This window comes from Pseudomonas sp. G5(2012) (genome assembly GCF_000408945.1).
GTDB classification, from domain to species: domain Bacteria; phylum Pseudomonadota; class Gammaproteobacteria; order Pseudomonadales; family Pseudomonadaceae; genus Aquipseudomonas; species Aquipseudomonas umsongensis.
The window spans coordinates 1-49,996 of the sequence record NZ_APIO01000026.1 but is presented as its reverse complement, the minus strand read 5'-3'; the positions used below and the strand labels follow the sequence as shown (position 1 = coordinate 49,996).

52 protein-coding genes and 1 pseudogene are annotated in these 49,996 nt (G+C 59.7%); 32 read left to right on the top strand and 21 right to left on the bottom strand.

Features of this window, described 5'->3' with window-relative positions:
- Positions 1-194: 194 nt before the first annotated feature.
- The 4 genes and pseudogenes from PG5_RS08880 to PG5_RS35275 form a co-directional block, all read left to right on the top strand.
- Positions 195-854, top strand: a complete 660-nt coding sequence (locus PG5_RS08880; RefSeq protein ID WP_020796771.1) for a phosphoribosyltransferase — start codon at positions 195-197, stop codon at positions 852-854.
- Positions 855-979: 125 nt separating this feature from the next.
- On the top strand, positions 980-1,549 hold the full coding sequence (locus PG5_RS08875; RefSeq protein ID WP_020796770.1) for a YceI family protein: 570 nt from the start codon (positions 980-982) through the stop codon (positions 1,547-1,549).
- Positions 1,550-1,588: 39 nt separating this feature from the next.
- A complete protein-coding gene (locus PG5_RS08870; RefSeq protein ID WP_020796769.1) occupies positions 1,589-2,641 on the top strand; it encodes a DUF2235 domain-containing protein in 1,053 nt (350 codons plus the stop codon).
- Positions 2,642-2,770: 129 nt separating this feature from the next.
- Positions 2,771-2,866, top strand: a pseudogene (locus PG5_RS35275) (hypothetical protein); the annotation flags it as partial.
- 298 nt (positions 2,867-3,164) lie between these two features.
- On the opposite strand, the gene paoC reads toward PG5_RS35275, so the two are convergent.
- The 3 genes from paoC to paoA are packed head-to-tail and all read right to left on the bottom strand — an operon-like array spanning position 3,165 to position 6,936.
- Positions 3,165-5,363, bottom strand: coding sequence for an aldehyde oxidoreductase molybdenum-binding subunit PaoC (gene paoC / locus PG5_RS08865; RefSeq protein WP_020796768.1), 2,199 nt, complete (start codon positions 5,361-5,363; stop codon positions 3,165-3,167).
- On the bottom strand, positions 5,360-6,316 hold the full coding sequence (locus PG5_RS08860) for a xanthine dehydrogenase family protein subunit M (RefSeq protein ID WP_020796767.1): 957 nt from the start codon (positions 6,314-6,316) through the stop codon (positions 5,360-5,362). The genes paoC and PG5_RS08860 overlap by 4 nt, the downstream gene beginning before the upstream one ends.
- Positions 6,313-6,936 (bottom strand): aldehyde dehydrogenase iron-sulfur subunit PaoA, encoded by a 624-nt coding sequence (gene paoA, locus PG5_RS08855; RefSeq protein WP_033043576.1) that lies wholly within the window; start codon positions 6,934-6,936, stop codon positions 6,313-6,315. The genes PG5_RS08860 and paoA overlap by 4 nt, the downstream gene beginning before the upstream one ends.
- A gap of 207 nt (positions 6,937-7,143) precedes the next feature.
- Here paoA and PG5_RS08850 point away from each other — a divergent pair, with 207 nt between their 5' ends.
- The gene (locus tag PG5_RS08850; RefSeq protein WP_020796764.1) at positions 7,144-7,833 is read left to right on the top strand and encodes a GNAT family N-acetyltransferase; all 690 of its coding nucleotides are present in this window, start codon (positions 7,144-7,146) and stop codon (positions 7,831-7,833) included.
- A gap of 400 nt (positions 7,834-8,233) precedes the next feature.
- On the opposite strand, the gene PG5_RS08845 is transcribed toward PG5_RS08850, so the two are convergent.
- Both PG5_RS08845 and PG5_RS08840 read right to left on the bottom strand, forming a co-directional pair.
- On the bottom strand, positions 8,234-9,364 hold the full coding sequence (locus PG5_RS08845) for a P1 family peptidase (RefSeq protein ID WP_033044657.1): 1,131 nt from the start codon (positions 9,362-9,364) through the stop codon (positions 8,234-8,236).
- A 165-nt stretch (positions 9,365-9,529) separates the two neighbouring features.
- Positions 9,530-10,633 carry an extracellular solute-binding protein gene (locus PG5_RS08840; RefSeq protein ID WP_020796762.1) on the bottom strand — a complete coding sequence of 368 codons (1,104 nt, stop codon included), beginning with the start codon at positions 10,631-10,633 and terminating at the stop codon, positions 9,530-9,532.
- Positions 10,634-10,744: 111 nt separating this feature from the next.
- On the opposite strand from PG5_RS08840, the gene PG5_RS08835 reads away from it, so the two are divergent.
- The gene (locus PG5_RS08835) at positions 10,745-11,521 is read left to right on the top strand and encodes a helix-turn-helix transcriptional regulator (RefSeq protein WP_020796761.1); all 777 of its coding nucleotides are present in this window, start codon (positions 10,745-10,747) and stop codon (positions 11,519-11,521) included.
- Here PG5_RS08835 and PG5_RS08830 read toward each other — a convergent pair.
- Positions 11,505-12,446 (bottom strand): class I SAM-dependent methyltransferase, encoded by a 942-nt coding sequence (locus PG5_RS08830; protein WP_020796760.1) that lies wholly within the window; start codon positions 12,444-12,446, stop codon positions 11,505-11,507. The genes PG5_RS08835 and PG5_RS08830 overlap by 17 nt on opposite strands.
- Before the next feature lie 276 nt (positions 12,447-12,722).
- Here PG5_RS08830 and PG5_RS08820 point away from each other — a divergent pair, with 276 nt between their 5' ends.
- From PG5_RS08820 to PG5_RS08795, 6 genes are all read left to right on the top strand, one after another.
- Positions 12,723-16,301: a hypothetical protein gene (locus PG5_RS08820; protein ID WP_020796759.1), complete on the top strand. Its 3,579-nt coding sequence runs from the start codon at positions 12,723-12,725 to the stop codon at positions 16,299-16,301.
- A 221-nt stretch (positions 16,302-16,522) separates the two neighbouring features.
- Entirely contained in the window at positions 16,523-17,131 is a 609-nt protein-coding gene (locus PG5_RS08815; protein ID WP_020796758.1) for a cytochrome b/b6 domain-containing protein, read from the top strand.
- A complete protein-coding gene (locus PG5_RS08810; RefSeq protein WP_020796757.1) occupies positions 17,128-17,913 on the top strand; it encodes a molybdopterin-dependent oxidoreductase in 786 nt (261 codons plus the stop codon). The genes PG5_RS08815 and PG5_RS08810 overlap by 4 nt, the downstream gene beginning before the upstream one ends.
- A gap of 52 nt (positions 17,914-17,965) precedes the next feature.
- Complete coding sequence (locus tag PG5_RS08805; RefSeq protein WP_020796756.1) at positions 17,966-18,232, top strand: pentapeptide MXKDX repeat protein; 267 nt, start codon at positions 17,966-17,968, stop codon at positions 18,230-18,232.
- A gap of 132 nt (positions 18,233-18,364) precedes the next feature.
- Positions 18,365-18,772 carry a response regulator gene (locus PG5_RS08800; RefSeq protein ID WP_020796755.1) on the top strand — a complete coding sequence of 136 codons (408 nt, stop codon included), beginning with the start codon at positions 18,365-18,367 and terminating at the stop codon, positions 18,770-18,772.
- A 136-nt stretch (positions 18,773-18,908) separates the two neighbouring features.
- On the top strand, positions 18,909-19,607 hold the full coding sequence (locus tag PG5_RS08795) for an HAD-IA family hydrolase (protein ID WP_020796754.1): 699 nt from the start codon (positions 18,909-18,911) through the stop codon (positions 19,605-19,607).
- A gap of 74 nt (positions 19,608-19,681) precedes the next feature.
- Here PG5_RS08795 and PG5_RS08790 read toward each other — a convergent pair whose 3' ends face one another.
- Positions 19,682-20,341 carry an isoprenylcysteine carboxylmethyltransferase family protein gene (locus tag PG5_RS08790; protein WP_020796753.1) on the bottom strand — a complete coding sequence of 220 codons (660 nt, stop codon included), beginning with the start codon at positions 20,339-20,341 and terminating at the stop codon, positions 19,682-19,684.
- Positions 20,342-20,406: 65 nt separating this feature from the next.
- Entirely contained in the window at positions 20,407-21,351 is a 945-nt protein-coding gene (locus PG5_RS08785; RefSeq protein ID WP_020796752.1) for a GlxA family transcriptional regulator, read from the bottom strand.
- A gap of 123 nt (positions 21,352-21,474) precedes the next feature.
- Here PG5_RS08785 and PG5_RS08780 point away from each other — a divergent pair, with 123 nt between their 5' ends.
- The gene (locus PG5_RS08780; RefSeq protein ID WP_020796751.1) at positions 21,475-22,266 is read left to right on the top strand and encodes an SDR family oxidoreductase; all 792 of its coding nucleotides are present in this window, start codon (positions 21,475-21,477) and stop codon (positions 22,264-22,266) included.
- An 86-nt stretch (positions 22,267-22,352) separates the two neighbouring features.
- Here the strand turns inward: PG5_RS08780 and PG5_RS08775 are convergent, their stop codons facing one another.
- Both PG5_RS08775 and PG5_RS08770 read right to left on the bottom strand, forming a co-directional pair.
- Positions 22,353-22,673, bottom strand: coding sequence for a DUF2388 domain-containing protein (locus PG5_RS08775; RefSeq protein ID WP_033044188.1), 321 nt, complete (start codon positions 22,671-22,673; stop codon positions 22,353-22,355).
- An 89-nt stretch (positions 22,674-22,762) separates the two neighbouring features.
- Positions 22,763-23,773: a GlxA family transcriptional regulator gene (locus PG5_RS08770; RefSeq protein WP_020796749.1), complete on the bottom strand. Its 1,011-nt coding sequence runs from the start codon at positions 23,771-23,773 to the stop codon at positions 22,763-22,765.
- A gap of 227 nt (positions 23,774-24,000) precedes the next feature.
- On the opposite strand from PG5_RS08770, the gene PG5_RS08765 reads away from it, so the two are divergent.
- From PG5_RS08765 to PG5_RS08755, 3 genes are all read left to right on the top strand, one after another.
- A complete protein-coding gene (locus PG5_RS08765) occupies positions 24,001-24,939 on the top strand; it encodes a cyclase family protein (protein ID WP_020796748.1) in 939 nt (312 codons plus the stop codon).
- A gap of 159 nt (positions 24,940-25,098) precedes the next feature.
- Complete coding sequence (locus PG5_RS08760) at positions 25,099-26,682, top strand: aldehyde dehydrogenase (NADP(+)) (RefSeq protein WP_020796747.1); 1,584 nt, start codon at positions 25,099-25,101, stop codon at positions 26,680-26,682.
- A 70-nt stretch (positions 26,683-26,752) separates the two neighbouring features.
- Entirely contained in the window at positions 26,753-27,682 is a 930-nt protein-coding gene (locus PG5_RS08755) for a LysR family transcriptional regulator (protein WP_020796746.1), read from the top strand.
- On the opposite strand, the gene PG5_RS08750 is transcribed toward PG5_RS08755, so the two are convergent.
- The 3 genes from PG5_RS08750 to PG5_RS08740 form a co-directional block, all read right to left on the bottom strand.
- A complete protein-coding gene (locus PG5_RS08750) occupies positions 27,675-28,658 on the bottom strand; it encodes a cyclase family protein (RefSeq protein WP_020796745.1) in 984 nt (327 codons plus the stop codon). The genes PG5_RS08755 and PG5_RS08750 overlap by 8 nt on opposite strands.
- Before the next feature lie 152 nt (positions 28,659-28,810).
- A complete protein-coding gene (locus tag PG5_RS08745; protein ID WP_008054497.1) occupies positions 28,811-29,125 on the bottom strand; it encodes an NIPSNAP family protein in 315 nt (104 codons plus the stop codon).
- Positions 29,126-29,139: 14 nt separating this feature from the next.
- Positions 29,140-30,306, bottom strand: a complete 1,167-nt coding sequence (locus PG5_RS08740) for an iron-containing alcohol dehydrogenase (protein ID WP_020796744.1) — start codon at positions 30,304-30,306, stop codon at positions 29,140-29,142.
- A 156-nt stretch (positions 30,307-30,462) separates the two neighbouring features.
- Here PG5_RS08740 and PG5_RS08735 point away from each other — a divergent pair, with 156 nt between their 5' ends.
- The 5 genes from PG5_RS08735 to PG5_RS08720 all read left to right on the top strand — a co-directional run bounded on the left by PG5_RS08735 (position 30,463) and on the right by PG5_RS08720 (position 34,687).
- Positions 30,463-31,251: an SDR family oxidoreductase gene (locus tag PG5_RS08735; protein WP_020796742.1), complete on the top strand. Its 789-nt coding sequence runs from the start codon at positions 30,463-30,465 to the stop codon at positions 31,249-31,251.
- A gap of 197 nt (positions 31,252-31,448) precedes the next feature.
- Entirely contained in the window at positions 31,449-32,762 is a 1,314-nt protein-coding gene (locus tag PG5_RS08730; protein ID WP_020796741.1) for an MFS transporter, read from the top strand.
- On the top strand, positions 32,762-33,868 hold the full coding sequence (locus tag PG5_RS08725; RefSeq protein ID WP_020796740.1) for an NAD(P)/FAD-dependent oxidoreductase: 1,107 nt from the start codon (positions 32,762-32,764) through the stop codon (positions 33,866-33,868). Before PG5_RS08730 ends, PG5_RS08725 begins: the two co-directional genes overlap by 1 nt.
- An 8-nt stretch (positions 33,869-33,876) precedes the next feature.
- Positions 33,877-34,014, top strand: a complete 138-nt coding sequence (locus PG5_RS34410; protein WP_020796739.1) for a hypothetical protein — start codon at positions 33,877-33,879, stop codon at positions 34,012-34,014.
- 79 nt (positions 34,015-34,093) lie between these two features.
- Entirely contained in the window at positions 34,094-34,687 is a 594-nt protein-coding gene (locus PG5_RS08720) for a DinB family protein (protein ID WP_033044551.1), read from the top strand.
- Here PG5_RS08720 and PG5_RS08715 read toward each other — a convergent pair.
- Both PG5_RS08715 and PG5_RS08710 read right to left on the bottom strand, forming a co-directional pair.
- Complete coding sequence (locus PG5_RS08715) at positions 34,608-35,528, bottom strand: LysR substrate-binding domain-containing protein (protein ID WP_020796738.1); 921 nt, start codon at positions 35,526-35,528, stop codon at positions 34,608-34,610. The genes PG5_RS08720 and PG5_RS08715 overlap by 80 nt on opposite strands.
- A 180-nt stretch (positions 35,529-35,708) precedes the next feature.
- On the bottom strand, positions 35,709-36,611 hold the full coding sequence (locus PG5_RS08710) for a LysR substrate-binding domain-containing protein (RefSeq protein WP_020796737.1): 903 nt from the start codon (positions 36,609-36,611) through the stop codon (positions 35,709-35,711).
- Between the two features lie 115 nt (positions 36,612-36,726).
- Here PG5_RS08710 and PG5_RS08705 point away from each other — a divergent pair, with 115 nt between their 5' ends.
- From PG5_RS08705 to PG5_RS08695, 3 genes are read left to right on the top strand one after another with little or no spacing between them, the layout of a single operon-like run.
- The gene (locus tag PG5_RS08705) at positions 36,727-37,743 is read left to right on the top strand and encodes an aldo/keto reductase (protein ID WP_020796736.1); all 1,017 of its coding nucleotides are present in this window, start codon (positions 36,727-36,729) and stop codon (positions 37,741-37,743) included.
- 2 nt (positions 37,744-37,745) lie between these two features.
- Complete coding sequence (locus PG5_RS08700; RefSeq protein WP_020796735.1) at positions 37,746-38,543, top strand: SDR family NAD(P)-dependent oxidoreductase; 798 nt, start codon at positions 37,746-37,748, stop codon at positions 38,541-38,543.
- A gap of 28 nt (positions 38,544-38,571) precedes the next feature.
- A complete protein-coding gene (locus tag PG5_RS08695) occupies positions 38,572-38,982 on the top strand; it encodes an SRPBCC family protein (protein ID WP_020796734.1) in 411 nt (136 codons plus the stop codon).
- A gap of 116 nt (positions 38,983-39,098) precedes the next feature.
- On the opposite strand, the gene PG5_RS08690 is transcribed toward PG5_RS08695, so the two are convergent.
- Positions 39,099-40,493: a HAMP domain-containing sensor histidine kinase gene (locus tag PG5_RS08690; protein ID WP_020796733.1), complete on the bottom strand. Its 1,395-nt coding sequence runs from the start codon at positions 40,491-40,493 to the stop codon at positions 39,099-39,101.
- Positions 40,471-41,154 (bottom strand): response regulator transcription factor, encoded by a 684-nt coding sequence (locus tag PG5_RS08685; RefSeq protein WP_020796732.1) that lies wholly within the window; start codon positions 41,152-41,154, stop codon positions 40,471-40,473. The genes PG5_RS08690 and PG5_RS08685 overlap by 23 nt, the downstream gene beginning before the upstream one ends.
- A 278-nt stretch (positions 41,155-41,432) precedes the next feature.
- Between PG5_RS08685 and PG5_RS08680 the strand changes: the two genes are divergently transcribed.
- Positions 41,433-42,362, top strand: a complete 930-nt coding sequence (locus tag PG5_RS08680; RefSeq protein ID WP_042955307.1) for a hypothetical protein — start codon at positions 41,433-41,435, stop codon at positions 42,360-42,362.
- Between the two features lie 224 nt (positions 42,363-42,586).
- On the opposite strand, the gene PG5_RS08675 is transcribed toward PG5_RS08680, so the two are convergent.
- On the bottom strand, positions 42,587-43,198 hold the full coding sequence (locus PG5_RS08675; protein ID WP_020796730.1) for a glutathione S-transferase: 612 nt from the start codon (positions 43,196-43,198) through the stop codon (positions 42,587-42,589).
- A gap of 364 nt (positions 43,199-43,562) precedes the next feature.
- Here PG5_RS08675 and PG5_RS08670 point away from each other — a divergent pair, with 364 nt between their 5' ends.
- From PG5_RS08670 to PG5_RS08660, 3 genes are all read left to right on the top strand, one after another.
- The gene (locus PG5_RS08670) at positions 43,563-43,967 is read left to right on the top strand and encodes a TraR/DksA C4-type zinc finger protein (RefSeq protein ID WP_007935965.1); all 405 of its coding nucleotides are present in this window, start codon (positions 43,563-43,565) and stop codon (positions 43,965-43,967) included.
- A 168-nt stretch (positions 43,968-44,135) separates the two neighbouring features.
- On the top strand, positions 44,136-45,800 hold the full coding sequence (locus PG5_RS08665) for a methyl-accepting chemotaxis protein (RefSeq protein ID WP_371106604.1): 1,665 nt from the start codon (positions 44,136-44,138) through the stop codon (positions 45,798-45,800).
- Positions 45,801-45,973: 173 nt separating this feature from the next.
- The gene (locus tag PG5_RS08660; protein WP_020796727.1) at positions 45,974-46,183 is read left to right on the top strand and encodes a hypothetical protein; all 210 of its coding nucleotides are present in this window, start codon (positions 45,974-45,976) and stop codon (positions 46,181-46,183) included.
- Positions 46,184-46,185: 2 nt separating this feature from the next.
- On the opposite strand, the gene PG5_RS08655 is transcribed toward PG5_RS08660, so the two are convergent.
- From PG5_RS08655 to PG5_RS34785, 3 genes are all read right to left on the bottom strand, one after another.
- Complete coding sequence (locus PG5_RS08655; protein WP_020796726.1) at positions 46,186-46,425, bottom strand: DUF2789 domain-containing protein; 240 nt, start codon at positions 46,423-46,425, stop codon at positions 46,186-46,188.
- A 140-nt stretch (positions 46,426-46,565) separates the two neighbouring features.
- Positions 46,566-46,796, bottom strand: coding sequence for a hypothetical protein (locus tag PG5_RS08650; RefSeq protein WP_008064250.1), 231 nt, complete (start codon positions 46,794-46,796; stop codon positions 46,566-46,568).
- Between the two features lie 149 nt (positions 46,797-46,945).
- Positions 46,946-47,194: a hypothetical protein gene (locus PG5_RS34785; protein WP_080725390.1), complete on the bottom strand. Its 249-nt coding sequence runs from the start codon at positions 47,192-47,194 to the stop codon at positions 46,946-46,948.
- Positions 47,195-47,603: 409 nt separating this feature from the next.
- On the opposite strand from PG5_RS34785, the gene PG5_RS08645 reads away from it, so the two are divergent.
- The 4 genes from PG5_RS08645 to PG5_RS08630 all read left to right on the top strand — a co-directional run bounded on the left by PG5_RS08645 (position 47,604) and on the right by PG5_RS08630 (position 49,953).
- A complete protein-coding gene (locus PG5_RS08645; RefSeq protein WP_020796723.1) occupies positions 47,604-48,074 on the top strand; it encodes a hypothetical protein in 471 nt (156 codons plus the stop codon).
- Positions 48,074-48,277 (top strand): hypothetical protein, encoded by a 204-nt coding sequence (locus PG5_RS08640; protein ID WP_020796722.1) that lies wholly within the window; start codon positions 48,074-48,076, stop codon positions 48,275-48,277. The genes PG5_RS08645 and PG5_RS08640 overlap by 1 nt, the downstream gene beginning before the upstream one ends.
- Positions 48,278-48,395: 118 nt before the next feature.
- Positions 48,396-49,409, top strand: coding sequence for an ABC transporter substrate-binding protein (locus tag PG5_RS08635; protein WP_020796721.1), 1,014 nt, complete (start codon positions 48,396-48,398; stop codon positions 49,407-49,409).
- A 106-nt stretch (positions 49,410-49,515) separates the two neighbouring features.
- Positions 49,516-49,953 (top strand): DUF3995 domain-containing protein, encoded by a 438-nt coding sequence (locus PG5_RS08630; RefSeq protein WP_020796720.1) that lies wholly within the window; start codon positions 49,516-49,518, stop codon positions 49,951-49,953.
- Positions 49,954-49,996: the final 43 nt, after the last annotated feature.

Sequence of the window (49,996 nt, the reverse complement as noted above, 5' to 3'; positions counted from 1 at the left end):
GCTCCTACAGTGGATCGGTGCAGCCGTGAGAGATGGATCGGCTGTCAGGCCGTCTTCGCGAGCAGGCTCGCTCCCACAAGGAATTGCGGTTGAGCATTGTCCTCGTGTTCGAGCTTGCTGCCAGTCACCGTCGAACCGACAATTGATGATGTGATGCGAACTGACAGGTGTTGATCGCCCGGGGAGGTTTTCAAATGAATCAGTCATCGCAATCCATCCTGCGGGACCGCATCGACGCCGGTCGACGCCTGGTGGAGCCGTTGCTCCCCTATGCCCATCGCGCCGATGTAATCGTTTTGGCCTTGCCGCGGGGCGGGGTGCCGGTGGCCTATGAAGTGGCCACGGCGCTCGGCGTGCGCCTGGACCTGATGCTGGTGCGCAAGCTGGGTGTTCCGTCCCGCCCGGAGTACGCCATGGGCGCCATTGCCAGTGGCGGTATCGAAATTCGTAATGAACAGGCGTTGCGGGCTCACCCCATTGATAAGGCCGCGTTCGAGGCCGTGGTCGCCCGGGAAACCCGGGAGCTGTTGCGTCGCGAGCAGGTTTACCGAGGCACGCGGGCGCCGGTGCAGCTCAAGGGCCAGGTGGTAATTCTGATCGACGACGGGTTGGCGACAGGGGCCTCGATGTTGGCGGCAGTGCAAGCGGTGCGTGTGCAGGCGCCGGCGCGCATCGTGGTGGCGGTGCCAGTGGGGCCGGTTGAAACGGTCCAGGCGTTGCGCCGTGAAGTGGATGAGTTGATCTGCCCGATCATACCCGACTGGTTCATGTCGATCGGGCATTGGTACATGGATTTTTCCCAGACGTCGGATGCCGAGGTCATCGGGTTGTTGCAACGGGCGTGGGGAATGTAGGGACGAGTGGTCGCAAATCGGTGCGGCCAGTGGAATAAACGGTCGTTCTTTGCTTTAGTCCTCCTGTTGCTGGCTTGCGTGTGTTCGACACTTGCCCATGAGGGCGCCCCGGCCCGGAGTGTTCCATGAACTCTCGATTCCTGCGTTTTTCGTCCCTGGTTGCCCTGCTTGCGTTGGGCGTTCCTGCGCAGGGTGGCGCTGTTGAATACTCGGATGTGAATGCCAAGGCCAGCACTATCAGGTTCACCTACAACCAGATGGGAACGCGAGCCTTTGGCACATTCAAGGAATTTGTCGGCACCCTTGATTTCGATACCGCCCGCCCCGAGGCAGCTCACGCCCATCTGACCATCGATCTGACCAGCATCGACGCCGGTAGTGAAGACGCCAATACCGAGCTGCTAAAGCCTGCCTGGTTCGACACCGAGCGCTATCCGCAGGCGACCTTCGAATCAACGCGCATCAAGGATTTCGGCAAAGACCGCTACCTGATTACCGGCAATCTGACGCTGCGAGGCCTGACGCGCAAGGTGGATGTGCCGGTCCTGCTCAAGGCCGAGGGCGGTGTCGGGATCTTCGTCGGCGAGCTGACGCTCAAGCGCAATGACTTCAAGATCGGGGAAGGTGAGTGGGCCGACAGTTTTGTTTCCAACGAAATCAATATCCAGTTTCGCATGGTCGCGCCACAGCGCTAGCGAGCGTGCAGGGGTAGTGAACAGTGACGGGAGATGAATATGCCAAAGAAAATCATCGTCGCATTCGACGGCACCTGGAACCTGCCTGATCAGGCTCCGGAGATCGATGGCGACGCCAGCACCAATGTGGTCAAGCTGCATGACGCGATCCTCCCCAGCCACAAGGACGGCACGCCGCAGAAGAAAATCTATGTCGCCGGCGTGGGCACCGACTGGTACGACAAGCTCGAAGGCGGGGCCTTCGGAGTGGGGCTGTCGAAGAAAATCAAGGAAGGTTATGTCGCCCTGGCCAAGCTGTACGAGGAGGGCGACCAGGTGTTCATTTTCGGCTTCAGTCGCGGTGCCTATTCCGCGCGTAGCCTGGTGGGGCTGATCCGCAACGTCGGCTTGCTGACGAAAAAGCACATCGATCGCATCGATGAGGCCTATACCTTGTACCGCACCCGCGATTCGAGCGCGGATACGGAAAACGCCCAGTTCTTTCGCCAGAATTATTCCCGGGAAATCGATATCCATTTCCTGGGTGTCTGGGACACGGTCGGCGCCTTGGGCGTGCCGTTCAAATCGGCCGAGTGGTTTAACCACAAGTACTACGAGTTTCACGACACCGAGCTAAGCGGGATTGTGCGCAATGCCTTCCATGCCGTCGCCATCGACGAGCATCGGGCCAACTACGAATGCACCTTATGGGACCCGATTGCCAAGCCAAATCAAGTGATGGAGCAGGTCTGGTTCTGTGGCGCGCATGCCAACGTGGGTGGCGGTTATGCCGATAACTCGCTGTCGGATATACCCTTGCGCTGGATGGCGAACAAGGCGATGGAGTGCGGACTGGAGCTCAATCCGAAAAAAATCCCCCGGCCGCCGAACGCGCTTCCGGAGATCACCGACTCCTATCAGGACTTCCTGGGTGGCACCTACCGACTGTTGAACGCGCGCTATTTCCGGCCGATCGGCAAGACATGTTTTGGCCAGGAATGCATCGATGACACCGTGCAGCAACGGGTGATCACAGTCAGCAATTATCGGCCGAAAAATCACGTGGATGTCTATCTGGCGGGGGCCTACAAACCCGTGAACAAGATCTGTTGATGGTGCGGTTGCGTGGCGCCCGGTCCACCTTGCATGGTCCGGGCGCCAAGCGCTTCAGTGCTCCACTGTCGGCACCGTAACCGTCTGCCCGAAGGCCGAACGTACGGTTGCGGTCGGGCTCGGTATCGGGAAGGTCGGAACCAGAAACCGGTGGCCAATCCTGTAAGCGCCGCTAGCAACAACGGCCAGCCGGTGACCATCAACGTGTTGGCCAACGACACCGACAGTGGCCAGCGATAGTCGTAGTACTGCCCCGGAAAGAAAAACGCATTGGCGCAGCCGTCAATAAATTTGCATGCGGCCATCGCAAACCTGATGGAAATGGGTGGCTTCGGGAAAGGTCTCGCGCGGTTGCAGGACACGCTCGAAAAAGTGACCTCAGGCATCGCTCGCCCTACCTTGGCCAGCGACTGTTCCAAACGCCGCATTGGGCTCAAGGTCCTGTCGATTCTGCTGAAGGCCTGCGGCACCGCAGGCTCCCACGCGAAGCGTAGATCGGTCAGCCATTCTCCGATACCGGCGCTTAAATCATCGGAGGCAGCTTATCCAGCAGCTTGTCCAGCGTGATCGGGTAGTCGCTCACTCGAATTCCCGTGGCGTTGTACACCGCGTTGGCGATGGCGGCACTGACCCCGCAAATACCCAGTTCGCCAACCCCCTTGGCTTTCATCGGCGAGGACATCGGGTCGGTCTCATCGAGGAAAATCACCTCCTGGTGGGGGATGTCGGCGTGCACCGGCACCTCGTACCCGGCCAGGTCATGATTGACGAAAAAGCCCAGGCGTTTGTCCACCACCAGGTCCTCCATCAGCGCCGCGCCGACGCCCATGGTCATCGCGCCGATCACCTGGCTGCGGGCCGACGTCGGGTTGAGAATGCGCCCGGCCGCGCACACCGCCAGCATTCGGCGCACGCGGGTTTCCCCGGTGGCGCTGTCGACCGCGACTTCAACGAAGTGCGCGCCGAAGGTCGATTGCTGGTACTGCTTGCTCAGCTCGCCGAATTCAATGCTGTCTTCGGCGACGAGTTCGCCCGACTTCGCCGCATCGCGCAACGGCACGCTTTTACCACCCGCGCGCACTTCGCCATCGGCGAATTGCGCTTCGTTGACCTTCACCCCCAGGCGTTGCGCAACGGCCTCACGCAGCTTGACGCAGGCGGCATACACCCCCGCCGTCGAGCAGTTGCCGCCAAACTGTCCACCGGAGCCCGCCGAAACGGGAAAGCTCGAGTCGCCCAGGCGCACGACCACGTTGTCCAGGCTGGCGCCCAGCATTTCTGCGGCCGTCTGGGCAATGATCGTGTAGCTGCCGGTGCCGATATCGGTCATGTCGGTTTCCACGGTGACGATTCCCTGATCATTCAGGCGGACTCGAGCACCGGACTTCACCAGCAGGTTATTGCGAAAGGCCACGGCAACCCCCATGCCGATCAGCCAGCGATCTTCGCGCTGGGTGGCCGGTTGCGTGTGCCGTTGGCCCCAGCCAAAACGCTCGGCACCGGTGCGCAGGCATTCGACCAGGTGGCGCTGGGAAAAGGGCCGATCCGGTTTCGTTGGATCGACCTGGGTGTCATTGAGAATGCGAAATTCCACGGGGTCGAGTTTCACCTTCTCGGCCATTTCGTCCATGGCAATTTCCAGCGCCATCATGCCCGGCGTTTCACCCGGTGCGCGCATGGCGTTGCCTTCGGGCAGGTCGAGTGTCGACAGGCGCATGGTCACGCGACGATTTTCCCCGGCGTACAGCAGTTTGCTCGGTTGCGCGGCAAGTTCCACCTTGCCGCCTGGCAAGTCGCCGGACCAGCCTTCGTGGGCCATGGCGGTGATCTTGCCGTCGCTGCCGGCACCAATGCGGATGCGTTGGATGGTCGCCGGGCGGTGGGTGCAATTGTTGAAGATCAGCGGCCGCGCCAGCGCCACTTTGACCGGTCTGCCGGCCATGCGCGCCCCCAGGGCTGCCAGGAGCGCGTCGGCGCGGATAAACAGTTTGCCGCCGAACCCGCCGCCGATGTACGGCGAGATCAGACGCACATTTTTCTTCGGTATGCCCAGGGTGGTCGCCAGGTCGGCGACCGACCAGTCAATCATCTGGTTCGAAGTCCACAGGGTCAGGCGGTCGCCGTCCCAGGCGGCCATCGAGGCCATGGGTTCCATCATCGCGTGGGCCTGGTCAGGCGTGGTGTAGGTGGCGTCCAGTTGCACCGGTGCCGCCGCGAACGCCGTTTCAAAATCCCCATGCAGGGTGTCTTCCATCTGCTCCTTGGGTTCCACCGCTGAGCCGCGTGAGCTGGCCAGATCGAATGCACCGTCGGTGCTTGTGTAGGTAATCTCCAGCCGTTCTGCGGCGGCGCGTGCCTGTTCGAAGGTTTCGGCGACCACCAGGGCCACGGCCTGGTGGTAGTGCTGGATCTCTGGCCCGCCGAGCAACCTGGCGGTGTTGTATTTGCCCTGGCCGAGCTTGCCGGCATTGGCGGCGGTGACGATGGCGATCACCCCGGGCGCCGACTCGGCGGGCGCAAGGTTCATCGTAGCGATGCGCCCCTTGGCAATGCCTGAACCGACCACCACGCCATAGGCCTGGTTCGGCACGGCGTCATGGTGTTCGTAGGCGTAGGGCGCTTGGCCAGTGGTTTTCAGCGGCCCTTCGATGCGCGGGGTGGGCTGGCCGATGACCTTGCCTTGGTCGATGGGGTTGGTGGTGGCCGGGGTGTCGAATTTCATGCCTGGGCCCTCGCTTGCGCCATCACCGAAGCGAGCATGCGCTCGACCAGTGTCAGTTTGAAGGCGTTTTCATGGGTGGGGGTGGCGCCGGCCAGTAGTTGTTCCGAGAGCGCTTTTGCGCCTTTGGCCATCGCTGTTTCAGCGCTCTCCACACGCCACGGCTTGGGCGCGACGCCGCCCAGGGCCACGCGGCCGGAGCTGTCCTTCTGGATCACCGCGGCTACCGAGACCAGGGCGAATGCGTAAGAGGCGCGGTCCCGGACTTTCTGGTAAATGTGCGTGCCGCCAATTGGCGGCGGCAACGTCACGGCGGTAATCAGCTCGTGGGGCGCCAGGGCGGTTTCGATGTTCGGCGTATTACCGGGCAATCGATGCAGGTCGGTGATGGCAATGACGCGTGTCGTGCCATCGGGTCGAACCGTTTCAACCTGGGCATCGAGTGCGCGCATGGCCACGGCCATGTCGCTGGGATGGGTGGCAATGCAGGCATCGCTGACACCGATGATGCCCAGTTGCCGACTGAATCCGCCAATGGCGGCGCAGCCACTGCCGGGCTGGCGCTTGTTGCAGGCCTGATGGGTGTCGTAGAAGTACGGGCAGCGGGTGCGTTGCAGCAGGTTGCCAGCGGTCGTGGCCATGTTGCGCAGCTGGCCCGAGGCGCCAGCGAGCAGGGCGCGCGCGAGTACCGCGTAATCTTTCCTGATGCGCGGGTCGGCGGCCAGGTCGGTGTTCCTGACCAGCGCACCGATTCTCAAGCCACCTTCGGGCGTGGCTTCGATGCGATCCAGTGCCAGATGGTTGACGTCGATCAGTTGCGTCGGCGTCTCGATGTCCAGTTTCATCAGGTCCAACAGGTTGGTGCCGCCCGCAATGAATCGCGAGCCATGGACCTGCGCAGAGAGCGACGCGGCTTCGGCCGGCGACTGCGCACGCAGATAGTTAAAAGGTCTCATGCGCTGGCCTCCGCGACTTCGGTGATCGCCTCGATGATGTTTGAGTACGCACCGCAGCGGCAGATGTTGCCGCTCATGCGTTCCTGGAGTTCGCTGGCGATCAGCCTGGGTGGTTCGGTGAGATTCGGGCTGGCGTGGCTGGGAATGCCATCGCGGATTTCACCCAGCACCGCGACTGCCGAGCAGATTTGCCCCGGCGTGCAATAGCCGCATTGATAGCCGTCGTGCTTGATGAAAGCCGCCTGCATCGGATGCAGCTGGTCCGGCGTTCCGAGCCCCTCGATAGTGGTGACTTTCGCGCCTTCGTGCATTACCGCCAGGGTCAGGCAGGAATTGATGCGCCGGCCGTCGACAATGACCGTGCAGGCGCCGCATTGGCCGTGGTCGCAACCTTTCTTGGAGCCGGTGAGCTGCAGGTGTTCGCGCAACAGGTCGAGCAGGGTGGTGCGGGTGTCAAACTCCATTTCCTGCCGAGCACCGTTCACCCAGATCGACAGTTTGGTCTTGACCGGGTGCGCCGCGTTGGCGGCCGATGCCTGTGCAGAAATGAACGGAGGCAGGATCACGGCCGCTGCGGTTACCACGCCCACGATCAGGAGTTCTCGTCGGGAAATCGTCATGACGTCGAGCATCGGTGCGTTTCCTATGGTTGATTGGCGATTACAGCCCTCATCCATTGACTGACCTGCGCGATCAGGGAAAAGTTTTAGCGGTTTTCAACGGTAGAGTTATGCGTGTGGCTCATGAATCGATCAAGACAGGCGAGTAACGCGGCCCGGCACGCTATGATAGGCAGTCGCGACCATTCCCCGGAGTCAATCCCCGCAATGCCCCAGATCACCCACTACAAAACCCCGTGCCCTGAGTCGGTCAACAGTCAGATCCTGCAGATGGTGGTCGACAACCTGACCGACATCAGCATGGTCGCCATTGCGCCGAGCAACCTGTTGTACAACGTCTACCAGTACGCGATCGGCTACGAAGTGCATCTGTATCTGGAGGCCTTGAACGGGACGAAAGGCATTGAGGTGGAGTTGATCGTCGCCACGGACCTGGACGATCCGGACAAGGTCACAGGGTTCCTGTTGTACCTGCCGGTCAAGGATGATCCCGACGCGTGCAGCGTGGCCTATATGGCGGTGGATGCCGGTCATCGGCGACAAGGGATTGCGCGCAGGATGCTGCGCGAGATGGTCGGTCGTTACCCGCATGCCGAACTGGCGTGCGCAGTGGCGAAGGTGCCGTACTTCGAGTCGATTGGCTTCGAGGTGGTGGGCGTGCGAGCCACCCAGGTGCTGATGAACACCCGTGATCATGGCAGCGACGGCTTGAGGGCGCTGCTGGATGTGGCGCCCATCTATAGCTCACTGGAGGTGCGGCAGATTCACACCTATCTGCTGCAAAAGCACGGCAAGCGGGCGATGCTCGATGCTGAGAAACAACGTGACCGGCATCTGGACCAGCTGACGCGCAAGGCCAACGAGTTTGTCCGCGAGCGATTGGAAAAAAGCGTTTAACTTGTAGGCGCGAGCATGTCGAATCGTCGCACCGTCGCGATGGTCGTTAACGATAACGCTATAAGACTGACACCCCGCGGCGAGCTCAGGTTTTTCGCGAACATGCTCGCTCCAACAGGGGGATCTGCGATGGGTATAAGAATGCACAAAGCCCGGCCAGGTGCCGGGCTTTTTCAGGTCTGGTTTTCGCGCAGTTAAAAAAGAGCCTCAAAGCTCTTTGATGGGGAGAAGTAGAGCCCTTGAGGCTCAAGATGCGCATGAAGCAGGCGGTGAGCTTGATAGGGGTTCAGTGCACTCACCACCTACGCAACGGCTTGGACAAGCAAGCGATTGCGCAACTCCATCGTAGGAAGATGGGGGGGCGGTCTCAAGTACCACTAGTCGAATCCCCCCACAAGTGTCAGCTTCTGCGATTGTGCTTCCCGGGCCAACCGGCCTGGTTCAGGGCCTCGAGCAGCGTTTCGGCATCCAGCCCCGGCACCGCATGGCCGTTACCTTCCGTCGTTTCGGCTGCGAGCAAGGCGTTGATGATGGCTTCTTCGACAGCCTCGGTGGCTGCCAGGAACAATTCGCTGATGTGATCGTTATTGACCATGCTCAGGTTATCGCAGGTTGGCGCTTTTTTACTCTCGTAAGCCGCTGGCGGCACATGCTGGTTGCCGGTGGCGAACGCGATGAAGATGTCGCCGCTGTGGTCTTCATTGCCGCCACCGGTGCGGGCCAGGCCGAGGCTGGCGCGTTGGGCCAGGCGGGTGCATTGGTGCGGCAGCAAGGGCGCGTCGGTGGCCAGGCACACCACGATCGAGCCCATGCCCGGGTGCGGCAGTGCAGCCTTGAGAAAGGGTGAGTCGACCTGTTCCATGTAGCGCCCGACCGGGTAGCCATCGACGCGCAACTCATTGCGAATGCCATGGTTGGCCTGGACGATCGCGCCCACCGTCCAGCCACCCTGGGCACTGCTCAAGCGTCGCGAAGCGGTGCCGATGCCGCCCTTGAACTCGTGACAGATCATGCCGCTGCCACCGCCGACATTGCCTTCGGCCACAGGGCCGCCGACCGCCGCGTGCAGGGCTTGGGCGACATGCTCGGGCTTCACGTGGAAGCCGTTGATGTCATTGAGCAAGCCGTCGTAGGTCTCCAGCACCACCGGCATGTTCCAGTAGAGCCGCCCGTCGTCAGGTTGCTGCTCACGGTCCAGCACGATCAAGGCATCGCGCACCACGCCCAGGCTATGGGTGTTGGTAAAGGCGATCGGGCTGGTCAACAGACCCGCTTCGCGAATCCACTCAAGGCCCGTGGCATCGCCGTTGCCATTGAGCACATGGACCCCGGCAAAACACGGTTGCTGGCTGGTGGAACCGGCACGGGGTTCGATCACGGTCACCCCGGTGACGATATCGCGGCCCTTGGCGGTGCGACCGCGTACATCGCTATGACCGACCCGCACGCCAGGTACGTCGGTGATCGCGTTGAGGGGACCGGGCTGCAACTGGCCAAACTGGATGTTGAGATCGCGGGCACGTGGTTTCATGGGGGTTCTCATCTTCAAGGTAATGACAAAAAGGTAATCGTTCGGGCGCGGAACCTGTGGGAGCGAGCCTGCTCGCGAATGCGGTGCATCAGGCAAGGTTGATGTCGACTGACACTCCGCTTTCGCGAGCAGGCTCGCTCCCACAAGGGATTGGCGGTGGTGCAGCTACTGGCCGTTCTTGACCTTGCTCCAGATCCGCGTGCGCACACGCTCGGTGGCCGGCGGCAAGGGTTGCAGGGTGAACAACGTGGCCATGGCTTCGGCCGACGGATAAACAGCCGGGTTGGTCCGCGTCGCTTCGGCCACCAGCGCTGTCGCGTTACGGTTGCCGTTGGGGTAGTTGAGGTGATTACTGACCGGGGCGATGACCTCGGCGCGCATCAGGTAGTCGATGAAGGCCAGGCCTTGTTGCGGATGCGGTGCGTCCTTGAGCAACACCAGCGTGTCGAACCACACCGGTGCGCCTTCCTTGGGCAAGCTGTAGGCGATCTTCACGCCATTGCCGGCCTGCTCGGCGGTGGCCTTGGCTTCGAGCATGGCGCCGGACCAACCTACTGCCACGCAGATGTTGCCGTTGGACAGATCACTGATGAACTTCGACGAATTGAAGTAGGCGATATGTGGCCGCAGCTTGAGCAGCAGCGCTTCTGCCTTTTTGTAGTCTTCAGGGTTAGTGCTGTTGGGCGGCAGGCCCAGGTAGTGCAGGGCGACCGGCAGCATTTCCGCGGGCGAGTCGAGCATCGCCACCCCGCATTCGCCAAGTTTGGCCAGGTTCTCTTCCTTGAACACCAGGTCCCAGGAATCCACCGGCGCCTTGTCGCCCAGCATGGCGCGCACTTTGTCCACGTTATAGCCGATGCCGTTGGTGCCCCACAGATACGGCACGGCGTACTGGTTGCCCGGATCGTTGTTGGCCAGTTTCGCCAGCAGATCGGTGTCCATATTGTTGAAATCGGGCATCTCGGCGCGGGGCAGAGGGGCGAGCGCGCCCGCCTTGATCAGGGTTGGCAGGCTGAAGTTGCTGGCCACGACCACGTCGTAGCCGCTGCGGCTGGTGAGCAGTTTGCCTTCGAGGACTTCGGCACTGTCGAAGGTGTCGTAGACCGGCTGGATACCGGTGTCCCGCTTGAAGTCATGCAGGGTATTGGGGCCGATGTAGTCGTACCAGTTGTACACGTGCACGGTAGGGCCATCGGCAGCAACCGCTGATAGCGAAGCCACCAGACAGGCGCCCAGCCCCAGATTGAAATACGAGCGGTGACCACTCATGATGCGGCACTCCTGGCCTGCTGCAGGCCGGTGATGATCAGGAGCTTGCAGCGTATCGACCGGGGTGGCCGTTACCCATTCCCATGATGGGTTACTCAAAAGGGGTAGTGCGTGGACGCGTTGTTGAAAGAGTTACCGCTGCACCAGGGATTGGCGCGGGTATTTGGCGTGTTGGGCCAGGACGCATTCTGGCGTGCGCTGGTCGACACCCTGCGCTTGCTGGTGCCGCTGGACAACGCCTTGGTCGCGGTGATGCGACCGGGACGGGTGCCTCGCCTGCTGATCGATTTCGACTCCAGGGGTAGCGGAGATGAGCATGAAGAACTGGCGGACTACAGCGCCGGCATGTACCTGCTCGATCCGTTTTACCTGGCCGTCTGCGCCGGCATCGCCGATGGCTTGCACAGCCTCGACTCGGTGGCGCCGGACCAGTTTCAGCAAAGCGAGTACTACCTGAGCTACTTTCGCACGGTGGTAGGCGGGGACGAACTGCAGTTCATGGTCAACGTCGACGGCGCCGTCCTCGGTTTGTCCCTGGGACGTGCGACACGCTTCACGCTGCAAGAGCAGGGACGCCTGCTGTGCGTACGCGACTGGGTGCTGGCGGCGATGCGTCGGCACCTGCAATTGCTACCGCCGGAAGGCCCGACGGTCGAAGCCGTAGCCGGGGACCTGGCGGCCTTGCTCGATCGCTTCGATGCACGATTGTCGGTGCGCGAAATCGAAACCGCACGCCTGATTCTCCAGGGTTTCTCCAGCAAGGCCATCGCCCAGCGGATGGGAATTTCCCCGGAGACGGTGAAGGTGCATCGGCGCAATCTCTATCACAAGCTCAACGTGAACGGGCATGGGGAGTTGTTTGCTTTGGTGCTCAATCCGCCAGGGTAAACACCAACGCCTTCAACCCACACTCGATATCGGCATCCGGAAACTCCGGCGGATTGTCCAGGCGCTGCTCGAACCGCAGGCTCGGGGCTTCACGGGTGACGCCATCGATTAGGAAGTCCGCACCGAAGGCCGGGTCGTTCATGCACGCGAGCACCGTGCCCTCGGGGCTGAGCAGTTCCGGCAGGCGACGCAGTACCCGCTGGTAGTCCTTGGTCAGCAGGAAGCTGCCTTTCTGGAACGACGGCGGGTCGATGATCACCAGGTCATACGGACCCTTACCGATCACCTTGCCCCAAGACTTGAAGAGGTCGTGGCCGAGAAAAGTTACCTTGCCCAGGTCATGCCCGTTGAGCCGGTGATTGTCACGCCCGCGGCTCAGGGCCGGGCTGGACATGTCCAGGTTGACCACGTGGGTCGCGCCGCCCTCGATGGCCGCCACCGAGAAACCGCAGGTGTAGGCGAACAGGTTCAACACGCGCTTGCCCTGGGCATTGGCGCGCACCCAATCGCGGCCGTAGCGCATGTCGAAGAAAAGCCCGGTGTTCTGTTTACGCCCCAGGTCCACCCGGTACTTCAAGCCGCCTTCGACAATCGTCAGCTCGTCGATTTCTTCCCCGAGCAACCATTCGGTAGTGCTTTGCAGCAGGTAGCGGTGTTGCAGCAGCAGGGTGTGGGCGCCGGATTGCGTCCATGTCGCTGACTGGGTGATCTGCAGCAGCAGAGCTTTCAACGCCTCCAACTGCGCCGCTTCCGGCTCCTTGAACAGCGACACCAGCACTACGCCCTGCAACCAGTCGACGGTCACTTGCTCCAGCCCTGGCCAGCAGCGGCCGCGGCCGTGGAACAGGCGGCGGGTTTCCGCAGGTGCCGTTGCCAGGGCAGTCAGTAGATGGTCATGGAGGGTGGTCAGCGCTTCTGAATTCATCGGGTCGGGTCGGCGATTTGAGGGGGCGGTATTTTAACCAAAATTGTGGCGAATGGATGGGTGCGTAATCAACGTGGGGTCCTATGGTGCAGGGCAACCCACAACTTCAGGCTGATTGATATTGCTTGACTTTTCATAAAGGTAAAAATAGGTGGCGGTATCAAATATTTAGATACAATAACAGAGTTGCTGTCATTGAGGGGGAGTTCAAACTGCGTAACAAACCAGTTCGCGGCATTAAAAAATCTGCATAAATTGACGGTGGAAATAAATAGCATGTTCCCTTCTCGCAGTTCTTCCAGCTCCGCAAACATTCAAAGTGTTCAAGCTAAAACTAACGAAACAGTCTCTACGAAAGCAGTGCCGGAAGAAAATTTTTGCTCTTCTTTTTCTGAAGCCAAAGGGGATCGTATATTAGGTCTGCCTTCGGTTACCAGCAAGGAACATCCCGCATGGACGCCAGCCCGTCTGCTGGAAAACCTGAGGGTCGCGTTTAACATAATGGCCGAACAGCCTGAAGCCTATGATTTTGAAGGCACGCCAGTCTCAAAGGTAAACGACAAGCCAGATACGATACTTGATGTGGAGGACGCGCTGGTTATCGTCGTGAAGGAAGAACAACGACGTAAGAAATCAGGCAGGGATGAAACGGTTGGAAGTGAAAATATCAAAGCTGACAAAACTGCTTTGTCGGATGTAACATCCACTGCCTCCGTGGAGGGTGTTATAGCATTTGTTTCTGGAGTTTTTGATTATATTGTTGAGCTGGAAGAGAAAGGCAAAGAGGGCGGAGGTACTAATAAAGATTGTTCCGAACTTTCAGATAAAAGCTTGGATGAATTGTTTTCAGATTTAAGCAGGCATCCTCGTTACGCCCACGCATTCGGCCTGCTCGAAACAGAAAAAATTCAGGGAAAGTTTTCTGGAGGAGAGGCGTGGCGACGGATTCACGAGTCTGCCACCTATCTCTTTTCTAATAAAAGTAAAAGTATGATTGATGAGTTTGTTCAGCAAAAAAGTGGCGGTGGGCCAACAGCCTACCTGCACATTTTTTTGGATGATATTGAGATGGGAAGTGTGGTTGGTAATAAGGATTTAAAAGCAGGCGGAATAACGGCTGAGGAGTTGCGACATTTGTATCGATGCAGAGCGCAATTGGGCGATGCTGTCAAGTTTTATAAAAATAATAAAACAGTTTCCGCTCCGTGGGAACAGGATCCGAAGTTGTGGAGTGACAAACTATTTTCTACCGACTCAACTCCCACCTCTTCACCACAAGGAACCGATGATACTTCAAGAACTGGTAATCAAGAAGTGCCGCTATATGGACGTTTTGTACAGCCGCCTACTACAAATTTAGAACCAGTTGACGCATCGGTTTCGCCAATGTTGACAGGTTTGTTCTACGAGATGTTTCGTGATTTTAATCTAGGGGGAAATGAAGCTGAAAAGATGGTGGGTAGTCCCGAAGAGATTAACAAGTTGTATCAGGAGTCAGGGGTGGCGCCTATTATTTCTCAGGAAGAATTTGCGGCTATTAGAGCCTATACCCTAGGGTTCGATAAACATATCAATCCGAATTTGGGCAAGGTGAATCCATTCGAGAAGCGTAAAAATACATTCATAACCTACATAGCGTCCGGTTTGGATAAACTCAAGGGGGCGGGCTATAGGTATCCACTCAAAGAGACTGTCATTGAGAAATTATTTGATAAGAGTCCTGCGCTTAAAGTTAAGTTTCGTGATGAGAGCATTTTGACAGAGCTTATGGTGCCGATACCGCAAATTCCTGATTTTCATGTGGAAAAAGAAGCGGTGTCCGGTCAAATATTTTATGTGACGAAAAATGATGAAGATAAATATGAGCTAGTTCGCAAGGATAATGGAAGAAGGTACAACCTGAAAGGTGTTTTCTCATATGTCATCCTTCCAGATGAACCTGATCGTATTTATTGTGGTATGAACAATGGCCAACAGAATTCGAAAGGAGAGCTAAATGAATATCGACATCATAACCCCTACTATGTTGAAGGCCACAGCTCGCTAGCCCAAGGTAAGGATGTACTTTATGCGGGAGATTTTTTGTTTGAAGATGGACAGCTAAAGCTCTGGACTAATGGCAGCGGTCATTATAAACCGATCGCTGAGCGTCGTTTTGGAAATTTAACTGAAGCGGTTAAGCGCATACTTCCTGAGGAGCTATTTAAGGATCATGATGAGTTGACTGAAGTTGAAACGAAGACGCTAAATGCGTATATACAGATCTCGGAGGCAGAGGAGCGTCGTTTGAAAGAGTGTTACTCCAATTCGAGTGATGCCGATACCGACTCGGATTCGGATTCGGATTCGGATTCGGATGGCAACGATTTGAGTATCTTTAATAAGATTCAGGCGAAAAACGGTCGGCCTCAATTGCCAGGAAATCCGGGTTTGAAAGGCGGCGGGCCGGCACAACACATTACACAAGAAGAAGTTTGCGCTCCCATTGCCAACGCTCTTGACAAGAAACTCGGTGAAGACGGTCCAGACAAAGGCGGAGCCGGTGCGGTCGCTGGCGCGTTATCGGGAGCAATCCGATCTGGGGCAACATCTGACAGTGATAGCGAGGATGAGACAAAGCCAGACAGGCCATCCGGTTCGGCCAATGCAATCATCCCTCCCACTGCACCGGGGAGTAACCCTGCAGGTACTGTTGGTTCATCTAGCGCCGAATTACAAAAAAAGTTGAACATTGCTTTGAATTCAGGTGGGCAAATCAAGGCAATACAAATTGGACGCATGCTGGAGTTTACTAGTCTGCTTGCAAAGGCCTCGCCTGCGGTACAAGCCACAGCAATAAATTCTGAGGTTTTTAATCAGTCAAGTGAACTGTTAAAGATTCCGGGCTATTATTTTAATACTCGTTTTCCATCCCAGGGCGCAGCACAGGTGCCTGCGCAAATAAAAGATAGCTTGATGCAGTCTCTAGCTAATTGTGTGCGCGCTGGGACGATGGGTGAACAAGCAGCGCGGAATATTCTTCCTCCTGATTATCTAAGAATATTCGATGTTAAAGTCGAGACTGTTAACATATTTGCCGATATTAATAAAGAGGTGCGAGCCACTGCGGCAATCAATTTGCTGATAGGTACTGCTGATCAGCGAAGAGTAAAAATTGCAGCTGATAATTCTGATATCGCTGTTAGAGGTGCCGAAAAAGAGCGGGTAAAAAGAAGAGTTTATCAGGGGGCTGCTGAACTGAAGAAGTATTCAGTTGATGCAGGTGCCCGAGATTATAAAAATTTCTTGAATGAACGTGTTCAGGAAGAAAGGGAGAGACAAAATATGCTAAGGCAGAGTCAAGCGGAGAAACAGGAGAAGTATGAAAAAAACCGCGCAGACAGGGGCGTTGAATGGTCCAGACAACTTAATGGAATTGCGCTCTCTGAAACCGATAAGGCAAAGTTGAATCATGCAAATCGTAAACAGGAACAAGAAGATAGCTGGCGTAGCGTGCAATTGTCTAAAAAAACGGGTGACTTAACCAGGGGGCGATACGATAGCACTACAAGTTTTGACTCCGGTATAAACTCTCCTGGAACGTTAAGTCGTTCATCTAGCCGGTCTTCAATTACATCTGAAGTCACCCGGGAAATATCAAATATGAGGGGGCAGCTCAACCCAGGCACAGAAAACAATATTTCGGCTCCGACAACCGGTTTTTCTCATGAAGAATGGCCGAGTAACAGAAGTACTGAAAAGGCGCAGAGCATACTTAATGTCTTGGAGGGGCGTGTGGCTAGCAGGGATCGTTTTGTAGAGCGTGAAATTGAAAGTATCAAAAATACATTAAACTCGTTACCCGGCTGTAAGTAAGTTATTTGGGCGATGTGTGGATGGGCCTTGGAGAAGAATGCCTGGCCCATCTCACCTAATGTTGCAGCACTGCGTCCTGATCTGATGGCGAGGGTAATGGGCGGAGAAAACACTTGGCGCACTACCTGCGCAGTTATCACGATTAATTTAACTTTACGTGAGGATTTGGCGATCTGTCGGCTCACATAATCGCTCCATCGATCAACCGTCGGGAGCCGACCATGCCGTGCCCACCTGTTTCATCTCATCCGCGCTGGCTGCGCCTGACCCACTGGCTCAACGCACTCGCCGTGTTGGTCATGGTCACCAGTGGTTGGCGCATCTACAACGCTTCCCCGCTTTACGATTTCAGTTTTCCCAAAGGCATCACCCTCGGCGGTTGGCTGGGCGGCGCCCTGCAATGGCACTTCGCGGCGATGTGGTTCCTGGCCGTCAACGGCCTCGTCTACCTGGCCTGCAACCTGTTCAGCGGGCGCCTGAAGCGGCGCTTTTTCCCGGTCTCGCCCAAAGGCGTGCTGCATGACTTCTGGGCCGCGTTGCGCGGCAAGCTGGGACATGCCGACCTGAATCATTACAACCAGGTGCAACGGCTGGCGTACCTGTTCGTGATGGTCGATATCACGCTGCTGGTGCTCTCCGGGCTGGTGCTGTGGAAGTCGGTGCAGTTCCCGCTGTTGCGTGAATTGCTCTGGGGCTACGAAGGTGCGCGCCATGTACATTTCATCGCGATGGCACTGTTGGTGGCGTTCGTCGCGGTCCACCTGGTGATGGTGGCACTGGTTCCCAAAACACTGTTGGCCATGATTGTCGGTCGCAAGGAGCCCATATGAAAAAGCCCATTCAAGACGCCGGGCTGGATGAGTCATCCATCCTGACCGACGCCCGTAAAATCCTCGCCCCGCAGATCGAAGACCGCTCGCGCCGCTCGTTCCTGCTGCGTGGCTTGACACTGGGCGGCGTGGCCATGTTGTCCGGTTGCAACCTCACCGACAACGACAGCGTCGAGACCGCGTTGTCCGCCATGTCGCGCTTCAACGACCGGGTGCAAGGCTGGCTGTTCAACCCCAATGCCATGGCGCCGACCTACCCGGCGTCGATGATCACCCGGCCATTTCCGTTCAATGCCTTCTACGGCATCGACGAAGCGCCGACGGTGGAGGAGGAGAGCTATCGGCTGGAGGTCACCGGCCTGGTGACGGACAAGCGCACCTGGCGGCTCGAAGAGCTGCGCGCCATGGCGCAAACCGAGCAGATCACCCGGCATATCTGCGTCGAAGGCTGGAGCGCGATCGGTCGTTGGGGCGGTGTGCGCTTCAGCGATTTCCTGAAACGGGTCGGGGCCGATACAGACGCCAAATACGTCGGTTTCAAGTGCGCCGACGATTACTACACCAGCATCGACATGGCCACCGCACTGCATGCGCAAACCCTGTTGACGCTGACCTATGATGGCGCTGTGCTACCGCGCGAATACGGCTTCCCGATGAAACTGCGCATGCCCACCAAGCTCGGCTACAAGAATCCCAAGCACATCCAGGCGATTTTCGTCAGCAACACCTACAGCGGCGGCTACTGGGAAGACCAGGGCTACAACTGGTTCGGTGGCAGCTGACGCAACCCCGGCAATTCCCCCGTCCACACCCCATGCATCAAGGAGTTTCACCATGAAAAAGTTGACCACTGTTGTTCTGTCCATGTGCCTGGCCATCGGCGCTGCCAGTGTTTTTGCTGGCGATACGATGAGCAAGGACAGCATGAGCAAAGACTCGATGTCCAAGGACGCCATGCATAAGGACGTCATGAAAAAGGATTCGATGGCCAAGGACACGATGAGCAAGGACACCATGTCCAAGGATGCCATGAGCAAGGACAGCATGAAGAAAGACGCCATGTCCAAGGACGCTATGAAAAAAGACCCGATGTCCCGGTAAACGTCTCGCAAACACCGATTTCGTCGTCTGTTTGTATCAAAAATGAATTTCCGCAGAGACTGCCGCTCATACCTGTAGGTAGCGGATTTCAAGCCCGCATATAAACTGGTGTGATCAGGGAGCGGCAAGGTCATGAGTCGAGAATCGACAGCGGGCGGACAGCTTCATGGCGGGTTGATTCTGGTGGTTGAGGACGACCCGCTGATCCTGGAGTTTCTTTGCGAAATTCTTCAAGAGGAAGGCTATGTAGTGCAAGCGCAAACCAGCGCGGACGCCGCATCGGAGTATTTGCAGAGCCACGCACCCGAAGTCGGGATGCTTCTCACGGACATCACCATGCCGGGAACGCTCAACGGCGCGGACCTGGCCAATCTGTTCGGAGATCGTTGGCCGGACAAACCGATCATGATCATGTCCGGCTTCGAAACCCCTGCAACTTCCGGGGTCCGGCATAATGTCTCGTTTATCAAGAAACCCTGGGCGGTGGGTCAATTGCTTGATTGCGTGGACGGCGCACTGAAATCACGCCGTCCCCTGTAGGAGCTGCCGCAGGCTCGGGCCGCGTTCGGACGATCTCTCGATCTTTCGATCTTGAAAATCGCAGCCTGCGACAGTTCGTTCGATCGTGTACATTTCTCGGGGCATCCCATCAGATCCTTGAGATAGGAAGGACCCTTTGTCTGCTCCCGAATCCGTCTTGAACGTTCCTTACCGTGCCTTCCTGTTCGACATGGACGGTACCATCCTTACGTCAATTGCCGCCGCCGAGCGCGTCTGGGCTGCTTGGGCCGTGCGTCACGGCGTCGATGTCGAGACCTTCCTGCCGACCATTCACGGTGCCCGCGCCATCGACACCATCAATCGCCTGGCATTGCCCGGAGTCGATGCCCAGGCCGAAGCGGCGTGGATCACCGAAGCGGAAATCGAGGATGTCGGGGGTGTTGAAGAAGTGGCGGGCGCGGCGCGCTTTCTCCAGTCTTTGCCAGCCGATCAATGGGCCATCGTGACCTCCGCCCCGAGGGCGCTCGCGTTGCGGCGGATGGCAGCCGCAGGGATTCCGGAGCCGGCTGTGCTGGTCACTGCCGAAGATGTCGCCGCTGGCAAACCTGACCCGGCCGGTTATCGATTGGCTGCGCAGCGGCTGGGTGTTGAAATATCGGATTGCCTGGTTTTCGAAGATGCAACGGTAGGCATTCTCGCAGCCGAGGCGGCGGGGGCGGATTTACTGATTGTCACGGCGACACATGAGCAGCCGATTGTGACGGCGCACGCCACGTTGGCAAATTATGACGAGGTCGTTGCCCGCCTAGACGCCCACGGCGTGATTCGACTTCGCACGATCCACTGTGGGAGCGAGCCTGCTCGCGAACGCTGACTTCCAGCCGACATAAACGTTGCCTGGCACTGCGCTTTCGCGAGCAGGCTCGCTCCCACAGTGGGGGGTGTGTCTCAGTAGAGTTTCGGAATCAATCGCCAGCTCCGGGCGCAATAAGCCTCATATTCACTGCCAAATTGCGCCCGTAACAATGCTTCCTCGGCATGAATCCGCGCGATCAGCGGAATCACGGTCAGCGCGGCCAGCAGCAATCCGACCCCCGAACGAAACGCCAGCGCCCAGCCCACGGCAATCACCAACATCCCCAGGTAACTGGGGTTGCGCAAGCGACGATAAATCCCGTCGGTCACCAGGCGATGGCCCGGCTGGATCGCCACCAGCCCACTGAAGCGTTTGCCGAGCACGAACACCGGCCACATTCGCAGCACGCCGCCGATGATGAAGAGCAGCGCCCCGAGCCAACGCACGCCTTCGCCACCGAAGGTCCAGAAGTCGATGCGGTCGGTGTAGGCCGGGAAAAAACCACTCAATAACCCGATCACTCCGAACGCTGGCAGTACCCAGCGATTGGCCCTGTCCTCGCGCTCACCGGAACTCAGGTTGACCTCGGTAAACAGCGAAGCGATGGCCATGACCAGCGTCGCCAGGGCAACCACCACCAAGGCGGTATGGGAAAAAAACGCCGCGAAGCCGCCCAGCCCCCAAATTGCCAGCAAGAGGTAGGCGAGGGTGGAGACGATGGCGAAAAACGCCAGTTTGGCCGAGATTTTCATAGGCAATACCCCCGACACTCCCAGTGTAGCGCCGACCGTTCCCACGCGGAGCAGGGGAACGATCATCATTGTGCCGCTGATCGCGCATTGCGCCTGATCACCTGCGGTGGTTGCCCGAACGTTCGAAGGAATGCCTCGCGCATGCGCCGAGGATCGATAAACCCGCTTTCCAAGGCAATCTGCTCGAGTGTCAGGCGACCACCCTCAAGCATCTGCCGTGCCGCCTCCAGGCGCAGGTTCTCGATGGCCTTGGCGGGCGACTGACCGGTTTCGGTACGGAACGCACGGCTGAATTGCCGCGAGCTGAGGCTCGCCACTTGCGCCAGTTGTTCCACCGATAAGGTCTGCGCCAGGTGCTCCCGAGCGTAGGCGAGGACGGTCTGGATGCGGTCGGATTTCGGCGCCAGTTCCAGCAGCGCCGAGTGCTGTGATTGCCCGCCGGCACGGCGGTGGTACATCACCAGTTTCTGCGCTACGGCACGTGCGAGTTCGGCGCCGTGATCCTTTTCGACCATGGCCAGCGCCAGGTCGATGCCGGCGGTCATGCCGGCGGAGGTCCAGATCGCGCCGTCGATCACGTAGATTCGATCGGGTTCAACCTTGATCGATGGAAAGCGTTCTTGCAGTTGCCGTGCATAAGCCCAATGCGTGGTAGCCCGCCGGCCCTCAAGCAATCCGGCCTGGGCCATGACAAAGGCTCCAGAGCAAATCGACGCGGTACGGCGGGCGGTCCTGGCACTGGCACGCACGTAGTCGAGTACACCCTCGGGCGCCTGCTCGAGGATGGTGTCGCCGCCCACCACGATCACCGTATCGAACACCCGCTCGTCGAACGCCTCGGTGCCAACATTCAGGCCACCAGAAGCGCGCAAGGTGCGGCCGTCTTCGGACAGTACACGCACGTCATACAGGGCTTGCCCAGCACTGAAATTGGCATATTCGAATACCGGCATGGCAGCCAGCGCCATGGACTGGAAACCCTCGAACACCACAAACGCCACGCTGATCATCGCCCAATCCTCAAAACAGATGTCCTAAAAACGTAGGTTAAACGTCATTTGCGACGGACACGAGTCCCTTTATAACAGTTCCTGACTGGCGATTGTCTCGCCTCACTGTGAAGGAAAATGAACATGACTCTCTCCTCCAAAGGCACTGCACTGGTCACTGGCGCCTCTTCGGGCATCGGCGCGGTGTATGCCGACCGTCTCGCCCGGCAGGGTTACGACCTGATCCTGGTCGCGCGCAGTCAGGCAAAACTCATCACGCTGGCCAACCGGCTGAGCGACCAGACCGGCCGTAATGTGGAAGTGGTCGCCGCGGATCTGAAAGACAAGGCCGACTTGTTGCGGGTCGAACAGATACTGCGAAGTGACGCGAGCATCACGTTGTTGGTCAACAACGCTGGAGTTGGCGCGGTCATGCCGTTGCTCGGCAGCCCCGTGGATGACATGGAAGACATGATCAGCCTCAACATCACCGCGCTGACACGCCTGGCCTATGCGACGATACCGGGCTTCGTCGAACGCGGTGCCGGGACCGTGATCAACATTTCGTCGATCGTCGCCATCGCCCCGGAAATCCTCAATGGTGTGTATGGCGGGACCAAGGCATTTGTCCTGGGCCTGAGCCAATCGATGCACCGGGAACTGGCGGATAAAGGCATTCGTATCCAGGCCGTGCTGCCAGGCGCGACCGCCACCGACTTCTGGAGCGAGGCCGGCAACCCGGTGGAGAATTTGCCGCAGGAGATTGTGATGTCCGCCGAAGAAATGGTCGATGCCGCACTGGTGGGGCTGGAGAAGGGGGAAGTGGTGACCATTCCGGGATTACACGACGGGGAGCAGTGGGATCGCTACGAAGCGCAGCGCCAAGTGCTGTCCGGGCTGTTCGGCAATTCCACGGCAGCAGCGCGTTATCGATAGCTTGACTGTGCTCTTTTGGTCCCCATCGCGGGCAAGTCCGCGATGGGGCCATCAACAACACCGCGCTACATAGATCATTACTGACATTACTGGCCAGCCGGAACGCCTTCCTGGACAAGAATTGCGCGAGCCAGGTCTTCGTCGCTGGCGCTGTTGAGGTCAGGATGCTGTTGGCGAATCCGCTGCAGTACCTGCTCCAGATAAACGCCACGAATCGCGCCGCCACTGGCCACGAAGCTGGAGGCGTCATCCCGGGCGGGAATCATCAGTTTGTCATCCTTGAACGTCGAATACAGCGAGGCGGAAACCCCGGCCGACGTGGCGACATCCTTTGCATCCACATCGGCCATCGCGGAGCCGACAGGTAAGCACAGCAAAAGGGAAGAAATGATAATCAGACGGCGCATGACGGTGTCCTCTGAAGACGTGAAGCAAAAAGGAAGTCTCTCACCCTTTAGGATGCATGGCGGTCGTCAGGAGTTCCCCTGGCAGGTTTTCAGCGCGAAAACCGGTTGCGATAATCCCGCGGCGAAACCCCGAGGTTGCGTTGAAAGGTCAGGCGCATGCGCTCTTCATCCCCGAAGCCGCACAACCGGGAAATCTGATCGATGTTGCGCTCCGAATCCTCCAGCAAGCGTCGCGCAGCTTCCACGCGCAGCACTTCCACGGCCTTGGCCGGCGTGCGGCCGGTCTTGAGTTTGTAGACCCGGGCAAAGTTGCGCGGGCTCATTTGAACCTGTTGGGCGAGTGTCTCGACGGTGAGGTTGGCGCCAGACAGGTTCTGCGTGATCCACAAATGCAAGTCGTCGAAGGCCGCACCTTCGCTGGTTTGCGATTGCAGCAACTGGCTGTACTGGGCCTGGCCACCGGGGCGCTTGAGGAACACCACCATTTCCCGCGCTGTCAGCAGTGCGAGCTCACGTCCGCCATCTTCTTCGACCAGCGCCAGCGCCAGGTCGATGCCGGCGCTGACCCCGGCGGAGGTCCAGACTGAATCCTGCTGGACAAAGATCGCATCATTGTCGACTTCGATGGATGGATGGCGCTCCTTGAGCAGGCCGCACATCGCCCAATGGGTGGCGGCGCGCCGACCTTCGAGCAATCCGGCCTCGGCCAGCAGGAACGTACCGCTGCACACCGAAGCGGTGCGCCTGGCTTTGGTGGACGCCTGTTTGAGCCAGTCGACCAGGCCCAGGGTGTTGTTCATCGCCAGGATAATCGCCGGGGCACCGGGAACGATCAGCGTGTCGATCGTCTGGTCATCGAAGGTGCTCAAGGGCACGGTGTCGACGGCCAGGCCCTCTGCGGTGTGGATCAGGCCGCCGTTCAGGCTGGCGGTCTGCAGGGTGTAGCCGGGCAGATTGCTGCTGTTGAGGTAGCGCGAGGCCGCCCAGAACACGGTTTGTGCGCCGGTCAGGTCGAGCAGGCCCATTTCGGGGTAGGCGAGGAAGACAATCAGGCGCGGTTGGTCAGACGGTGAATCGGGAGAGCTGGCGATATCGTTCATAGGCTTCTGGTTTGACGCGTTGGAATAATGATAATTCGCAAACGGTATAAGCGTTATCGCAGCTGGTCGGCTGTCCGGATTTCAGGGTTTTATGTCACTCGCCCGGCAAAACTGCAAGTACGGCCACTCGTGACAATCCAGAACAATTGTATTGTCCATGGCTGTCTGTTTCCGCACAAAAGGGCTGCGTACCTTGGGTTCACTGAAACCAGACGCGGACCTCCTTCATGTTCAATCGATTGGCCCTGCCTTTTGCCCTGCTGCTCACCTTCAACGCCGCAAACGCCGCCGATGGCGAAAAATGGTACCCCTCAAAGTACGGCACCGATGACGAAATCGGTGCGTTGAACCTGCTCGATGCCAACTCGGTACTCAACGCCGCCAAGCTGATCAAGACCGGCAAGACCTACCCGTTGGCCGTGCCCATCGATAAAAACCTGCCGGCGTTCCGGCATCGCAGTTTTCACCTGACCAACGTCCAGCCGGGGGAAGCGGGCGGTACCACCATGGGCCCCAACAAATTCACCTTCAACGATGAACTGGTGGTGGGCTGGACCGGGGTCGGCACCCAACTCAACGGCATCGGCCACATTGGCATCGACAACGTCTACTACAACGGCAACCGCGCGGCGGACTTCGTGACCGTGGAAGGGGTGCAAAAACTCGGCATCGAAAAAGTCCCGCCCATCGTCACCCGTGGCGTGGTGCTGGACATGACCGCCGTGTATGGCAGCGCCATCGTACCGGAGAAAACCGAGTTCACTGTCGCCGATATCCAGAAAGCCCTGGATCTGCAAGGCGTCAGCATCGAGAAGGGCGATGTGGTGCTGTTCAATACCGGTTGGCTGGAGCTGCTGGGCAAAGACAACGAGAAATTCCTCGCTGTGGAGCCGGGCATCGGCATGGCGGCGGCCAAATGGCTGGCGGGCAAGCAGATCGTCGCGTTCGGCGGTGATACCTGGGCCTCGGAAATCTACCCTGGCACCGACGGCCAGGAGTTCCCGGTCAACCAGTTCATGCTGGCGAAAAACGGCATCTACAACCTTGAGCTGATCGACAGCCGCGCGCTGGTGCGGGACAAGGCCTGGACCTTCATGTTCGTGCTCGGACAGCCGCTGTACAGGGGCTCGACCCAGGTCAACATCAACCCGGTGGCGATTCGCTGAAAGGCAGCACCAAGCCGGGGGATGACAAACGCTCATCCCCCGGCCCGTTGTTGTCATTTGTTTGCCCCTGACCCCGGCCCATAGAGTGAAGCGTGCGTTTTTGGCGCATCCCTTTCATTCGAGTCATCGCCTGCCGAGCGCAGGCGAGGGAGATTTTTGATGTCCGATATTTTGGGCCAGCAGTTCATCGATGGGCAGCGCAGTGCCCTGGGCCGCGAGACCCTGCACAGCGTCGATGCCAGCACCGGCCATGCGCTGCCGTATGTTTTCCATCAGGCCACCGAGCAGGAAGTCGAGCTGGCGGTATCGGCGGCAACGCGCGCGTTTGCGCCGTTTCGCCAGCTGTCGCCTTTGCGCCGGGCCGAATTTCTCGACGCCATCGCCGAGGAAATCGATGACATGGGGGATGATTTCACCGCTCTGGTCTGCCAGGAAACCGCGTTGCCCGAGGGGCGGATTCGCGGTGAACGCAGTCGCACCAGCGGCCAACTGCGCCTGTTTGCCCAGGTACTGCGCCGTGGTGATTTTCTCGCTGCGCGGATCGACCAGGCGCTGCCTGAACGCACGCCGTTGCCACGGCCGGATATTCGTCAGTACCGCATCGGCGTCGGTCCGGTGGCGGTGTTCGGTGCAAGCAACTTTCCCCTGGCGTTTTCCACCGCCGGCGGCGACACCGCCTCGGCCCTGGCCGCCGGTTGCCCGGTGGTGTTCAAGGCCCACAGCGGGCACATGGCGACGGCCGAGCGGGTGGCGGGTGCCATCGTTCGCGCGGCGCAACGCACGGCCATGCCGTCGGGGGTGTTCAACATGATCTACGGCGCCGGCGTGGGCCAGGCGCTGGTCATGGCCGATGGCATCAAGGCCGTGGGCTTCACCGGCTCGCTCAAGGGCGGTCGGGCCCTGGCCGATCTGGCCGCTGCGCGGGCGCAACCGATCCCGGTGTTCGCCGAGATGTCTAGCATCAACCCGGTGATCGTACTGCCTGAAGCCTTGGGCCAACGAGGCCAGAAAATTGCCGAGGAGCTGACGGCCTCGGTCAACCTTGGCTGTGGCCAGTTCTGCACCAGCCCCGGCTTGATCATCGGTCTGCGCTCGCCGCAGTTCAGCGAGTTCCTGCAAGCCTTCGCACAGAACATGGGCAGCCAACCGCCCCAGACCATGCTCAACACAAGCGCGCTCAACAGTTATCGCGCAGGACTTGCGCACATCGCTGCGCACGACCTTGTCGATCACCTGGCCGGTCAGCCGCAAGAACATTCCAAGGCGCAGCCGCAGTTGTTCAAGGCCGATGTGCAGCTGTTGCTCGACGGCGATGCGCTGTTGCAGGAAGAGATATTCGGCCCGGCCACGGTGGTGGTCGAGGTAGCTGACCAGCCGCAGTTGCGCGCGGTGCTCGACCGTTTGCACGGACAGCTGACCGCCACGCTGATTGCAGAACCTGCGGATCTGGATCGCTTCAGTGGTCTGCTGCCGTTGCTGGAGGACAAGGTCGGGCGCTTGCTGCTCAACGGTTATCCCACCGGCGTCGAAGTCAGCGATGCGATGGTCCACGGCGGGCCTTATCCGGCGACGTCGGATGCGCGTGGCACCTCGGTCGGCAGCCTGGCCATCGATCGCTTCCTGCGCCCTGTTTGCTACCAGAACTATCCTGATGAGTACCTGCCGCCCGCGCTGCAAAACGCTAACCCGCTGGGTCTCGATCGACTGGTCGATGGCCAGTGGAGCCGGTTGCCCCTGAACTGACCCGCCGCCCACGTCGGCGCGGCTGGCGTGGGCCTTGATGGATTGCACATTGAATCGAGCACACACCGATATGGTTCCTTCCCTTGGCAGCATCGCTTCACGCTTGCGCCTCAAGCAACTGCGCTTGTTGATCGCACTGGATGACCGCGGCTCCCTGCACAAGGCCGCCGAGCAGATTTCGATTTCCCAGTCCGGCGCCACCAAGGCCCTGCATGAGGTCGAGTCACTGCTCGGCATGCCCTTGTTCGAGCGCCAGCCCAAGGGCCTGGTGGCCAATGAAATGGGGCGTTGCATGATTCGTTATGCACGGCTGATCTACAGCGATGTGGAGCATCTGCGCGAGGAAATGCTCAGCATCATGCAGGGGCAGGGCGGGCGGTTGTCGGTGGGGGTGATCATGGGGGCGGTGCCGCTGCTGACCCGGGCCCTGACCGAGCTGCGGCTCAAGCAACCGGAGCTGTCGGTGGAGCTGGTGGAAAACACCAGCGCGACCTTGCTTGGGCTGCTGGATCAGGGGCGACTGGACCTGGCGATCTGTCGGACCAGCGTCGGCCAGCGCTCTGACGCCTATGACTGCATTGAACTGAGCGAAGAGCCCTTGGCCGTGGTCGCCAGCAAGGATCATCCGCTGGCCCGTACCGAGTCGTTGCAGCTGGCGCAATTGAGCGATTACCGCTGGGTGGTCTATCCCAAGGACATGCCGATGCGCCAGGCCCTGGAGCGCGAACTGAACGAGGCGGGGCTGGAAATTCCGCGGTATCCGCTGGAAACCTCGTCGACCTTCGCCACCATTTTGCTGGTGCAACAGGACCCGACGTTGCTGGCGGTAATCCCGGTGGAAGTGGCGCAGTTCTGCGAGCAACACGAGTTGCTGGTGAAGCTGCCGGTGTCGATGCGTGCGCTGATCGAGCCTTATGGCGTGATCAGCCGGGCGGGCGCCGATTTGTCTCCGGCGGCGACCCTGCTGATCAACGAATTGCAGCGGGATCTGCTTACTTGATGACGATCGGGTTCACCGGCGCCCCCGTGCCGCCCACGATCTTCAGCGGCGCGGCGGTGTAGAGGAACTGCCACTGACCGTCTTCGGCGCAATCGCTGGCCAGCTCATCGAGCATCGCGACTTCGGTGAAGGTCACGCCAAGGTTGCGCATCAAGGCGTTGTGCAGCGGGATCAACACCCCTGTGGCCGGGTCGACCGCCACTTCGTTGGCCATGGTATCGGTCACCAGGTTGGGGATTTCCATCTGGTGAAACCACTCCACCAGCTCCCGGCTGAAGGTCAGGCCCGGCTCGGCGAAATCCTTGTAGAACTCATCCGGTTCGCGCTCATAGAATGAACCGATCCAGCCGGTGCGGATGATCAGGATGTCGCGTTTTTGGATTTCGATACCCTGGGCCTTCGCAGCGGCCAGCAGGTCGAGGTGATTGAAGGTTTCGCCCTTGTCCAGCACCGCTTTGCCGCGATGGCGGGCCATGTCGATCAGCACCGCGCGCCCGACAATCCCGCGCTCGGCAATCGGCAGGATGCTGGCCTTGTCCATGCCACCGATGGTGCTCATGGCGTCGTAGCCGTTCCACAGTTTGTTGTCGTGCCAGACGTGGCCGAGGGCGTCGTATTGGGTCGAGCCTTGCAGGTGCATGAAGATCACGTCGTCGGCGTATTCGACATGGCCGTCGAAGTGGGTCTTGCCGGCCAGGAAGTGGCCTTTGTCCAATACGTTGACCCGCATTGACGGGCGTCGGCCAGGCCACAGCGGCTCACCCTTGGGATGGCCGATCTGCACTTGCAGGGTGAAAGTCTTGCCCTGGCGCACGGCGCCGATACCGCGCAGGATCTCGGCGCTTTGCAGGTAGTTCAGGGCGCCGACCTCATCGTCCGGCCCCCATTTGCCCCAGTTGGTGGGCAGGCCTTCGAGCAAGGCCTTGATGTCGGGAGAACGGTCGGCGGCGGTGTTGTTGGTGTTGTGGTCGCACATGGGATCTGTCCTTGTTCGAGCGGCTTGCGCAGTCCCCTGTGGGAGCGGGCTTGCCCGCGATGAGGGAGTGTCAGTCGAAATTTTTGCTGACTGACACACCGCTATCGCGGGCAAGCCCGCTCCCACAGGTTTAGTGTTGTTTGTCAGAAAGATTATTTGATCGGCGAAAACTGCGCCGGCATCAGCAGTTTCGACTCCATCTTTTCCAGCATGGGGAATGCGATCGGCACGAAGCCTTCGAGCCAGTCGGGGTCCTGGTACAGCGCGGCGCGTTTCTTGATGCGTTCGTCCAGGCTCTCGTAGGCCCAGATGTGAATCACCTGGTTAAGCTCGCCGATTTCGGTGTACCACCAGCCCACCAGCGTGGCATAGCGGGAGATCACCGGCAGGCCGTTTTCCTCGAAGTGCTTGAGGTAGGTTTGCATCTTGCCGATCTGCAGGGTGTAGGTGCGCATCTCGTAGAACATAGGGGTTCTCTCTCTCAGGAATGAAGGCCGTGGAAGGCGTTGCCGATGATCCGCTCGATGTCGGAAGCCTGGGTCAGGCGCGGGTTGACCAGCACGTTGCCGCTGCGCATCGAGTCGCTGACCATTTGCGGCATGTAGTCCAGGTCCACCCCCAGGTCCTTGATGTTGTCGGGAATGCCGATGGCCTTGTTCAGCGCCATCACGTGCTCCACCACTTTGTGACCGGCATGGGCGGGGCTCAGGCCGCTGACGTCTTCGCCCATGGCGATGGCGATCTCGCGGAACAGTTCAGGGCAGGCCGGCAGGTTGTATTCGATGACGTAGGGCAACAGCGTCGCGTTGGCGATGCCGTGGGGGATGTTGAACACGCCGCCGAAGGTGTGGGAGATCGCATGCACGTTGCCCAGTTTCGATTGGGCGAAGGCGACGCCGGCGAGGAACGAACCGAGCAACATCTGCTCCCGGGCGTGCAAATCGGAGCCGCTGAAAAAGGCTTTCGGCAGGTGGGAGCAGATCATCTTGATCGCTTGCAGGGCCAGGGCCTGGCTGACCGGATTGGCCTGCTTCGAGACGTAGGATTCGATGGCGTGGGTCAGTGCGTCCATGCCGGTGGCCGCGGTGATCGACGGCGGCAGCTTGAGGGTCAGTTCGGCGTCGAGAATCGCCAGTGTTGGAAACAGTGCCGGGCTGATGATCACGGTCTTGAACAGGGTTTTGGTGTTGGTGAACACCGTGGACGCCGTGCACTCGCTGCCGGTGCCCGAGGTGGTGGGAATGGCAAAGATCGGCAGGGGCGGGTGCAGCAGTTTGTCGTAGCCCTCGTAGTCGAGAATGTTACCGGGGTTGGTGGCCATGGCCGCGACACCCTTGGCGGTGTCGATGCTGCTGCCGCCACCTACGCCGATCACCGCGTCGCATTCGTGGTTTTTCAGGAAGGCTACGGCGCGCTCCAGCACATCCGTGGTGGGGTTGGGTTCGACGCCGGCAAACACTTCGTAGCCAATGTCACGCTCGGCCAGCGAGGCGAAAAAACTCTCCATCACTCCCGATGCCATCAAGCCTTCGTCGGTGACCACCAGCAGTTTTTTTCCAACATGGGGCTTGAGCAATGCGCCGGCCTGACGCGCCAGGCCGTTGCCGCTTTTCAAGGTTGTGGGGAAATAGAACTGGAACGGGTTCATGTGTGTCTCCGGTTTCTTATTGGGTCCCGAAACAGTAATGAGCACCGCCGCCTGTCGATAATGAAAAGACCTGATTCAGCGATCACCCTTTGTCATCCCCCGAGTGGCGGGTGCACGGTGGTAACGTGAGCCTTTCCAACCGTCAGGAGCATCGTCATGGATTTGGGTATTTCGGGGCGCTGGGCCATCGTCTGCGCCGCCAGCAAGGGCTTGGGCCTGGCCTGTGCGCGGGCCTTGGCGAAGGAGGGCGTGAACCTGGTGATCAATGCCCGTGGTAACGACACCTTGCAGGCGGCGGCCACTGAGCTGCGCACTCTGGCGCCGAACATCGAAGTGCGCACAGTGGCCGGGGACATCAGCACACCTGAGGTGCGCGCACAGGTGCTGGCGGCGTGTCCGCAGGTGGATATCCTGGTCAACAACGCCGGCGGGCCGCCACCGGGGGATTTTCGCGACTGGCAGCGCGAAGACTGGCTCAAGGCGCTGGATGCCAACATGCTCACGCCCATCGAGCTGATCAAGGCCTGTGTCGATGGCATGGCCGAGCGCGGTTTCGGACGCATCGTCAACATCACCTCAGGCGCCGTGAAAGCGCCGATCGATGTGTTGGGGTTGTCCAACGGCGCCCGCAGTGGCTTGACCGGTTTCATCGCCGGGCTGGCGCGCCAGGCCCGCTTGGCCGGCAACAACGTCACCGTCAACAACCTGCTGCCGGGGCCGTTCGAGACCGAACGGCTGCACAAGACCCTCAATGCCGCCGCCGAAGCCAAGGGCGCCAGCGTCGAAAGCATCGCCGAGCAACGGCGTAAAAACGTCCCGGCCCAACGCTTCGGCCAGCCCGATGAGTTCGGTGCTTATTGCGCATTCATTTGCAGTGCCCAGTCCGGTTTTCTCACTGGGCAGAACCTGTTGCTCGATGGTGGCAGTTACCCGGGAACGTTCTGACTAGTCTTCCGGTTTGGTGTTGACTCATCCGGCCCCTTCGACTTGCCCGCGAAGAGGCCATTGATCCAACACAAATCCTTCAGGCATTTCCAGGGGATGACATCCGGTGATCCCCCAATCAGATCCCATCATTATTCAGCACTCGGGGGCGTGATTAGAGTGGGGCCGCTTGTTCCACAACAATAAGAGCGCCCCACATGAACAATCCGAGTGCCGAAAGCCTGGCGTTGCCAGCAGCAAACGCAACGATGCGTGCCACCAACGTGCGCTGGCGAATTTTCCTCATCATGTTGTTGCTGACCGCGATCAACTACATCGACCGCGCCTCGCTGTCGGTGGCGTTGCCGCTGATATCCAGCGAGTTCCAGATCCCGCCGGCCCTCGAGGGCCTGATGCTCAGCGCGTTTTTCTGGTCCTACGCCTTGATGCAGATCCCCGGCGGCATGCTGCTGGATCGCTTCCATACCCGCCGCGTCATCGTCGTTGCGACGGTGGCCTGGGGCGCCTTCCAGGCCCTGGCCGCCGGGGCGCATAACTGGATCACCCTGTTGCTCACCCGCATGGGCCTGGGCATTGCCGAGTCGCCGATCATGCCCGCCGGCGCCAAGCTCAACGGCGCGTGGCTGACGCCCAACGAACGCGGACGCGGCGCGGTACTGGTCGACGGCGGTGCGCCGCTGGGCAGTGCCTTCGGCGCGATTATCATTGCCGGGCTGATCGGCTGGTTCGACTCCTGGCGCATCGCGTTCGTGATCGCCGGGGTCGGCACCATGCTCGCCGGTGTGCTGGCCTGGAAGTACATTCGCAACCACCCCAGCGAACACCCCGGCGTCAATGCCGCGGAACTGGCGCACATCACCGAGGGCAACGCCACGGTCAACAAGCCCGGCGCGGTCACCAGCATCCCGTTCAAGGAACTGCTCAAGGACCGTTCGGTGCTGGCGATGTTCGCCGGTTACTGCTGCATCCTCAGCGTGTTCTACGGCCTGCTGACCTGGATGCCGAGCTACCTGCACCAGACCCACGGCCTGAACATTTCCGGCATGGGTGGCGCGACTTTCCTGATCTTCATGTGCGGCTTCGTCGGCGAACTGGTCGGCGGCTACCTGGGAGATAAGTGGAAATCCAGCGGCGCCTCGCCCAACCTGGTAATGCGCAGCATGTTCAGCGGTTCGGCACTGGTGGCGGCGCTGTGCATGCTGGGAACGGCGTACGCCTCCGAGGCCAGCCAGGCGATCGGCCTGCTGTGCGTGGCGATGTTTTTCATTCGCTGGTGCGGCATGTACTGGTGCATTCCATCGATCCTCGGCGGCACGTCGAAAACCGGTGTGCTGGCCGGCACCATGAACTTCTGCGGCAATATGGCGGGGGTGATCGTGCCGATCCTGATCGGTTTGATCGTGCAGTTCACCGGCTCGTATTTCCTGGTGCTGATCTTCTTCGTGGTCATGGCCATGCTGCTGGCGATATTCTCCAGCCTGATCGATTACCGTGAGCGAGGGCTGGTTTGATGAGCGTTGATGTCGACTGCGTGGTGGTCGGGGCTGGTGTGGTCGGGCTGGCGGTGGCCAGGGCCCTGGCCATGGGCGGACGCGAAGTGATCCTGGTCGAGGCCGGCGAAGGGATTGGCGTGGGTATCAGTTCACGCAATTCCGAGGTGATCCACGCCGGTATCTACTACCCCAGTGGCAGTCTCAAGGCGCGGTTGTGCGTGGAGGGCAAGCAACGCCTTTACGCCTTCTGCGACGACCACGGCGTCAATTATCGTCGGCTGGGCAAGCTGATCGTCGCCATCGATGATGCGCAGCGTGTGACCTTGCAGGGTTTGCTCGAGCAGGGCCGGCGCAATGGCGTCGATGACCTGCAATGGCTGGAGGCCGCTCAGGCGCGGGCGCTGGAGCCTGAATTGTCCTGTGTTGCCGCGCTGTGGTCGCCATCCACCGGCATTGTCGACTCCCATGGCCTGATGCTGGCGTTGCAGGCCGATGCCGAGGCCTGGGGCGCATCGCTGGCCTTTCACACGCCGCTGTTGTCGGCGCGCTGCAGTGAACAGGGTTTCGAGTTGCACATGGGTGGCGCCGAGCCCATGACCTTGAGCTGCCGCGAGCTGATCAACTGTGCGGGATTGTCCGCGCCGGAAGTGGCAAGCCGAATCGCTGGCCTGCCAACGCAATACGTTCCCCAGGCGCGATTGTGCAAGGGCAGCTATTTCAGTTTCAGTGGCCGCGCGCCGTTCCGCCATCTGGTGTACCCGGCACCGGAAAGCGCCGGCCTGGGTGTGCACATGACCCTAGACCTCGCTGGTCAGGCGCGTTTCGGGCCGGATGTGGAATGGGTCGACAGGGTCGATTACCGCGTGGATCCAGCCCGGGCCGACGGCTTTTACGCGGCGATCCGCCGTTACTGGCCGAGCTTGCCGAATGACAGCCTGCAACCGGCCTATAGCGGCATTCGCCCGAAAATCAGCGGCCCGAACGAGCCGGCCGCCGACTTTCGCATCAGTGGCCCCGCCGAGCATGGCATTCCCGGGCTGGTCAATCTGTTCGGCATCGAATCACCAGGCCTGACCAGTTGCCTGGCGTTGGCCGCGCACGTGATGAACACCCTGCACCTGTAGGAGCGAGCATGTCGAATCGTCGCACCGTCGCGATGGTCGTCAACGATGACGCTGGCTGGCTGACACCCAACGCAGTATTCGAGTCCATCGCGAGCATGCTCGCTCCTACAGGTAAAGGTAAAGGTAAAGGTGCAGGTGCGGGGTGACCGATAATCAGTGCCCGCACCGCAACGCGCAGATAGCGCTATCCTTGGAAGATGTGCTCTTCGCCATCGGAGACATCTGATGATCAACGTACGCACTGCCCGCATGCTTGCCGATTACAAACAATGGGCCAACCAGCGCCTCTTCGATAACCTGGCGCTATTGCCACCCGGCGAAGTCGAAAAAGAACGCGCCGGGGTCTTCAAGAACATGATCGGCACACTCAATCACATCTATGTGGTGGACCGTATCTGGCAGGCTCACCTCGAAGGCCGAGGGCACGGCTTCAAGACCTCCCATGAACTGGTACATCCTGAACTGGCGGTGCTGCGCCTGGCGCAACAGGACGTGGATCGCTGGTACTGCAACTGGAGCGCAAGGCAGACCGATGCCTCGCTGGACAAACCCTTGAGGTTCACTTTCGTTTCCGGCGAAAGCGGCACCATGACTGCCGGCGCGATGCTGATGCACGTGGTCAACCACGCCAGCTACCACCGTGGCTGGGTGATCCAGATGTACTTCGAGATCCCGGCCATGCCGCCGATGACGGACATGCCGATCTACCTGCGCGAGACCGACCCGCACTTCAACGCGCTCAATGCCCCGGCAGTGGCGCCGACATGTGCTCCACTATTCGCGAGCGCAACCAACGTTCTGCCGGATCGTTATCGTTGACGCCGTTCCAGACCATGGACAGTTCGGACAGGTTGATCTCGAACGGTGGGTCGTCGGCACGCAACAGGCTGCTGCCCTCGATCAGCGCGCAGGCGGCGTAATCGGGCACCGAGGCCAGCATGTCGGTACCCGCCAGCAGGGCGCGCAGGCCCGAGAACTGCGGCACTGCCAGCACCACGCGGCGGGAGCGGCCGATGCGCGCCAGGTCATTGTCGATGGCGCCGCTCAAGTCCCCGGAAAACGACACCAGCGCGTGGGGACGCTCGCAGAATTCATCCAGGGTCAGGGGGCCGGGCTTGTCATCGCCACGCAGCACCTTGACGCTCAGGTCCCGAAGCTTTTTGCGTTTGGCGTTGGCCGGCAGCTCCGTGGTGTAGCTGATGCCGACGGAAATCTCACCGCTGGCAAGCATCGACGACATCAACAGGTAATTGACCCGGCGCACCACCACCACGACATTCTGCGCTTCTTCGCGAATCTGCTTGAGCAGCGGCGGAAACAGGCCGAACTCGGCATCGTCGGACAGGCCGATGCGAAACACATCGCGGCTGATGGACGGGTCGAAATCCTTGGCCCGACTGACCGCCCCGGAAATGGTGTCCATGGCCGGTTGCAGCTCCTTGAGAATCACCAACGCCCGCGGCGTCGGCTCCAGCACCCGGCCGTTACGCACCAGCAGCGGGTCGTCGAACAGATCGCGCAACCGCGCAAGTGCCGCACTGACGGCAGGCTGGCCGAGGAACAGCTTCTCGCCGGCCCGAGTGAGGTTCTTCTCGAACATCAGCGTTTCGAAAATCACCAACAGGTTCATGTCCACGCGTCGTAGGTCGTTGCGGTTCATGGTGCAGGCTCGCTGGGGTTGGGAACCTTTTCAGTAAAGCACCAAACCTTGTAGGAACGAGTTTGCTAGAGAAGACGGCAGGCCAGGCGACTTGAAGGGTGTATTTCGCGGTTTATAGTATTGAGGCGCGCTTCGCGCCCTGACGGGGATAAATCCCCTCGCCACACAGAGATTTCGGCCCTATGCGGGCAACGGCTCCGACTCCGTCAGCACCTTCCTGAACGTCTCCACCAACGGCCGCAGATTGATCCGGTGCCACGCCGCCCACAATGGTCTGGTGAGGGCAATCCACGGCACTTCCCGCAGTACCACGCCCGGGGGGGCGTTGCGGCTCAAGCCTTTCTGAATCATGGCGATGCCCAGTCCTGACGCTACCAGCGCCATCGCAGTGAAAGGGCCGGTGGCTTCCATACGGATATCCGGGGTGAAGCCTGCGCGGATGCAGGCGCTGACGAAGTTTTCGCGACTGCTGACATTCTGGTGGTGTTGCACGCCAATCCACTCCTGATCGGCGAGATCTTGCGGGGTCAGCACGGTCTTTCGGGCCAGCGGATGGTGCTCGGGCAGTGCCAGCAGCATAGGGTCGTCCAGCACCTGGAAACCCAGCAGGTCAGGGTCGTCATCGGTCGGCGGCTCACTGACCAGGGCGATATCCAGACTACGCTGACGCAGGCCTTCGAGTTGTTCGGCGGAGCTCTGGTTGTACAGCGCGATGTGCACGTTCGGGCGGCTTACACGCAGCACGCGCAAGGCATTGGGCAAGACGCCGGCGTGCATGGCGTTTTCGATGTAGCCGATGCACAGGCCGCCTTCTTCGCCACGCCCCAGGCGTTTACCGAGGGATTCCAGGCGGTTGGCGTGGGTCAGCAGGGCGCGGGTTTCGGCGAGGAAGGTCTGGCCGTCGCGGGTCAGGCGGATGCGTTGCTGGCTGCGCTCGAACAGGGTCAGGCCCAGGCGTTCTTCGAGCTGGGCGATCTGCCGGCTCAGGGGCGACTGGGAAATGTGCAGGCGTTCGGCGGCGCGACCGACGTGTTCTTCCTCGGCGACGGCGACGAAGTAGCGCAATTGACGGATGTCGATCATGTAAGACCTCCAGGGACTCAAGTGCTGCATATTATGTCTTGGACGGTCCGATGGTCGCAATCTAGGATCTGCTCAACGGTCACCACCTGACCACTGAACTGATGAGGATCTGAATATGAGCTTGAAAGACAAACTGCCCGGCGCACTGGGTTTCGGCACTGCACCGCTCGGCAACATGTTCCGCGCCATTCCCGAGGAAGAAGCGCAAGCCACCGTCCACGCCGCCTGGGATGCCGGTGTGCGTTATTTCGATACCGCGCCGTTCTACGGTTCGGGCCTGTCGGAAATTCGCCTCGGTCAGGCGCTGTCGCGCTACAACCGCGATGACTATGTCCTGAGCAGCAAGGTCGGCCGGGTGATTCTCGACGAGGTCGAAGACGCCGCCGCTCGCGATTTGGGCGAGAAGAGCGGGGTGTTCGAGCATGGTCGCCCGAACAAGATCGTCAATGACTACAGCGCCGATGCGACCCTGCGTTCGATCGAAGACAGCCTCAAGCGCCTGCAAACCGATCGCCTGGACATCGTCTGGGTGCACGACATCGCCCAGGACTTCTACGGCGATCAATGGCTGGAGTACTTCAACCAGGCCCGTACCGGTGCGTTCAAAGTTCTGACCCGCCTGCGTGAAGAGGGCGTGATCAAGGGCTGGGGCCTGGGGGTGAACAAGGTCGAGCCGTGCGAATTGACCCTGGATCTGAGCGAAGCGCAACCGGACGGTTTTTTGCTGGCGGGCCGCTACACTCTGCTCGACCATGATCGTGCCTTGCAGCGTCTGATGGACGCAGCACTGGCGCAGAACGTCGAGATCGTGGTCGGCGGTCCGTATAGCTCGGGGATCCTGGCCGGTGGCGCGCACTTCGAATACCAGAAGGCCAGCCCGCAGATCATCAATAAAGTCGAGCAGATCAAGCGCATCGCCGCTGCCCACGGTGTCAGCATCAAAGCGGCTGCTTTGCAGTTCTCCCTGGCCAACCCGGCGGTGGCGGCGGCGATTCCAGGTGCCAGCCGTCCTGAGCGCATTGCCGAAGATATCTCGGCGTTGGCGGAGGTGGTTCCAGCCGCTTTCTGGCAGGACCTGCGTGACGCCAGGCTGGTCTCCGAGCGTGCCCCATTACCCATCATTGGAGCTTGAGCATGAAAATCGATCTGAGTGGAAAACTGGCGATTGTCAGCGGCAGCACGGCCGGCATAGGCTTGGGGATCAGCAAGGCGCTGGCCGAATGCGGCGCCACGGTGGTGGTGATCGGCCGCGATACGGCCAAAGTCGAGCAGGCGCTGGCGAGCATTCGTCAGCAAGTGCCCGGTGCTCAACTGCGCGGGCTGACCGCCGACCTGGGTACGGCTGAAGGCGCGGAAAAACTGTTCGCCGCCGAACCCCGTGTTGACGTGCTGGTCAACAACCTCGGGATCTACAACGACGTGGACTTCTTCGAGACCCCGGACAGCGAGTGGACACGTTTCTATGAAGTCAACGTGATCTCCGGTGTGCGCCTGGCCCGGCATTACGTGCCGGATATGGTCAAGCAGGGCTGGGGCCGCGTGATCTTCCTGTCTTCGGAATCCGGCGTGGCGATCCCCGCCGAAATGATCAACTACGGCGTAACCAAAAGTGCCAACCTGGCCGTGTCCCATGGCCTGGCCAAACGTCTGGCGGGCACGGGGGTGACAGTCAACTCGATCCTGCCGGGTCCGACCCTCACTGACGGAGTGGAGGAAATGCTCAAGGACGCCATTGCCGCCTCCGGACGCAGCGTTCGGGAAGAAGCCGACGCGTTCGTGCGCAAGGCGCGGCCGAGCTCGATCATCCAGCGCGTAGCGGATGTCGAGGAGGTCGCAAACCTGGTGGCCTACATTGCTTCGCCGCTATCCTCGGCCACCACTGGCGCCGCCCTGCGGGTCGACGGCGGTGTCGTCGACAGCCTGGCGATCTGAACCTTTTTGAATCTGGAGAGTATTTTTCATGGCAACAACCTCAGCATCCATCGACATCCCGGCCTCGGCCGATCAGGTCTGGCAATTGATCGGCGGTTTCAATTCGCTGCCGGATTGGCTGCCCTTCATTCCCAAGAGTGAGCTCAGCGAAGGCGGGCGGGTACGCAGCCTGCAAACGGCGGACGGCGCGGTGGTGGTTGAGCGCCTGCAAACGTTCGACAACGATAGCAAGACCTACAGTTACTCGATCTTGCAGGCGCCGTTTCCGGCCACTGATTATCTGGCGACGATCCGCGTTGAAGCGCAGGGGCAGGGCGCCCGGGTGACCTGGTCCGGTCGGTTTGAGCCGGTGGGTGTGAGCCATGAGGAAGTCGTGGCGTTATTCACCGGGATTTACCAGGGTGGTCTTGAGGCCCTGCGGGCGAACTACCCAGCCTGATCACTGATCGTTCCCACGCTCTGCGTGGGAATGCAGCCCGGGACGCTCCGCGTCCCTTTCGCAAGCTGGAACGCGCAGCGTCCCTTGAGGCATTCCTTTGCGGCGCGTGGGAACGATCATGCGGGGGTAATCAGACTCTCCCGACAATCGAGCACCAACCGCGCTCCACCCAACTCACTTGTCCCCACCTCCAGCGCAAATCCGTGCAAGCTGACAATCGCCGCGACGATCGACAGCCCCAAGCCGAAACCACTTTTCTGATTCCCCGCCTCGGCGCGGTAGAAGCGCTGGAACACCGCCTCGCGTTCAGCCTCCGCAATGCCGGGGCCGGAGTCGAGTACTTCGATGCGGGTATGCCCGTTCTCATTGACCCCACGCAAAATCACCTGGCCACCGGGCGGGGTGAATTTGATCGAGTTACTCAACAGATTGGCCACCGCTTCGAACAGCAGGGCGCGATCGCCATTGAGCGAAGGCAGCGATGTGGGCAGTTGCAGTTCAAACGTCAGGCCATCGTCCTCGGCCAATGGCAGATAAAACTCATGCAGTTCCTGTAGCAAGGACACCGCGTCCAATTGCACGAAACCGGACCGGCGCTGGCGATCCTCCAGTTCGGAAATCCGCAGCAGCCCGCGAAAACGCGCCATCAGGGTGTCGGCCTCGGCCAACACCGCGTCCAATTGCGTCGCTTGTGGCGAACCTTCGCCGGCCTGTTGTTGCATGCGGTAGAGCTGCGCGCGCAGGCGGGTCAGCGGGGTGCGCAAGTCATGGGCGATGTTGTCGCACACGCCCTTGACCTCGTTCATCAAGCGCTCGATGCGTTCGAGCATGGCGTTGACGATGGCGGCCAGCATGTCCAGTTCATCGCGGCGATTGGACAGCGGCAGACGCCGGGTAAGGTCCCCGGCGACGATGGCTTCGGCGCTGCCCTGGATCGCGCGAATCCGCCGTAGCGGTCGGCGGCGCAACAGGTGCCAACCAACGATGCCCGGCAAGATGGTCAGGGTCACGCCCCAGAACAAGGCATGGAGGATGATCCGGGTCACGGCAAACAACGAACCGTTGTCCCGCACCAGGATCAGCCAGCGACCATCTTTCGTCTGGGTTGCCACCGCGTCGCAGCTGTCGACGGGCAGGGTCGGGTCGTCGGACTCGGCGCAGTCGTTGAGCATGTGAATCTTGCCGTCCAGCGGCAGGCCTTTGGGAATGTGGCGCAAGGCGCCGCTGAGGTAACGATGTTCGGCATCGAACAGGCCGTAGGCGTCGATGCCGCGGATGTCGAAGGTCATGCTGACGGCAAGGGCGTCCGTCAGTTGATCGCCCTGGAAGTGCGAGAACAGATGCTGGCGTTGCATCAGCGAATGCTTGGCCAGGTTGTCGAGGTAAGCGGACACCTCGTAATACATGACCCCCATGAGTATCCCGCTCCAGACCACGAACAACGCACTGTAGAGCGCCAGCAGGCGACTGGTGGAAGAACGCCAGCCTTTAGACGGGTTCGGCAATGACATAACCCGAGCCTCGCACCGTTCGAATCAATGGAACATTGCCAGGTGGGTCGATTTTCTTGCGCAGGCGACCAATATGCACGTCGATCAAATTGGTGCCGGGGTCGAAGTGATAACCCCAGACCTCTTCGAAAATCATCATCCGCGAGAGGATCTGCCCTGTGTTGCGCATCAGGAATTCCAGCAGTTTGTACTCGGTGGGCAGCAGGGTGAGCAACTGGCCGTCGCGGCTGGCTTCGTGGCTGATCAGGTTCAGCTCCAGGTCTGCCACCCGCAGCGTGGTGGCCTGGGCCGTCACGGTGTTCTGCCGGCGCAGCAGGACTTCGACCCGGGCAGCCATTTCATCGGTGGCGAAGGGTTTGGTCAGGTAATCGTCACCCCCGGCACGCAAGCCGCGTACGCGCTCGTCGACGTCGGAAAGGGCGCTGATCATCAGGATAGGCGTGGCCACGCCCATGGTGCGCAATGTGGTGACAATCGCCAGGCCGTCGAGTTCGGGCAGCATGCGGTCGAGGGTGATCAGGTCATAGTTGCCGCTGACCGCACGCTCAAGTCCCTCTCGACCGTTGTCGACCCAATCGACGTCGAGCCCGTGGCTGCTCAGTTCGGCGACAATTTCCCGTGCGGTCACGGCGTCGTCTTCGATGGTCAAGATGCGGGTCATAAGGCTGGCCTGATTAGGTATTCACAACGTAGTGCAGCATTTTGCCAAGAAATGATCGAAGGCTTACTAAATAAAAGTTCATGGACACATCCATCGTCGTTTAATGCATAAAACCCGCTGCGACCAGCCGTTCATTGCAAATTGCATGGAACTGGGAAGTTCAAAGTTTCTAAATCTCTGAAACAAAAGGATTTATTGAAAATCCGCGACTGGCACGGTGACTGCAATTGCTCCTTCGAGACTTGTAACACCATCTTTCTGCCTGGAGCGATACAACAATGAATAGATCCTCTGAGGGTTTCTATCCCGCCACGGATGAATCGAGCACAGTGTCGGGCGTGTCCTGGGGGGCGATTTTCGCCGGGGCCGCGGCGGCGGCGGCGTTGTCGCTGATCCTGGTACTGCTCGGATTCGGCCTGGGGTTTTCGGCAGTTTCGCCGTGGGCCAATGAAGGCATGAGCGCCAAGGGCTTGGGCATATCGACGATTGTCTGGCTGGCTGTCACGCAAATCGTCGCTTCCGGCGCCGGTGGCTATATCGCCGGCCGGCTGCGGGTGAAGTGGGCTTACATGCATGGCGATGAAGTTTATTTCCGCGATACCGCCCACGGTTTTCTCGCCTGGTGCGTGGCGACGCTGGTGACGGCCACGTTGGTCGCCGGTTCGGTCAGCAGCATCGTCAGTGGTGGCGTGCAGGCCGGGGCGCAGGTCGCCGGTGGCGCCGCCACTGCCATGACAGCAGCGGCGGGCACCGCGGCAGCCAACACTGACAGCGATCAGTACGGCTACTACATCGACAGCCTGTTTCGTAATGACCAGCCGGCCGCCCTCAGCGACGACGCCGCCCGAGGCACAGTGACGCGCATTTTCGTGCGCTCACTGAAAGACGGTCAGCTGGCCGCTGAAGACCGTACTTACCTGGCACAACTGGTGGCGCAACGGACCAACCTGCCCCAAGCGGACGCCGAGCGTCGTGTCGACGAAGTCTATGCCCGCACGCAGAAAGCCGTGGCGGACGCCAAGCTGGCTGCGCAACAAGCTGCTGATACCGCCGCCAAAGTCGCTGCCATGACCACCTTGTGGATGTTTGTTGCGCTCTTGGCCGGTGCGTTCTTCGCCAGCCTTGCAGCAACATTTGGAGGTCGTCGTCGGGATGCCGTGGTGTATGTGGAAACCGACACTTATGTGAACACCACACCTGTTCGCTAACTCAGGAGAATCATCATGCGTTCATTACTGCTGTTCTTTCTCGGCATACCGATCCCGATCATCATTCTGATCGCGTTGTTTACATGAACTGATAGTTCCTGGCCTCGTGCCTGTGCCGCTTCTGCCTTTTTGGCAGAAGCGGCGTTTTTGCTGGTGGATGTAAAGGTGTGGAACGCACCTGTAGGAGCCGGCTTGCTGGCGATGCGATGGTGGCCGTAACGCCGTCAGTCAATCGGCGTGTCGATAAACACCTCAAGCCCCTCGGCATAGCGGGTGAACGCAGCGATTTTTGGGAACCGCTCAACCGGAACCTGATCCGGCACCACATACTGGGTAAAGCTCCACGCAACAGCGAGGGTAATACCAGCCTGGTCAATCGAGCCGTCATTTTTCAGCGGCTGCTTTTCCAGCTCTCGTTCCAGCGCCGAATAGGCGGCTGCCAATTGCCCCTCGACCCGTTCAACCCAAGGCTCGTATTGAATCTCTGCCGGGCGTAGGTTGCGTTCATAATAAAGCTGCACCGACTTTTCGCTGGCAGCCAATGCCAGGCCAATCAGGCGCAGTGACCGCAGGCGATGTTCGATACCCGCAGGCATCAAGCTGCGATCCGGGCCGGCCAATGCCTCCAGATAATCGATGATCAGCGTCGAATCCATCAACACTTCACCGTCATCCAGTATCAGGGTCGGCGCCTTGACCACCGGGTTGATTTGCCGAAATTGCTCGAAGGTCCTGAACACCGACACCGATTCGTGCTCCAGGGCGATGCCCAGGCGCTTGGCAGAAATGGCGACGCGTCGCACGTAAGGTGAATCCAGCATGCCGATCAGCTTCATTTAACCGCTCCTTGAGATAGCCATTACGCGAGCGACAACCTTAGCTGAGCCCGGTCGACCTGCAAACCGGGGCATGCAGCTCAGCGGTTTGTCTTTTATATAAGCTTCGCAGGATTGAATTTCTTGCTATAAACGCACTCCGATATCCGCCTGGATGCCTGTCTTAGAGCATTTTCGAGGCTTTGTCGGACAAATTCGCTGTCTTTTCAGTTGCTGAGGCCTCAAGTCGGCCTTAGACTGCCGCCCCTCGTAAATTGAGTGCCGGGTGGCGCTTGGTATAAACGGCGCCTTTGCGATGACCTTCGATGGTCCGCCGCAACGCTCCCTAATTCGCCTTAATGCACGTTTTTTTATAGAGATATCAATGACAAAGGACAAGTTGCTGGCCATGCCGGCGGATGACTACATGAATGCCGAGCAACATGCTTTTTTCTCTGAGCTGTTGCAAAACATGAAAGTCGAAACCCATGAGCGCATCGAACAGAACCGCATCGCCATCGAAAGCCTGGACACCCCAGCCGACCCGGCGGACGCCGCTTCCGTTGAAGAAGAGCGCACTTGGCTGGTGAACGCGATCGATCGTGATCAGCGCATGCTGCCTCAGTTGGAACAAGCCCTGGAACGCATCAAGGAAGACAGCTTCGGCTGGTGCGATGACAGCGGCGAGCCTATTGGCCTCAAGCGCCTGCTGATCAGCCCGACCACCAAGTACTGCATCGAAGCTCAAGAACGTCACGAGCAAATCGACAAGCACCAGCGTCAGGCCTGATTCTGTTGGGCAGCCCACTTAACCTGGGCTGCCTGGAAAAGATCGCAGCCGTCGGCAGCCCCCTGTAGGAGCTGTCGCAGGCTGCGATCTTTGCTTTTCGACGCCTGCACAATCCCCCCGAACTTCTATTGATCCACTGCAACGTCCCCGACTAAAGGCTCATGGATAATGGCCTTGTGCTGGCGTTTAATGCGAAGACAACAACTAGAAATTGGCGGGGTGAAAAAGATGACGAGAGACGGATCTCGGGTGGCGGCCGTGCCTGCACCCACGCTTTTGCCGAAAAACCGCTGGTTGACGCCGACACTGCAAAGCATCGCCCTGATGCTGCTGTTGTGTGGCATTACCCTGGGCGGCTGGCCGCTCTACCTTGGCCTGACTCTGGCCGTGTTGATCATCTGGCTGCCGCGCCTGCGCTCACGCGCAATGCCTGAAGTCGCGCCGGTCGATACGTCCGGCACACTCTCGGCGTTAACCCGCGAACTGTCCTACACCACCAGTCATAACGCTTTGTCCGCCGCCGGCGTGGCCTTCTCGGTCAAGCAGCTGGCCGACAAGTTGCAGTCGCAACTGGGGGCGGCAGCACAAATCGTTGGCAATGCCGAAGTCATGATCGCTACCGAGCAGGCCACCTCGGCCCTCAGTCACCAGGCCCTGAGTGCCGCGAGTGAAGCGCATCAAAGCGGCGTGGCAGGGCGTACCGAGTTGATCGAGTCCATTGCCCGCATGCACCAACTCAGCCAGCGGGCCAATAACAGCCGTGAGCTGATCGAAGCCCTGAGCCTGCGCAGCGATGACATTCAGCGGGTCACATTGGTGATCCAGTCCATTGCCAGCCAGACAAACTTGCTGGCCTTGAACGCGGCCATCGAAGCGGCGCGGGCCGGAGAGCACGGTCGTGGCTTTGCGGTGGTGGCCGATGAGGTGCGCGGGCTTGCCGCGCGCACGGCCACGGCCACCGGAGAAGTCGGCGACATGGTGGCCGATATCCAGCAGCGCACTGCACAAGTGGTCGAGCAGATCCGCCAGTTGTCCAGCGACCTCGACACCGGCGTAGGCCAGGTCGAACAGACGGGCCAGCACCTGGACAACATTGCTCGCCTGGCTGCCGGTGTCGAAAGCCAGGTCGGGGCAATCGCTCGCGGTGCCGAAACCAACCGCGAACAACTCGATAGCCTGTTTCACGCCATCGAGCAGATGCGCAGCGACCTTGCGATCAGTGACCAGCAGACCCAGCGCCTGGCCTTGGCAGCGGTGCAGATGGAAGGCCAGGCCGAGACCATCAGCGAGCGCCTCGCCGAAGTCGGCCTGGATGACTATCACCAGCGTATCTATGACCTCGCCCGGGAAGGCGCGAGCCAGATTGCCGCGCGCTTCGAGGCAGATATCGATGCGGGGCACATCAGCCTCGAAGACCTGTTCGACCGCCATTACCAGGCGATTCCCGATACCCACCCGGCCAAATACCGAACGCGCTTTGATCGTTACACCGATCAGGTCCTGCCGGCTATCCAGGAGCCACTGCTGCCACGCCACGAAGGCCTGGTATTCGCCATTGCCTGCACCCAGCAGGGCTACGTGCCGACGCATAACCAGGCGTTCAGCCAGCCACTGACGGGCGATATACAGCACGATACCCTGCATAACCGCAGCAAACGCAAGTTCGCCGACCGGACGGGGATCCGCTGTGGCAGTCATCAGCAGGCCGTGCTGTTGCAAACCTACACCCGCGATACCGGAGAGCTCATGCACGACCTGTCAGTGCCGATCATGCTCAAGGGCCGTCATTGGGGTGGTTTGCGCTTGGGCTACAAGCCGGAAAACCCTCGATAATGTTCAAGCAATCTTCAGGCAAGAAACAAACCTGTGGAGAGGGGGCCCGATGATGGCGGGCGATTGTTACAATTTTGGTAACTAAGCTGTACAAAGTCGATATTGTTTTCGCGCCTGCGCTGTCGTTACCATAACTGTATTAGTTAGGTTGCTAACGGAATTGGAGGCGCAGCATGCACGGTAAAGTTGATGTCGCGGTCATGATCGGTAGCGGAGTACCCGCCAGTTTGCGGGCGATGGGGCAAAGCATCTGCTGGGTGGTGCTGCTCAATGGCGAACGCCGTGGCACAGCCTATTCCAGTCGCAATGAGGCTGAAGAGTGCAAGGCTGCCTGGTTGGCGCAATTGCGCGCCGAAGCGCCAGGCAACCTGCACTGTGCCTGATCTTAGTGAACCTGATGCATGCGCAGGTTCAGGTCGTCGACCACTCGCGCCCAGTCGGCGTCTTCACGCAGTTGTTCTTTGAGGAAGCCTGCCTGTTGGGAGGTCCAGAACTCGGCATCAATGAGCTTTTTGTCTTGGGGCAGGGGGGAGTGGCTGGCAATGAAATCGTCAATGGCTTTTGGGCTGGAATCCAGCCCGAGCTGGTCGAACAAGCCTTTCAGGTCGTGGGTCGGTGATTCCATCTTGATCTCCTTGCAGGTCATCGGTCGTGTCGAGTGATAGAGATGAAGAACGTCTCTGCTGCATCTGAGGGAGCCGTGCTTCATTAAGTTCGCAAACGATGTTCCAACGCAGCAGTGAGCATAGACCGCAATGGCGCGTGTCAGGTTTTCAAGGCGCCTGCATCGACGGCCGCCTTCAGTTCCTTGGCCGACTCCTGCGCGGCGAGGGCGGCGATGTCGGAGGACTTGAACCAGCGATCTTTCTCAACTTGATGATAGGTCACGGTTTTCAGCGGTGGCTTGGCGCGCATCACGATCACGGCCTGGAACTCGCCGTCGATCTCTCTGGCTTCGCCCCTGATGAAAAACTCGCCGATATCAAATTCCGTCACGTTACAGCCTTCCCATGAAATTGTTGTTTAACGCGCCCGCCACGGGAAGGCGCGTTTGATTGGTCGGGGAGTATGGCAGTAGTTGGAGGCCGGCGGCTGAGTAAAGTCGCCGGCTTGACAAAACCTTCCGGGAAAACGGGATGAAAGTGTCACCTATGTGACTCGAGCGCGCGCGCGAGGGCGCAGGCCTGGTTATGATCGCCGCGGAAACCTCTTACGTGCCCCGTGGAAGTTTCTTTGATATGAAAGAAGGCGATACCCGCCAGAACCACGTGAAATCGTGGTGGCGAGGGGCAGTGAGGAGCGGCTTCGGTCGCAAGGAACAAGGCGGGGTGCAGGGAAGGTGGGGTGTTGGAGTAAGATGCCTGGGGATGGGCAAAGTGTGTCAGTGTGCACATGTGAAGTCCTTTTCTTGGGTTTGCCGACGTAATGTACGTCGTTATGGGTAGTCTCGGTGAGCATCGCTGCTCTAGAATCAGCGTCACTGGTGGGTGGACAAGGCTTATCTAAAGCAATTTCTGGCTGGCGATATGTAAGAAAAGTGCTTTTTTATAAGAGTTTTTTCCCTAAAGTTGATAGTCCGTATTTCTCTGGCGGTTCCAAGGGCGTTTTCCTTCAGCCTTTGTCGAACGCCGGGCGAGACGACGTGAGCAGCATCCAGTAATCTGCTCAAGCTTCGAGAGGGATGAGCGCTCTGCGCATCCAGGATCTCAACCCGGGTTATCTGGCTTCACCTCGGCATTGCCGCTTTTTTGGCCGTGCGCTTTTTTCGCGTGCGGCGTCATTTTCAGATGTGGGGATGTTTCCTTGGCAGTAAGTAATCTCGATATGCATGCTTTGTTCGTGCTGGGCGATTTGCGCGCAAAGCTGGTTAAACAGTTTCAGTCACGTTTTGTTTACATTACCGAACAGAGCGCCGAAGGCATTTACATTGCCGAGATCGACACCGAGACAGCGCTCGTGGTGGACGATAAACCGGGGCTCAAACTTAAGGTCGGCGATCATTTCAGCGCGTCGGTGTTGCCCAGCCGCGAAGGCGGCAAACTGGAAATCAAGTTCCGCGACATCAAACTGACAGTCTATGGCCTGGGCGATTACGCCTTCGTGACCACGGCCGACGGCCAAGCCATCCTGTTCAAGGAAGGGCACAACGTGGTGACGGTATTCGCCGCCCACCAGCAGCTGCAGGAAGGCCTGACCAAGACCCTCAAGGCCGTGACCGGCAAGGCCGCCAAGTGGCGCAAGGGCGAACTGGTGACGTTCAAGGCCAGTGAATAGTGGTCCTGCCCCGTGCCGATTTCCACCAACAGCACCAGGCCCGTGCGCAAGCCGAGGCCCAGCGTCTGTTTGAGCAAAAGGCGGTCCTGCAGGGTGCCTGGCTGAACTGGGTGGCCTCGCAAATCTACGCGTTGCAACCTGCGGCGTACGCCAGCATGGTCAGGAGAGAGCTGGCCTGTCTGCAGCAATCCTGTGAAAAGTGATCCTCGTCCCTCGAAAGCAGGAACCTCTACTACAGTCAGTTGACTGAGTATTCAGAGGCTTTGCGGTCTTCTGCCAGGCCATCCTGCTATTGCTGTGAACAGCACGAGGTGCACAAGCATGAAAGGCATTCGCCGGTTGCTGGCCGCTGTCGTGGCCACGTTCGGATTGTTGGCGTCACCCGCTGCGGTGCTGGCTGCCAGCGCGCCGATCCACTTCGCCGACCTCAATTGGGAAAGCGGCAGCCTGATCACCGATGTCCTGCGGATCATCGTCGAAAAAGGGTATGGGCTGCCGACCGACACCTTGCCAGGCACTACCATCACCCTGGAAACCGCACTGGCCAACAATGACATTCAGGTCATTGGCGAGGAGTGGGCGGGACGCAGCCCGGTCTGGGTCAAGGCAGAGGCGGAAGGCAAGGTCGTGAGCCTGGGCGATACGGTCAAGGGCGCCACGGAAGGCTGGTGGGTGCCTGAGTACGTGGTCAAGGGCGACCCGGCCAAGGGCATCAAGGCGCTGGCGCCGGACTTGCGCAGTGTCACCGACCTTCCCAGGTACAAAGACGTGTTCAAGGACCCTGAAGCGCCGAACAAGGGGCGCTTCCTCAACAGCCCTATCGGTTGGACCTCGGAAGTGGTCAACAAGCAGAAGCTCAAGGCCTATGGGCTCGATGACAGCTATGTGAATTTTCGCAGCGGTTCGGGAGCGGCGCTGGATGCGGAGATCAGCTCGTCGATTCGCCGGGGTAAACCGGTGTTGTTCTATTACTGGTCGCCCACGCCGCTACTCGGTCGCTTCAAGCTGATCCAGCTGGAAGAGCCGCCCTTCGATGCGCAGGCCTGGAAAACCCTGACCGACGCCGACAACCCCAACCCGCAACCGACCCGATCGCTGCCCTCGAAGCTGTCTATCGGCGTGTCCACGCCGTTCCAGAAGCAGTACCCGCAGATTGCCGCGTTCTTTGCCAAGGTCGATTTTCCCATCGACCCGTTGAACAGGGCGCTGGCCGAGATGAGTGAAAAGCACACGCCACCGCGTCAGGCCGCCGAAGCGTTCATGAAGGCGCATCCGCAGGTCTGGAAGGCCTGGTTGCCCAAGGATATCGCGGACAAGGTGTCAGCCGCCTTGTAGGAGGCGGCCGCAAACGCGTTGGTCGGGTCGTTGGCATGAGCGCGTGCACGGCGAAAAAAGCCGACTAGGATGAGTCTGTTCAAATCCCTTTCAAGGATTTCAGACCATGACCTTCGTGTTGGCTCAATGGCTGGCGACGGTAATTGCGGCAATCGCCCTGGCACACGTGTATTGGGCGTTGGGTGGTAAATGGGCCGTCGTGGCGGTGGTGCCGCAGGTGCCGGTGGAGGGCGGAGCGCGATTGCAGCCGGCCTTCAAGCCCCGTGGCTGGATGACGATGCTGGTGGCGGCGGCGTTGCTGACCATTGCCCTGTTGGTGTGCTTGCGAGTTGGCTGGTGGCTGCCGCAGGTGGATCATCGAGGGTTGCAATGGGTGATCAGCGCCATTGCGTTATTGCTGTTCGCCCGGGCGATTGGTGATTCGGAACTGGTGGGGTTTTTCAAGGAGGTCAAGGGGTCGCGGTTTGCCCGGCTGGACACCTGGGTCTACTCGCCGTTGTGTGTGGTGCTGGGGGCTGGGTTGTTGGCGGTGGCCTGGGTCTAAGATGAAAAATCGCAGCCGACGGAGTACATATCCATTCCTGCGG

Excerpts from the sequence above, each read along its gene's own strand:
- PG5_RS08880 (WP_020796771.1), top strand. The coding sequence starts at position 195 with ATGAATCAGTCATCGCAATCCATCCTGCGGGACCGCATCGACGCCGGT.
- PG5_RS08875 (WP_020796770.1), top strand. The coding sequence starts at position 980 with ATGAACTCTCGATTCCTGCGTTTTTCGTCCCTGGTTGCCCTGCTTGCG.
- PG5_RS08870 (WP_020796769.1), top strand. The coding sequence starts at position 1,589 with ATGCCAAAGAAAATCATCGTCGCATTCGACGGCACCTGGAACCTGCCT.
- paoC (WP_020796768.1), bottom strand. The coding sequence starts at position 5,363 with ATGAAATTCGACACCCCGGCCACCACCAACCCCATCGACCAAGGCAAG.
- PG5_RS08860 (WP_020796767.1), bottom strand. The coding sequence starts at position 6,316 with ATGAGACCTTTTAACTATCTGCGTGCGCAGTCGCCGGCCGAAGCCGCG.
- paoA (WP_033043576.1), bottom strand. The coding sequence starts at position 6,936 with ATGACGATTTCCCGACGAGAACTCCTGATCGTGGGCGTGGTAACCGCA.
- PG5_RS08850 (WP_020796764.1), top strand. The coding sequence starts at position 7,144 with ATGCCCCAGATCACCCACTACAAAACCCCGTGCCCTGAGTCGGTCAAC.
- PG5_RS08845 (WP_033044657.1), bottom strand. The coding sequence starts at position 9,364 with ATGAAACCACGTGCCCGCGATCTCAACATCCAGTTTGGCCAGTTGCAG.
- PG5_RS08840 (WP_020796762.1), bottom strand. The coding sequence starts at position 10,633 with ATGAGTGGTCACCGCTCGTATTTCAATCTGGGGCTGGGCGCCTGTCTG.
- PG5_RS08830 (WP_020796760.1), bottom strand. The coding sequence starts at position 12,446 with ATGAATTCAGAAGCGCTGACCACCCTCCATGACCATCTACTGACTGCC.
- PG5_RS08820 (WP_020796759.1), top strand. The coding sequence starts at position 12,723 with ATGTTCCCTTCTCGCAGTTCTTCCAGCTCCGCAAACATTCAAAGTGTT.
- PG5_RS08815 (WP_020796758.1), top strand. The coding sequence starts at position 16,523 with ATGCCGTGCCCACCTGTTTCATCTCATCCGCGCTGGCTGCGCCTGACC.
- PG5_RS08810 (WP_020796757.1), top strand. The coding sequence starts at position 17,128 with ATGAAAAAGCCCATTCAAGACGCCGGGCTGGATGAGTCATCCATCCTG.
- PG5_RS08805 (WP_020796756.1), top strand. The coding sequence starts at position 17,966 with ATGAAAAAGTTGACCACTGTTGTTCTGTCCATGTGCCTGGCCATCGGC.
- PG5_RS08800 (WP_020796755.1), top strand. The coding sequence starts at position 18,365 with ATGAGTCGAGAATCGACAGCGGGCGGACAGCTTCATGGCGGGTTGATT.
- PG5_RS08790 (WP_020796753.1), bottom strand. The coding sequence starts at position 20,341 with ATGAAAATCTCGGCCAAACTGGCGTTTTTCGCCATCGTCTCCACCCTC.
- PG5_RS08785 (WP_020796752.1), bottom strand. The coding sequence starts at position 21,351 with ATGATCAGCGTGGCGTTTGTGGTGTTCGAGGGTTTCCAGTCCATGGCG.
- PG5_RS08780 (WP_020796751.1), top strand. The coding sequence starts at position 21,475 with ATGACTCTCTCCTCCAAAGGCACTGCACTGGTCACTGGCGCCTCTTCG.
- PG5_RS08775 (WP_033044188.1), bottom strand. The coding sequence starts at position 22,673 with ATGCGCCGTCTGATTATCATTTCTTCCCTTTTGCTGTGCTTACCTGTC.
- PG5_RS08770 (WP_020796749.1), bottom strand. The coding sequence starts at position 23,773 with ATGAACGATATCGCCAGCTCTCCCGATTCACCGTCTGACCAACCGCGC.
- PG5_RS08765 (WP_020796748.1), top strand. The coding sequence starts at position 24,001 with ATGTTCAATCGATTGGCCCTGCCTTTTGCCCTGCTGCTCACCTTCAAC.
- PG5_RS08760 (WP_020796747.1), top strand. The coding sequence starts at position 25,099 with ATGTCCGATATTTTGGGCCAGCAGTTCATCGATGGGCAGCGCAGTGCC.
- PG5_RS08755 (WP_020796746.1), top strand. The coding sequence starts at position 26,753 with ATGGTTCCTTCCCTTGGCAGCATCGCTTCACGCTTGCGCCTCAAGCAA.
- PG5_RS08750 (WP_020796745.1), bottom strand. The coding sequence starts at position 28,658 with ATGTGCGACCACAACACCAACAACACCGCCGCCGACCGTTCTCCCGAC.
- PG5_RS08745 (WP_008054497.1), bottom strand. The coding sequence starts at position 29,125 with ATGTTCTACGAGATGCGCACCTACACCCTGCAGATCGGCAAGATGCAA.
- PG5_RS08740 (WP_020796744.1), bottom strand. The coding sequence starts at position 30,306 with ATGAACCCGTTCCAGTTCTATTTCCCCACAACCTTGAAAAGCGGCAAC.
- PG5_RS08735 (WP_020796742.1), top strand. The coding sequence starts at position 30,463 with ATGGATTTGGGTATTTCGGGGCGCTGGGCCATCGTCTGCGCCGCCAGC.
- PG5_RS08730 (WP_020796741.1), top strand. The coding sequence starts at position 31,449 with ATGAACAATCCGAGTGCCGAAAGCCTGGCGTTGCCAGCAGCAAACGCA.
- PG5_RS08725 (WP_020796740.1), top strand. The coding sequence starts at position 32,762 with ATGAGCGTTGATGTCGACTGCGTGGTGGTCGGGGCTGGTGTGGTCGGG.
- PG5_RS34410 (WP_020796739.1), top strand. The coding sequence starts at position 33,877 with ATGTCGAATCGTCGCACCGTCGCGATGGTCGTCAACGATGACGCTGGC.
- PG5_RS08720 (WP_033044551.1), top strand. The coding sequence starts at position 34,094 with ATGATCAACGTACGCACTGCCCGCATGCTTGCCGATTACAAACAATGG.
- PG5_RS08715 (WP_020796738.1), bottom strand. The coding sequence starts at position 35,528 with ATGAACCGCAACGACCTACGACGCGTGGACATGAACCTGTTGGTGATT.
- PG5_RS08710 (WP_020796737.1), bottom strand. The coding sequence starts at position 36,611 with ATGATCGACATCCGTCAATTGCGCTACTTCGTCGCCGTCGCCGAGGAA.
- PG5_RS08705 (WP_020796736.1), top strand. The coding sequence starts at position 36,727 with ATGAGCTTGAAAGACAAACTGCCCGGCGCACTGGGTTTCGGCACTGCA.
- PG5_RS08700 (WP_020796735.1), top strand. The coding sequence starts at position 37,746 with ATGAAAATCGATCTGAGTGGAAAACTGGCGATTGTCAGCGGCAGCACG.
- PG5_RS08695 (WP_020796734.1), top strand. The coding sequence starts at position 38,572 with ATGGCAACAACCTCAGCATCCATCGACATCCCGGCCTCGGCCGATCAG.
- PG5_RS08690 (WP_020796733.1), bottom strand. The coding sequence starts at position 40,493 with ATGTCATTGCCGAACCCGTCTAAAGGCTGGCGTTCTTCCACCAGTCGC.
- PG5_RS08685 (WP_020796732.1), bottom strand. The coding sequence starts at position 41,154 with ATGACCCGCATCTTGACCATCGAAGACGACGCCGTGACCGCACGGGAA.
- PG5_RS08680 (WP_042955307.1), top strand. The coding sequence starts at position 41,433 with ATGAATAGATCCTCTGAGGGTTTCTATCCCGCCACGGATGAATCGAGC.
- PG5_RS08675 (WP_020796730.1), bottom strand. The coding sequence starts at position 43,198 with ATGAAGCTGATCGGCATGCTGGATTCACCTTACGTGCGACGCGTCGCC.
- PG5_RS08670 (WP_007935965.1), top strand. The coding sequence starts at position 43,563 with ATGACAAAGGACAAGTTGCTGGCCATGCCGGCGGATGACTACATGAAT.
- PG5_RS08665 (WP_371106604.1), top strand. The coding sequence starts at position 44,136 with ATGGCCTTGTGCTGGCGTTTAATGCGAAGACAACAACTAGAAATTGGC.
- PG5_RS08660 (WP_020796727.1), top strand. The coding sequence starts at position 45,974 with ATGCACGGTAAAGTTGATGTCGCGGTCATGATCGGTAGCGGAGTACCC.
- PG5_RS08655 (WP_020796726.1), bottom strand. The coding sequence starts at position 46,425 with ATGGAATCACCGACCCACGACCTGAAAGGCTTGTTCGACCAGCTCGGG.
- PG5_RS34785 (WP_080725390.1), bottom strand. The coding sequence starts at position 47,194 with ATGTGCACACTGACACACTTTGCCCATCCCCAGGCATCTTACTCCAAC.
- PG5_RS08635 (WP_020796721.1), top strand. The coding sequence starts at position 48,396 with ATGAAAGGCATTCGCCGGTTGCTGGCCGCTGTCGTGGCCACGTTCGGA.
- PG5_RS08630 (WP_020796720.1), top strand. The coding sequence starts at position 49,516 with ATGACCTTCGTGTTGGCTCAATGGCTGGCGACGGTAATTGCGGCAATC.